The following is a 57,671-nucleotide window of genomic DNA, read 5'->3' as shown; positions in this document are numbered from 1 at the left end:
CAGAATTTATAGTCGAGAAACAAATACCTGAAATTTAAAATTCATGAATCATTTAAAATTGAGCAAACACATTTTTTATCTTTTTTTGATATTCTCATTTCAAGGAAAATCATTTGGGCAAGAAGTATTTATAGATTCTATACAAGATAAGTACGGACTAAAAAACGAAAAAGGAATTGTTATTTGTTCACCAAAATATGATGCTATTTATTCATTTGATGAAGGTTTCGCTCCAATAGTACTAGATTATAAATGGGGATTTATAGACGAAAAAGGAAACGAAATAACACCCCTAAAATACACCATGGTAACCCCTTTTGAAGAAGGATTTTCATCAGTTTCGCTTGATAACAAATGGGGATTCATCGACCAAAATGGCAAAGAAATAACATCTCTAAAATACGATGATACAGGCTTTTTTAATAAAGGTCAAGCCAATGTAATCATTAACAACAAATACGGACTAATCGATAAAACCGGAAAAGAAATAACTCCCATAAAATATGATAATATTGGTTGGTTAAGTGATGGTCTTACGTTAGTACTTCTTAACAAAAAATGGGGATTTATCGACCAAACCGGCAAAGAAGTTATCCCATTAAAATATGACGGAGTAACGCCGTTTAATAAGGGTATCGCAGAAGTAAAACTAAACGGAAAAACATTTTATATTAACTCAAAAGGAGAACGTACTTCTAAAAATTGAAATCTCATTTTATGAAACATCTAAAATTAAACAAAACCATATTCTTATTATTATTAGCATTAATAACTCAAGGAAAAACTATTGCACAAGAAGCTTATTCAGATCCTGTTACAGATAAATGGGGATTAATAGATGAAGAAGGAAACTATATCCTGGCTCCAAAATATGATAAGATGTTTGCGCCAGAAGAAGGTTTCTTTATCGTCGTAAAAAATAAAAAACAGGGCTTTATTGATGGAACAGGAAAAGAAATACTAGCGCCTAAATATGATGATATATTTGCTCCAAAAGAAGGACTTTTTATTGTAGTTAAAAACAATAAATCGGGTATTGTAAACAATACAGGAAAAGAAATTTTAGCGCCTAAATATGACAGAATATTTGCTCCAGACTCAGGTTATTTCATTACAGTTCTTAATAATAAATATGGATTTATCGATTTAAACGCCAAAGAAATCCTAGTTCCAACATACGACGAAGTTTTAGCTCCCGAAGAAGGCTTTTTTGCTGTAAAACAAGGTTCTAAATATGGTACCGTAAATGAAGCTGGAAAACAAATTGTAGCACCAAAATACGATCAGATTTTTGCCTATCATAATGGTTTAGCAATTGTTGTCATTAACGAAAAACAAGGTTTAATTGATACTAACGGAAAAGAAATAACTCCTATAAAATATGATAAAGTTTATGGATCTGAAGGTGGTTTTTCATTAGTGACATTAAACAACAAAACTGGATTTGTTGACCAAACAGGAAAAGAAGTTGTATCTCTAAAATACGATGATGCCTTTGATTTTACGAATGGTTTTGCAATAATAGTTACAAACAACAAATGGGGATTAATGAATGCAAAAGGTAAAGAAGTAGTTCCTCCTAAATATGATAAAATATTCGCTCTGGAAGGGAATATTGCACAAGTTATTCTTAAAGAAAAAGTAGGATACATCGATGTAACAGGTAAAGAAATTATTCCTTTAAAATATGATTCAATCTTTGCTTTTGATGGCGAATATACTTCTGCAAGCATTAATAATAAATGGGGATTAATCAATAAAAAAGGACAAACTATAATTCCTTTTAAATACGATTCTATGACATGCTATTGCGGAGAAAGAACAGAAGTAGAACTTAACGGCGAAACATTTTATTTGAACATCAAAGGAGAACGAATAGATTAAAGCTTTAAATAATTTATCAAAAATCTAAGAAGACTAACATTCTAAGAAATCTAATTATTGATTACATTTGAGCCAAATAATACATTTTAATGTTTTAATTATTAAAATATTAAAAATCAACAACATAACAATTAAATGAAACCTAAACATCCTTCAGAATCTTTAACAATATTAACCGATTTAGTTTTACCAAGCGAAACAAATCCCTTAAACAATCTATTTGGTGGCGAATTATTGGCCAGAATGGATCGTGCTGCAAGTATTGCTGCCCGAAGACATTCACGCCGAATTGTAGTTACAGCTTCTGTAAATCACGTGGCTTTTAACAGAGCAATTCCCCTGGGTGCTGTTGTAACAATTGAAGCAAAAGTGTCCAGATCTTTTAAAAGTTCTATGGAGATATTTATCGACGTTTGGGTTGAAGATCGCGAATCGGGATTTCGTACAAAAGCTAACGAAGCCATTTACACATTTGTAGCAGTAGATGACACAGGAAGACCGGTAGAAGTACCACCAATTGATCCGGAAACTGACCTTGAAAAACAACGTTACGAAGCTGCATTACGTCGTAAACAACTAAGTTTATTATTGGCTGGAAAAATAAAACCAGAAGAAGCAACAGAACTTAGAGCGTTATTTTTATAAAAAAACAATCTCTTAAAGAGAAAATAAATCCAGTTGCAACTTCAAAAAAAAGAAGTATTTTTACGTCGATTACATGCCAATACAAATCAAATCAAGAAGTTAATCCTTTATTGATTTTATATAAAAGAGTTATAACAATTTAGATGAAAGAAAAAGAAAAGATGAGTTCAGAGAAAGAAGCCAAATTAAAAGCGCTACAACTTACGCTTGACAAACTAGATAAGACTTACGGAAAAGGAACCGTGATGAAAATGGGCGATAAAGCCATTGTTGAAGTAGAAACAATTTCATCAGGATCATTAGGAGTAGATTTAGCCTTAGGAGTAAACGGTTACCCAAAAGGAAGAATTATCGAAATATACGGACCAGAATCTTCTGGTAAAACAACACTAACATTACATGCTATTGCCGAAGCTCAAAAAGCGGGTGGAATTGCTGCATTTATTGATGCTGAGCATGCTTTTGATAGAAACTATGCTGAAAAATTAGGAATCGATATCGAGAACCTAATTATTTCTCAACCAGACAATGGAGAACAAGCACTAGAGATTGCAGAGAACTTAATTCGTTCTGGAGCAATTGATATTGTGGTAATTGACTCTGTTGCTGCTTTAACACCAAAAAGTGAGATTGAAGGAGAAATGGGAGATTCTAAAATGGGTCTTCACGCACGTTTAATGTCTCAGGCACTTCGTAAACTTACAGGTACAATTAGCAAAACAAATTGTACAGTATTCTTCATTAACCAGTTAAGAGAAAAAATTGGTGTAATGTTCGGAAATCCAGAAACAACAACGGGTGGTAATGCATTAAAATTCTATGCTTCTGTACGTATCGATATTCGTCGTTCATCTCAAATTAAAGACGGTGATAACGTAATTGGTAACAGAACCAAAGTAAAAATCGTTAAAAACAAAGTTGCTCCACCATTTAAAACTGCCGAATTCGACATTATGTACGGAGAAGGAGTTTCTAAAACAGGAGAAATCTTAGATTTAGCTGTTGAATTTGAAATCGTTAAAAAAGCAGGTTCATGGTTTAGCTACGGTGAAACAAAATTAGGACAAGGTCGTGATGCAGTAAAATCACTAATTAAAGACAATCCTGAATTGGCAGAAGAGCTAGAAGTTAAGATTAAAGCACATATCAAAGAATTGGCAAGCGCCTAAAATATAAAACCCGAATATAATTCGGGTTTTTTTGTGCTTTTTACGCAACCTTTTTCTATAAATCACATCTATACAAAGAATAGTAGTTTTTAAGCCTTAAAAAGGCTCATTGTTATGAATTTTTAAAACATAAAAGATGAAGAAGAAACTGGAAACGTTATTCCAAAATCACTGGATAACAAAAAGAAAATTAAGAATTGTAATGAATTTTATTTCGAAAAAAATCATTCATCGATAAAGCAAAATTTACTTTTTAAGAATTAACGCTTGACTCTTGTTTTTGCAAAACAATATCTTCCTGAAAGATTTTGTCTTTGCGAAACACTAACAATTGCTTATAAATCAGCTGTCTTACCTGATCACGAAGGTCTTTTCTGTCTTCGGGATTCAGATTTGCTGTTTCTATAAACGAGTGAATTTTTACTCTCATTTTTCCTGGGCTTCCGCTAAAAAATGTATACGAAAATCGCTTTTTATTATCGGCATAAGTAATCGGAACAATCGGAATATGGTGCTCAACTGCTAAACGAAAAGCGCCATCTTTAAACTCGTCCAAAACAATCGATTCATCATCTGGAACTCCACCTTCAGGAAAAATACAAATGCTCAAACCTTGACTCAAACGCTTTTGAGCTCGGTTAAAAACATCCATTTTACTTTTAGATGATTTTCTATCAACTAGAATACACGTTCTTTTGTAGAAAAATCCGAACAATGGAATCTTCGAAAGTTCTTTTTTTCCAACAAAAACGAACGGGTTTTTAATTATAGCCAACGTTAGCATAATGTCAGTCATTGAAGTATGATTAGCCACAATCATGTAGCTTTTATTAGGATCTAAAGCTTGCTCCTTCTCTACTTTGTAGTAAAAACCCATTCCGAAAAGAATAAATTTTGCCCAAATTCTTGCCATTTTAAAGAAATAGGGATAGCCACTTTCGGTAAGAATCGATAGTACTAAAAACGGAAACATTACCAATATCGGGATGGCCATTAAAACATAAAACCAAACACGCCAAATAACCCAAAAAACAATTTTAAATCCTTTCATAGATTCAAAAGTAATAAAAGAGAAATGAATTTTGCAAAAAAGAATTTACATGCCAAGAAATTAACCGCAAAGAGCGCAAAGTTTTACGCAAAGTCCGCAAAGGATTTTACAAATTTTAGCTTAAAATAGTTGCGAAAAGAACGCAGATAAAACGGATTTACAAAAGTAAAGACGCGGATAAAAACGGATTTTTTAAAAATATAGATTGAAAATCCGTTTTTATCCGTGTTTTCGCCTTAGCGAATCCGTTTCATCCGCGTTCCTGTCGCAAAGTTTCTAGCCACAGATTATAAAGATTAAATGGATTTTTAAAATTTGTGTTGATCTACATTTCTTCATAAACGCAATTCTAAAGCAAAAAACGTAACATTCTTTCCGATAAATAAAAACTTTGAGAAAAACTTTGCGGACTTTGCGTAAAACTTTGCGAACTTTGCGGTTAAGAAAAAATTTAGCATGGCAAAAATACTTACAGGCGTACAAAGTACTGGAACGCCGCACTTAGGCAACTTATTGGGAGCAATTATTCCTGCAATCGAATTATCTAACAAACCAGAAAACAAATCATTTTTGTTTATCGCCGATTTGCATTCGATTACACAAATAAAAGATGGTAAAACTCTAAGAGAGAATACCTTTAGCGTTGCTGCTGCCTGGCTTGCTTTTGGTTTAGATATTGACCGTGTTACTTTTTACAGACAATCTGATGTTACACAAACAACAGAGTTAAGTTGGTATTTAAGCTGCTTTTTTCCTTTTCAAAGATTAACATTAGCACATTCTTTCAAAGATAAAGCGGATCGTCTTGATGATGTAAACGCAGGTTTATTCTCTTACCCAATGTTAATGGCGGCAGATATTTTGCTTTATGATGCTGAATTTGTTCCTGTAGGAAAAGATCAATTGCAACATTTAGAAATTACTCGTGATGTAGCTACTCGTTTCAACAACCAAATGGGAGAAACATTTGTAATTCCTCAAGCTAAAATTCAAGAAGACAGCATGTTGATTCCTGGCACAAATGGAGGGAAAATGAGTAAATCGGCTAATAATTATATCGATATTTTCTCAGATGATAAAACGTTACGTAATCAAGTAATGAGTATCAAAACCGATAGTACACCACTAGAGGAACCTAAAAATCCAGATACTTGTAATGCATTTGCAATTTATACTCTTATAGCAACTGAGGAGCAAATTGCTACAATGAGAGAAAATTATTTAGGAGGAAATTACGGTTATGGTCATGCCAAACAAGCTTTGTTTGAATTAATTACAGAGAAATTCAAGACCGAAAGAGAAAGATACAATTATTACATAAACAACCTTGACGAAGTAGATGCTTTACTAAAAAAAGGAGCAAAAAAAGCCTCTATAACTGCTAATAAAGTTTTACAAAGAGTAAGAGAAAAACTTGGTTTTGGAACTAAAAATAGTTTATCAAAAATAAATATTAAAGAACCTATTGAAAAACCTATTATAGTAAGTATAATTGATTTATTGTCAAATGAAATTTCTAAACAAAATTTTAGAAATTACTATCAGATAATAGATGCTAAATCAATAACTAAAAGGAATAAAATTACACATGAAATATATCTATTAAATCCTGGTACTGATAAGGGAATCATTCATAAAACCTTTAAAGAAGGTGATGTAATTAAAAAAACATTGTCATTTTTAAAATCCATTGACAAACAAACTTCTATCATTTCTATATAAAATCATTGAATATTAAAAGCTAAATCCTTTCAACCAAAAATTTAGAAGGATTTAGCTTTTAAATCGCCTCAAACAATTTTCCTGGCAAAGGGCGAATCACACCTTTAAGTTCCATATTCAGTAACAATCCTGAGATTTTGTAAATCGGAAAATTACATTTTAAAGCGATAGTATCCATTAAATCCTTTCCGGTTTTTAATAAATAATCATAAATTTTCTGCTCATCGGGTTCTAATTCTACAAACAATTGCTTCTGTACCGATTTAGACGTGTTTTCGACGTCCCAGTTCAAAATATAAATCAAATCGGCAGCATTGGTCAGCACGTTTGCTTTTTGTGTCTTAATTAAGTTGTTACAGCCTTGGCTAAATTTATCAGTTGTTCTGCCTGGAACTGCAAAAACATCCCGATTATAATCATTAGCCATATTAGCCGTGATGAGTGATCCACCTTTATCTGCAGATTCAATAACAATAGTAGCTTCACTAATACCAGCAACGATGCGGTTTCGGCGCACAAAATTTTCTTTGTCTGGATTAGAAGAACTCCAGAATTCGGTCATAAAACCACCGTTTTGTTCAACTCTGGCAACGTATTTTTTATGAGTTTTAGGATATATTTGGTTTAATCCGTGAGCAACAACGCCTATAGTCTGAAGATTATGATCCATCGCCAATTGGTGTGCAAAAATATCAACACCATATGCAAAACCACTTACAATAACAGGATCCAAAGGGGCTAAATCTTCGATTAATTTTTTGCAAAATTCCATTCCGTATGACGTGATTTGTCGCGTTCCTACGATACTTATGATTTTTTTATTCGTTAAATCAATGTTTCCGGAGCTAAATAACAAAACAGGAGAATCAATACAATGTTTCAAACGATCAGGATAGTTTTTTTCCTGAAAAAAAGTTATATTAATCTCATTTGCACGAATAAAATCAAGTTCTTTTTGCGCTTTTTCAAAAATTGACTTTTCTTGAATATTCTTCAATAAAACAGATCCAACTCCATCAATAGAAGCAAGTTGCGAAGACTTAGTTTTAAAAATTGCTTCGGCAGTACCACAATGCAACAATAGCTTCTTTGCCATTATATCTCCCACTCCATCAACACTTTGTAAGGCTAATAAATAAAATAAATCCTGTTCAGACATTTGTCTATAAAATTTGGTTACACAAATAAAACAAATCCCTTATTTGTTATTTACAAAGATGATAATTTTACGTAAATTCTTGCCAAAAAAAATAAACTTTAAAAAAATCATAAAATATAAAAAATTAGTCATTTTTATAAATATTTAGATTTCAATTATTTACATAAAGTTTTGAATTGTTAATAAAAATTGTGAATAAAATTTTGATAACTATTTACGTTGTCTAACTTTGTTACTATGAAAATCGAAACTTACATCGCGCAGTTATTGTATCGTTATCAGTGTGTAACGGTTCCTGGGTTTGGAGCTTTTTTAACCGAAATTCAATCGGCTCAACTTAATGAAGGCACAAATTCTTTTTTTCCACCGAAAAAATTAATCTCTTTCAATTCACTTATCAAAAACAACGACGGCTTGTTGGCAAATCATATTGCTCAAACCGAAAAAACATCGTATAAATTTGCTGTGAGTTCACTTCATTATGAAGTTTTAAGCTGGAAAAAAGAATTAGAAGATAACGGTTTTCTTTCTATTAAAAACGTTGGAGAAATTAGAGTCAATGCAGATAAAAATCTTGTGTTTACTCCTAATGATCAGAACAATTATTTAGCTTCTTCATTTGGTTTAAGCCCATTCGTTTCTCCTATGGTAAAAAGAGAAGTTTTTGAAAAACATATCGAAACTTTAGAACTAGAAACGGCTGATGAAAATGAAGCAATTGGATTATCTGGTTACAGAAATTCTTATTTAAAATATGCTGCAATTTTTATACTTGCGTTAGGTGTTACTGGTAGTATAGGTTACCCAATGTATCAAAACCAAATTGCAAACGAAACTGTTCTTGTAGAAACTGCTGTACAAAAGCAAGTTCAGAATAAAATTCAAGAAGCTACATTCTTTATAAAAAATCCAATGCCTGCGGTAACTCTTTCTGTAAAAGAAGATAAATTACCAATGCCTTATCATATTATGGCAGGTGCTTTTAGAAGTGAAAAAAATGCTCAAAAAGCATATAATCAATTGAAAAAAGCTGGGTATGATGCTAAAATAATTCCTGCTAACAGACATGGTCTTTTCCCTGTTTTATATGGTAGTTACGCTACAATGCGTGAAGCAGAAAAAGCTCAAAAAGAAATCCAGAATACTATAAATCCAGATGCTTGGATTTTAATAGAAACGCTTTAATCATATAAGGAACAATCCTTTAAGATTAAAAGACAAACTATATACTTTAAAACACCATTTCTTGATAAAAGAAAATGGTGTTTTTTTTTACAACAATAAAAGTCAAAAAAACAATAATATAGGTTTTTTACTACATTTTGGAATGGTGTTTGCTAATGATTTTAGAACATTAAAATTTTAATACCATGAGAATTGCACAAAAACTAGGCATCATTATTTGCCTTTTTATTACAACACAATCTTTTTACGCACAACAAATTGCAACCAGTCTTACTCAGGAAATGCTCTTGAAAAAAGAGAAAGATGACGCGAAGAAAACATTAGAAAATCAGAAAGAATTACAAAAAAGACAAGATCAATTAAAGCAAGATCAAAAAAAAGCCGAGAAGCGTCAGAAAAAAATAGAAGACGCTCAAAATAAAATTGAAAAAACTAAAAAAGAAATTAAGAAAACGGAAGACAAAAATCTGAAAATTCAGAATGAAATTAATGCTAACAAACTACCTGAAAACAAGATTCACCAAAAGATGATAAAATCTAAAGAACAGGAACTTGAGATATTAAAACTACAATCTAAGCTTACAGAACAGCAACAAAATCTAACTAAAATTTTAGATTCAAAATAGCTCAAAACAAATAAAAAAAAGAAAACCCTATTCAGCCGAATAGGGTTTTTTATGCTTTAAGAAAAATTAAAAAGTTAATTCAAACTTGCTTTGTACATACGTAGTTCATCCCAAGTAAATTTCTCACCATGCTTCTCTTTCAATCCGTTAAGAGATTCTTCCTGATAAAACTGAAAAGCTTCTTTTAATGCAGCAATTTTATCTGCTGGTAAAACATCATTAACTGAAATTACTTTAGTTTGAATCAGTTTTACCAAATGAGATTCAATGGTTTGCGTTGTCAGTTTACGAATATTAGCAATATCTTTTATAGACATTTTTTCCTGCCACAACTCATACGTTTCTTCAACAGTAGATTTTTTAACCGTTTTTTCTTTCGGTTTTTTAGACGAATAACGTTCCACAGGTTCATCGTCATCCAATAAATCTCCATTTTTACTTTTAAAATTATCTCGAATTGTCGTCGTTTTCTTCGACTTGTAACTTTTGATCTCTGGCGACGTTAATTTCTCTTTAGAGATAGTTTCTCCGGCAACAACCGTTTCTATCAATAATCGAGCTTTCATTAGGCGTAAAACGGCTTTAGTTTGCAGCTCTTCTAACAAAACTAATTCATCGTAAAAAGCCTTCGCTTTTTTTACACGCTGAATTTCTTCCATTTTGTATAAAAGTTCATAAACCAATTCGTCCATTGGTTTCATAAAGTAGCCGTAAGCAGCTTCTATTCTTTCAGAAACATGAATTAAATCAACCGTTTCATTATTAAAAATTCTATTAAGCTGAACAATGAATTTTATAGCTGGATCTACAAGCGATTCTATAATCAAAGTTTGCTTTTTTGCCCATAACGCGTGCTTTGCTTTTTCTGAACTTTCAGACTTATCGTTGTAACTGTATTGATGATTGCGCCATTCTTGAGCCAGATTAGCCCAATCAAAACTGTTAGCCAAATACTTATGGATAAAATTCTTGGTCTCAAAATGCAATGAGTTCTTCAATAATTCCTCCGAAGCTTTGTTCAAAGCATAATCCATTACATCCTGATCGTTAGAAATACCATTCATACGCAACGGAGAAAGCAAAATAAGCCCATTTAAAGAACGTAAACGTGATAATGCTACATATGCTTGTCCAGGAAGAAAAACTTGCGATACATCGAGCGCAGCTTTGTCAAAAGTTAAACCTTGGCTTTTATGCACCGTAATTGCCCAGGCAAGCTTGATAGGATATTGTACAAAAGTTCCCAAAACCTCCTCCTCTATTTCCTGGGTCATTTCATCGACTTTGTATCGAATATTCTGCCATTCGTATTTCTCAACTTCGATGGTTTTATTCTCTTCAGGAAAATGAACCATGATTTCCTGGCTCGAAAGCGATTTAATCACACCCATTTTTCCGTTAAAATAATTTTTATCAAAAGACATATCATTCTTCACAAACATGATCTGAGCACCAACCTTAAGCTGAAGATTTGGATCAAGCGGATATATTTTTTCAGGAAAATCTCCTACGATATCAGGAAAATAATTATTCATTTTTCCTTTTAAATCATTGATTGCCTGATTATTAATTGTATCAGCCTTAGCATTATGCGTTGTAAGGGTAATGTACCCTGGGTTATTTTTTAAGTCAAAATCAGGTTGAACATACTGGTTTAAACTCTGAATATCTTGTGGTGTAATTTGATTATTTCGCAGATTATTTAATACCGAAATAAACGAATCATCGGTTTGACGGAAAATTTTAGATAATTCAATATACAAAGGCGGATTTTGCTGAATTACATGCGAATGAAAAAAGAATTTTCCGCGGTAATATGTTCTCAAAGTTCGCCATTCTTCATCACGAATTACTGGGGGCAATTGCAATAAATCACCAATAAATAATACCTGAACACCACCAAAAGGTTGGCTGTTTTTACGAACCGTTTGCATCATAAAATCCATAGCATCAAGCAAATCCGCACGCAACATACTGACTTCATCAATAACTAAAAGCTCCATGTTGCGGATAACCGAACGCTTAACATTATTCATTTTAAAATGCCTGCGCAAAGTAGCTTTCGTTTCAAACTTGGTAGTTTCCGAGAATTGTGGTGAAGAATTATCCGGAATAAACCCTGCAAATGGCAACTGAAACATCGAATGTATCGTAACACCACCAGCGTTAAGCGCAGCAATTCCCGTAGGTGCCACAACTACAGTGTTTTTGTGTGTTGTTTCGATAATTTCACGCAACAATGTGGTTTTACCAGTTCCGGCTTTTCCTGTAAGAAAAATGGAACGTTGTGTTTGGTTAATAAACTGTAGCGTGTATGAAGCTGCTTCGGAAATATTTTGCATTAGGCTTGTATTTTAGAAAAGAAAAAACTCGAAATTCTGATAAGAAATTCTTTTTGCAAAAGTAGAAGAACATATCGAGTTAAAAACCTAATTGTAGATATTTTATAATAAAAAAAGCCTATATCATTTCGGATATAGGCTTCAAAAATAGTTTCTTTATTTGTATTATTTTTTAGCTGTCGTTGTATCTTTTGCTTTAGCATCAGTTTTAGTATCTAGCTTTGTTCCAGCTTTGTAATTGTCATTCAAAGCTTTAACGATATCTTTTGTAATATCATATTTGTCTTCAGCATATAAAATTGATGCTGCATCACCTGTACCGTAAATGTAAGAGTACCCTTTTTCTTTACCGTAATTTTTGATGAATTTTTTAACTCCAGTAACCAAAGAATCCATTTCGGCACCGCTTTCTTGTTGCAATTGTTGAGCAAGTGCTTGTTGCGCATACCCCAATTGTTGTTCTCTTTTTTGTAACTCAGCACCTCTTTGTTGTGCCCATGCTTGACCATTGGCTTGAGCCTGGCTTTGAAAATTAGCAGCATCTTGTTTAAAACGAGTAATCTCGGCTTGAAGCTGTCTCCCTTTTTCCTCTGCTTGTGCTTTGTATTTAGCTTCAAGGTCTTTTGCTTCTGTGTACTCTTTCATTAAAACTGAAGTGTCAACGTAAGCTGTTTTTACTTCTTTAACTTCTGCTGTTTTGTTACAAGCAACAACTGAAATTGAAAGTGCGATAATTACTAATGCTTTTTTCATTTTGTTAATTTCTATTTTTTTTAAAGTATGAAAGACAAAAATATAAAAAAATCAATAGCACCGACATAAAGTTTAAAAAATGCACGATTTTTCTAGTATCAATTTTTGTTATCAAACCCCTGTTTTATATAATTTACTGCTATTAATATTGGATTTAATAGCTGCTTTTTAAGGCGCTTTCTCAAAAGAGGAATACAAACGCTCGTTTATCACCAAAAGCGTGTCTTAAAGCAGCTAAAAACGCTTTTTACTTGTTTTTTAGGACGTAAATGTGCGATGAATATTCTAAAGTTCGTTTTGCTTTCCAATTTGACTTTAAACCAATAAAAAATGCAGATAGATAATTCATTTTTCCAGTTTTGTATTTTTCCGAAAGTAAGCTCACATAAAACGAATCAAATTTCATTGGGAGGATTTTTTCCAGGCGCATATCTACTTTTTCAAAAAGGGACTGAATCGCTTTTTTTGAGAAATGCCAAAAATGAATTGGCACATCATAAGCTGCCCAAAAAGTTTTATAATGATTTGCATCGAAAGATTTAAAATTTGGAACTGCTACAATTAACGTTCCAGTTGGTTTTAATAATCGCTTCAATTCCTGAATTTGTAATTCTAAATTTGGGACGTGTTCCAAAACATGCCACATCGTAATTACGTCAAAAGAATTATTCTCGAGGTCAGCAATTTTTTCTACAAAAGAAATCCCTTTTTTTATTGCGATAGATTTTGCTCTGTCGCTCGGTTCAACTCCAACAGTTTCCCAACCGTTATCTTTTGCCGTTAATAAAAAATCTCCTGTTCCGGCTCCGATATCCAAAATTCTTCCTTTTTGTGGATTTTCAGAATTAATTAAATTCAGCTTATTTTTTAAAGCTATATTTTTCACAATGTGATATGCTTTTTCAAATAACGAACGTTTGTTATCTGTGTGCGAAATATAATCTTCGCTTTCATAATATTTCCCCAGATTATTTTCATCGGGTTGTGGAGATGTGATTAGCATGTCCAAAGTTTCATCATAATACAATTCAAAAGTTTCTTTAGAAACTGAGTGATCCTTTACAGTAAGAAAATGTTTTTTGTTTAAAACGTCCATTTTATAATTATTGGTATTTTGGTTTAATTTTACGCCAAACCCAAAAAACTGAAAATTTCGTTTTTTGGGTTTCTTGTTCTTAATATTTTATTTTTCTCTTTTACGATTCCAATTTATTTTTACAGCCGATATTTTTTCGTTTTCAATTCTTGTTTCTGTACAAATAGTAAATCCATTTTTCACATAAAAAAACAATGGCGATTTATACGGCGCTGCATTCTTTTTAATTTCATTTTCGTGGTCTATAACCCAACCATTCAAATTATTCTTATTCTTTTTTAATTCTTCTATTAACAACGAACCTTTTCCTGTTCCCTGAATTTGACTGCAGATAATAATTGCAAACCAATCTTCATCATCTCGCAAAAAAGCAAACGCCCAGCCTTTGATTCTATTCTCATCATTAATTAAAAAATGATGTTTTACATCAGACAAGCTATTTAAATACAAATCAAAATCATGAATTGTTTCATGATTTAAATTCTTTGGATATTCATTGTTCCAAAGTTGCAATAAGCTTTCTTTCTGTTCTAATGATAAAACTTCTTCGTGAACAATCTTCATAATCTAAAAAATTAAAAACTTAATACATTCAATAAAATCAAGACTTCACAAAGTAGTTTCACGTGGAACAGTTTAATTTTAGATTTCTGATATCATATTTTAGATTGAAGAGCAAAGTCTAGAACTAAAAGAAATACTCATCAAATTCAATGCTTCGCAAAGGAGTTTCACGTGGAACACACAATTTTAAATTTTCTGATATTAGATTACAAAACTAACTCTTAAGCCAAAAATTCACAAGCCTTATTCTATCCTATTCTAATTTCAGAAAACAATTCAGAAAATCAGCTATCAACAATATCTCTGTTCAAATGCTAATCAAGAAAAACTCAAAACAAATATGATACGAAGATATCAATTCAGATCTAAAAATGCATCCATTTGTAAAGTTTCAATCACTTAAAATCTCAAGAATATTCAAAACAAATATTCTCTATTTAAACTTTAGAAACAATTCTAAAAACCCTTTCATAATGCATCTTCCATTATATTTCTTTAAGACAATTCGAAAAGCTAACATTCGGCAAATGTATAAAATCAGATTAAAGAAATCATTTTTAATTTAAAACATAAATTATTTATCAAATCTAAGAATAAACAATACAGACTCTTGTCTGGTTTAATTTCAGAAAACAAACAACATATAACCACTGTGCAATACAATCTTCATTCAACCGCGATGATTTGGGCAATACCATTAAGTTAACCTATTTAGAAATCAGCATTAATCTTATAAAGATGTAAAACGCAAAACTTAAACTCAATCATGTCTTTTCGACAAACGACACCCGAGCGATAGCGAATAGGCGAAGCTAATCTTAGTGACTAACTCTAAAAAGCTAGGACTCTCGTTGCGGAGTTTCTTGTAGAGATTTACTACGTCTCTTCGCTATCGCTCGGGTCTCCTTCATCGAAATAACAAATAGTGTGTATAATTGACGTTTATAAAAATTTGTGCCTTTACGATAAATTTATCCGATACAGTATTATAGATTTTCCTTAACTTAATAACATTAGGCTTCGGGACTGAAAAACAAAATTTCGAAACAAAAATTGCTCGAAACTATTAATTCATATTAAAAACTCGTTCAAAATTCAAAAACTCAATACTAACCAAATTAAAGAATACACAAAGTAGTTTCGTGTTTGAATAAATTTCAGATTAAAATTAAGTAGAATTACACCGCAATTCATATTACTTTTTAAACAATTTCATAAAAACAATTCAAAAAATAAACAATTGCAACAATGTATCAATTCAGGTAGAACAATACATTTTGATTTAAATTTTCAATATTTAATCAAAACTACGAATTCACAAACCCGCTACTCACCTACTTTAATTTCTGATTAACGAATACAATAAATAATATAGAAATCAAATTCAGTTACAAAGACAATAATAATCAAAACGAATTCTCATCTACTCAAATTACAATTCCGAACTGGCGTATCATATTACATTGTTCTTTTAATTAATCTTTTTCACTAAATTCTAACGTTTTTGAAATAAAGGAAGAAAACTTTAAATTTTAGATTAATTAGTAAATCTAAAAAACTCAACAAAACCAATGTTTGACGAAGTAGTTTCACGTGGAACATTTTATTTTAGATTAACAATTTTGGATTTCAGATTACAGTAACAAAACATTTATAAAACTCAAACCAGAAGATTAAAGATAGATTACAGAACTATACCTTGAACTAAAAAGGATACGGATCAAATACAACAATCAACAAATTATTTCATATTGTATTAATTTCAGAATAATCCATAAACAGAAAAACCCCAACAAAGTCGGGGTTTAACAAAGTAGTTTCACGTGGAACATATTATTTTTAGATTCTAGCTTTTATAAATTTAAGCGCTACAATCTGAAGTCTTGCAATTATTATCTTCCCATGTAAATAAGTAAAACAGAGATATCACTTGGTGAAACTCCGCTTACTCTTGATGCTTGAGAAATTGTAACAGGACGAATCTTGCTCAGTTTCTGCTTCGCCTCTATCGACATTGATTTGATTTTGTTATAATCGAAATTCTCAGGGATTTTCACTTCTTCTAATCTCGTAAGCTTATCAGCATTATTTCTTTCTTTCTCGATATAACCTGAATACTTAACCTGGATTTCGGCTTGTTCAAGAATCTCTTGATCTAAGTCGTTTTCATTAATATATTCTTTAACCTTATCAAATTTTAAAATATCCTCTAATTCTATTTGCGGACGAGAGAAAACTTTAAACATTTTATCTCCTTGAGAAATCAAAGCCGTTCCTTTTGATTCTAAAATAGGATTTGCTTCTGCAACAGAAACACTCGTTTCTTTGAAGAAAGCAACCATTTTCTCAGACTCATTCAGTTTATGCTCCATTCTGCGTAAACGTTTCTCTGAAGCTAAACCTATTTCATACGACATTGGCGTTAATCTGAAATCGGCATTATCCTGACGCAACAATGTTCTATACTCGGCGCGAGATGTAAACATACGATAAGGTTCTTCTGTTCCTTTCGTAATAAGGTCATCAATTAAAACACCAATATACGCTTCGTCGCGTTTTAAAATTAATGGTGCTTTTTCGTGCACTTTTAAATGCGCATTTATTCCAGCCATCAATCCTTGCGAAGCTGCTTCTTCATATCCTGTTGTTCCGTTAATCTGTCCAGCAAAATATAAACCTTCAACTAATTTTGTTTCGAGCGTATGCTTTAATTGCGTTGGCGGAAAGTAATCATATTCGATTGCATAACCAGGACGGAAGAACTTCACGTTCTCAAAACCTACAACTGTACGCAACGCTTTAAACTGAATATCCTCAGGCAAAGAAGTAGAAAATCCGTTTACATAAACCTCACAAGTATTCCAGCCTTCAGGCTCTACAAATAATTGGTGACGCTCTTTATCAGCAAAACGGTTAATCTTATCTTCGATAGATGGACAATATCTCGGCCCAATACTTTTTATTCTTCCGTTGAACATTGGCGAACGATCAAAACCTGATCTCAAAATATCATGCACATCCAAGGATGTGTATGTCATATGACAAGACCTTTGGTGAACCAAAGGCGAAGTAACATCAGAGTATGAAAACTTATCTGGCTTTGCATCTCCCTTTTCTTCGTTCATTTTAGAATAATCCAAAGAACGCCCATCAACTCGTGGAGGCGTTCCCGTTTTCATTCTTCCAGATTCAAAACCTGCTTGAACCAAATCTTCGGTGATTCCGTATGCAGCACTTTCTCCTGCTCTACCTCCACCGAACTGTTTGTCTCCGATATGAATCAAACCGTTCAGGAAAGTTCCGTTTGTCAAGACAACCGATTTAGAACGAATTTCAACTCCGAGCGAAGTTCTGATTCCTTTTATCTTTCCGTTTTCGATTATCAGACCTTTCACCATTTCTTGGTAGAAATCAAGATTTGGAGTTCCCTCCAACATCATTCTCCATTCTTCAGCAAAACGCATTCGGTCACTCTGAACTCTTGGCGACCACATTGCTGGTCCTTTTGACTTGTTCAACATCTTGAATTGAATTGCCGTGCGATCGGAAACAATTCCCGAATATCCACCAAGCGCATCAATCTCACGTACAATTTGTCCTTTTGCAATTCCTCCCATCGCTGGGTTACATGACATCTGTGCGATGTTTTGCAAACTCATTGTTACAAGCAAAGTTTTAGACCCAAGATTCGCGGCCGCTGCCGCGGCCTCTGAGCCGGCATGTCCTGCGCCCACTACAATAACATCGTATTCTTCTAAAAACATTTTTTGATATGGATTTTTTCTGAATGCTTCGCATTCGAAACAACTCAGAAACAAATTAAAATTATTCATGTTCCACGTGGAACACACAAAGTAAAAATTTAAATTACATGTTCCACGTGGAACATGTAATCAAAAAAGAGTTTTATAATTATAGTTCCACGTGGAACATTCCTATTTTCTCTTCTTCTTTAGAGCGCATTAAAGCAGCTTCACTCTCTGACTTATCCTTGTATCCGCAGTAATGCAAGATACCATGAGCCAATACTCGCTTCAACTCATTCTCAAACGGAACATTAAAATCAAGAGCATTGTCACGAACTCGTTCTACAGAAACAAAAATATCTCCGTTTAGTTCGTTACCTACAGTATAATCAAAACTAATAATATCTGTAAGTGTGTCGTGGTTTAGATACTCTACATTTATCTTATGAAGATATTCATCGTCGCAAAATATATAACTTATCTCTCCTTCTTTTTTATTCTCTGAAAGAATCACAGCCGATAGCCATTCTTCAAACGCTTCTTCATTATTTAAAACGAAGTCTGTTTCGTAATTAAAATTGATCATTTTGTATTAAAGTATTCTTGAACCTTTTGATTAAAATTCGAGCGCAAAGGTAATGATTGTCTATTTAAAATCTCTATGCTATTTAAATAATCTGATAAGGGCGTTGGCAACGCATTCGATTGATTATTAAATTCTTTCCTATTTGTTTCCGATTGTCGCTTGTTCTCTTGACCTTGTTCCTGAACAGCATTATTTAGCTTTAATAATTCTTGTTGAATATTTAAAATACGCTGCATATTTTCGTTCTTAAATCCTTTATTGAGAAGTTGCTTTTCTAGTTGCTTCATTTGTTCCAAAGTCTTTTGACCATTTGGTCCTAGTCCTTGTTTCTCTAATTCGTTTTGTAAAGCTTCTCTAAGGCGAACTTGTTCTTTATAGATTTCCATTATCTCTTGAGCATTACCTTCGCCATCATCTCCATTGTCTCCAGATGTACCTTTCCCACCTGACTTAGGATCCTTGCCATCTTTACCATCTTTTCCTTTACCAGGCTCCTGCCCTTTCTCCATTCCTTCTTTCATTTTCTTTCCTAAACCTACTTGCTTCTTCATGATATCTGGCAACTGCATTCCTTCTCCTTGACCCGGTTTAGGTTTTCCTGAACTAGGACTAGACATTGACATTTGCATATTGCTTAATAAATCACTCAGGAAATCTGCTAGTTTATTAGCTGATGAAACTGCGTATTGCTGGTGAGAAACTCCTTTAGGAATCTGAACATCGGTTAACATTTCAAGAGCTTTGTCCATATTGTATTGTACGTTTCCAATTTCTTTAGTAACATCTTCTGCTACTTTTGGGTTACGTAAAGACAATGCAAACAAGCTATCATCGATGTGCTTAAACTGTAACTTTAAATTTTGCTGTATCTTTATGTTCTTGTTAAATACAGATGATCCTAACTTAAGCGATTTAAACTGTAACATAACTGCTTCTTCTGATAATGAAAAAGCAAGAAGGTTATCAAGAATCTGACGCAACATTTTTACATCCTCTTCTAGTTGTTCCTGTTCAGAACCCTCCATACCTTCTTCCATTTTTTTAGCCATTTCTTTCATTTTCTTGGCTGCATTCTTTTGCTTTGGCTTGGCTCCAGCACTATTGTTTTTCTTTAATTCTTCAGATGCTTTCTTTAATTCATTATCGATATCTTTCTCTTTATTTGCATCAGCAGGAATTTCCATAGGTGCTTTTAAAGATTTATTTTCTTCTTTTAAATCCTTTAAATCTTCCTGAAGTTTATCAAATGTCTTATTGATTTCATCTTGCTTATCGGCAGTGTTTTCTTTTTCTTTATTAGAAAGTTGCTCTTGTTTATCGGCAAGTTTATCAAGTTTATCTTTTAATTGTTCAGCCTTTTTAGACACATAAAATCTCTTAGTAAGCTCTACCAATTGCTCTAAATTTCTGGATTGATTCTTAGAAATTTGTTTGAACTTATCAATCTTATCAAACAATTCATCACTCTTAATTTTATCATTTAGCTCTTTAAGTTCATCCAATAGCTTTTGGTTTTTCTCTAAATCCTTATCTGCTTTATCCAAACGTTTTTGTAAATCTTCGATTGTTTGGTCTTTCTTTTCTGTCTTAAATTTGTCAAGATTCTGGTTCATCTTCTCTGCAAATTCCTTCATCATTTGATCTTGTTGTTTCTGACGTTTGACAAAATCGTTTACTTTTTGTTGGTCTTTAAATTCTAAATTATTCTTTTCTTTTCCTAGATTTTGAAGTTTTTCTAATTCAGAAAATTGCTTATCCTGACTTTTTAATGATTTAGATAAAGCATTAATATTACTATTTTGCATCTCTAAATCTTGTTCATGCAATTCATCTGTAGTAGCAACTCTATCTGAGAATACTGATGACTTTGCACTCTTGAAATTATGTGGTGCATCGTTATCAAAAACTTCAAAATAATATTCATAAGATACTCCTTGCTCAACAGGAAGATTACTTGGGAATGAGAAAACAAACTGATCGAATACATTGTTCTTAACTGCAATTGTTCCACGTTTGGCAGTGTTAGGTTTATTACGCTCGTAGTATACAATTTGCAATTTTGACAAACCATAATCATCAGACAATTGTCCTAGCATATAGTCTTTACCTAGCTTTAAACTATCCGGAGCAACGCTCACATTAATAGTTGGGAACTGATCTTTGATAACTGAGAGCTGATAATTAAGCTTTTCGTAATTTTTAACCTTGTTATTTGATGTAAGAATTTGATATTCTGTGTTTTGAGTTACATTTTTTGATAAAACAAAGCTATCATCTGCTTTAGTAAAAGGAATAGATGTAGTACCTTCTTTCCAATCTACGCTTTGAGTAGATTTAGTATTCATTTTCCAAGTTACTCGAGTACCTTCTGGCAAAATAGCATTACCAGTTCCGCTAATGGTTTCACTTTTCTTATTAAGATAAGATGGAAAATTTAACTGCATTTCGAAGTTTACAATAGATGGAACTGTGATAACTTTTAATTCATATGATGGAGAAGTAACAAGATTACCTTCTACATAAAACTCAACATTAGTATTTGGTTTTTCAATCTTAAATTCAAATACTCCAGGTTTGGTTGATTCCATAAAGTAACTTTCATTTCCTATATGAATCATAACATTCTCAGGAATCACTTTCCCTTCTGATTGTACCTGAAGAATAAAATCTTTGTTCTGTTCTGTTTGTAAATTAGAATTTAGAACAACAAATTTAAAAGGTGCTGGTGGTAAAAAAGCAGCATTAAAGTGCACTACTCTATTTAAACTTTGAGAAAGAATACTACTGTTTCCAGAAATATAAAAAACCAAAAAGAACAAAATTGGTATTAAAGCTAATGGTAAATATTTCTTATTTGAATTAAAATTAATAGCATTACTAAACGGAATCGGTTGGAGCGAATTTGCTTTTTGTTCTATTGAAGCCAACATTAATTCTGACTTTTCGATATCATTATCTGTAGCCGAAAGTTGCAAAAAGTTAGTCAGTTTATCATTTACTTCAGTAAAATGATTTCCTATAATTGCCGAAGCCTGATTGTAATCAATCCCTTTTTGAAGTTTGAATAATTTAAAAAGCGGAAACATAATAAAACGAAACAGTAAAAATACTTCCACGCATACAAAAGCACAGAACAAAAGTGTTCTTCCTACTGGCTTTAACCAAAGAAAATATTCGATGAAAATCGTAAATAAAAAATACAACAATCCAAAACCAGTGAAAAGAAGTAAACCTCTAATCAACTCATTGGTATAATATTTCTTGATAAAAGCTTCTAACTTTTGATATATAAATGGAACTGTTTTCACAATGGTATTCTGTTTTGCTTATAACCTATAAAAGTAACAATTATACTAATTGAAATTCCAAAAAATAAATTCCAAATTCCAATTATAGAGTTGGAATTTGGAATTAAAAAAATTGGAATTTAAGTAAAGTCGTATCTTTGCATCAAAATTTAAACAAATGTCAAAGCAAGTTCGTGTGCGTTTTGCACCAAGTCCGACTGGACCATTACATATTGGTGGTGTTCGTACTGCCCTATTTAATTATTTATTTGCAAAAAAACATAACGGTGTTTTTTATCTTAGAATTGAAGATACTGATCAGACCCGTTTTGTTCCTGGTGCCGAAGCTTATATTATGGAAGCTCTCGAATGGTTAGGAATTGCTCCAGATGAAACTGTTGGAAAAAATGAAAAATTTGGACCATACAGACAAAGTGATCGTAAAGATTTATACCAACAATATGCTGATCAATTGATCAATTCGGGTTGGGCTTACTATGCATTTGATACTCCAGAATCATTAGATGCTCATAGAAAACAACATGAAGCTGAAGGAAAAACATTTATATACAATCATCATAACCGCGAAAAACTAGATACTTCTCTAGTAATTTCTGCAGAAGAAACTGCTAAGAGAATTGCAAATGGAGAACATTATGTAATCCGTTTTAAAACTCCGGTTAACGAGACATTGCATTTACAAGATATTATTCGTGGTGAAGTTAAGTTTGAAACTAACCTTTTAGATGATAAAGTTTTATTTAAAAGTGATGGTATGCCTACTTACCATTTAGCAAATATTGTTGATGATCATTTGATGGAAACATCTCATGTAATTCGTGGTGAAGAATGGTTACCATCTATGCCTCTACACGTTTTATTATACAGAGCTTTTGGTTGGGATGCTCCAGAGTTTGCTCATTTACCATTAATCCTGAAACCAATTGGTAACGGAAAATTATCTAAAAGAGATGGTGATAAACTTGGTTTCCCAGTATTCCCATTAGAATGGAAAACAGAAGAAGGCATTTCATCTGGTTACAGAGAGAAAGGATTTTTCCCAGAAGCTGTTATAAACTTCCTAGCTTTATTAGGTTGGAATGATGGAACTGACAAAGAAATATTTTCATTAGATGAATTAGTAGAAGCTTTTGATTTGAACAGAGTTCATAAATCGGGTGCTAAATTTGATCCAGACAAAAACAAATGGTTCAATCACCAACATTTGATAAAACAAAGTAATGAAGATTTAGCCAAAGACTTCACTCCTATTTTATTTGAAAAAGGTATTGATGTTTCAAAAGTAGATCTTGTTAGAATAGTTTCTTTGATAAAAGAACGTGCTCATTTTGTTTCTGAATTTTGGGAACTAAGTGATTTCTTTTTCCAGTCTCCTACATCTTATGATGAAAAAGCAAGTAAAAATTGGAAAGAAGAAACTCCTGCTTTAATGCAAGAACTTACATCTGTTCTGGAAAATATTGAAGATTTTACATCTATAAATATTGAAACTATAGTAAAAGATTGGATGACGAAAAATGAAATTGGAATGGGTAAAGTTATGCAACCTTTCCGATTAAGTTTAGTTGGAGCATTAAAAGGTCCTCACCTATTTGACATTGTTGAAATCATAGGAAAAGAAGAAACAATCTCAAGAATACAGAAAGCAATTGTAGCTTTGTAAAAACAAAAAATCTAATAAATATAAAAGCGTTAAGAACACCTGAAGTTGGTATTCTTAACGCTTTTTCATTTTAATAAAAACATAACGCATTAAAATGGAAGAAATTTCGTAATTTGACCATTAATATTTAAACTAAATTTATCTGTTATGAACATTCCAATTATTCTTCTTTTAGTCTTCGGATTATTTATTTTCCTTTCTTCATTCTTTACAGTAAAACAACAAACATCTGTAATTATAGAACGTTTTGGAAAATTTCTTAGTGTAAGAACTTCCGGTTTACAATTAAAAATACCAATGATCGATAGAATTGCCGGACGTGTAAATCTTAAAATTCAACAGCTTGATGTTATCATTGAAACGAAAACTAAAGACAATGTTTTTGTGAAACTAAAAGTATCTGTTCAATTTATGGTTATCAAAGAAACTGTTTATGATGCTTTCTATAAATTAGAATATCCTCACGATCAAATCACATCTTATGTATTTGATGTTGTTCGTGCCGAAGTTCCAAAATTAAAACTTGATGATGTTTTTGAAAGAAAAGATGATATCGCTATTGCTGTAAAAAGAGAATTAAATGAAGCAATGACTACTTATGGGTACACAATTATCAATACTTTGGTTACTGATATTGATCCAGATATTCAGGTTAAAAATGCAATGAACAGAATTAATGCTGCTGATAGAGAAAAAACTGTTGCAGAATTTGAAGCTGAAGCATCTAGAATTAGAATTGTTGCTAAAGCAAAAGCTGAAGCAGAAAGTAAGAGATTACAAGGTCAAGGTATTGCAGATCAAAGAAGAGAAATTGCAAGAGGTCTTGTAGAAAGTGTTGACGTTTTAAATAAAGTTGGAATTAATTCTCAGGAAGCTTCAGCATTAATTGTTGTTACTCAACATTATGATACGTTACAAGCTATTGGTGCAGATGCAAATTCTAACTTGATTTTGTTACCAAATTCACCACAGGCAGGAAGCGATATGCTAAATAACATGGTTGCTTCTTTTAGTGCATCTAACCAGGTTGGCGAAATGATGAAGAAAACGAATAAAAAGGTTAAACCTAAAGCTGAAATAAACCAAGATTATCAAGCTCCAGAAACTCCGGAAGCAATAGAATAATCAGAATTTATAAAATAAAAAAGAGGCTTAATTGCCTCTTTTTTTGTTCATAAACCAAGCTATCAAATAAGGGATAGCGGCTTGTATAATTTTTATATAAGAATTAGAAAGCATGTCTTTATAAGAACCCAAGAATCCATTTACTATATTTTTTGGTTCTAATGATTCTTTAGTTTTTTGAACACTAAGAACAAGCTTTTGATAATTGATTTGTTTTTCTAATTTAAGAATTTCCAATTCTCGTTCAATTTCAGCGTATGATGAGTATTTTTTAGTTTCCATAATTTAGTCGTTAAAAAAGATTTCTGAAAATTTTGACAAGATTGGTCCTTCTACCATTTTATCTCTTATAAAGAAAATAAGTATTGTAGCTATAAGATACAACCCTCCTACTATAAGAAAACCAAAAGTATAACTTCCTAAAGCGGCACTAATGGCAAATGCAGCAGCAACAGATCCAAATAACATAACCATACTGAAACCCAATAAGATTAAAATAAATTTGAATATTACTGTTGTAGATTTCATTGCTACTTTAAAACCCCACAACTTATAATAAGCCAGGTGACTATCAACATAAGCTTTCGCTTGATCCTGAATATTTTCGGTATGTTCTTTTAATTCTTCAAAAGCCATAATAACTATTTTAGTGATATTGATAAAAATACAAAGTACACAATGAAACCAATGTATTGTGATTCTTAAAATTAATTAATTTTTTTGAAACAATAACAATTAAAGTTCAATGTGTACTTTGCTTATGCCTTAAAACAGGCTATTTATTTTTGCAACTTAGCGTTTTGAGTTTTCAAATCGGCCAATTTAGTTTCTAAAAATGAAATTACTTCTTCTGTTTTGTAGCTCATATTAGAAAGTAGATTTTCGTAAGTTCCATCTAAATCTTCTTTTGCATTCAAAAACTTGTCACGTAATCCTTCAGTAGAATGTTCTAATTTATGTTTTAAATTATGTTTTGCATCATCGATTCCGTGTTTAATACGTCCTCTGGTTTTTGAACCTTTATCTGGTGCAAACAAAATTCCAATTCCTGCTCCAATCGCTGCACCTGTAAGAAGTGCTAATATTGTGTTTCCTGTGTTGTTTGACATAACTATAATTTTTAAAAGTTAATACTAAAGATAATCTTTTTTTTACAAATAAAATTCTAGGGAATAATGTTTAATATAATTTTAATATACATAAGCAACTGCTTGGTACTTACCATCTGGTTTTTCGACAATTGCCACAAACGGATATCCATTATCTGCAGACTTAGTTTTGATACGTCTTTCTGTTTGTTCCTTTAATGCTAAAGGAGACTCCCCTTTTGTTTTTGTGGATAACCCTGAAAAAGTTTCAACTTCTTTTAGTCCAATAGTTTGGCTAGGTTTTAAAACTTTAACCGAACTATAATCCTTTTTATCAGATACTGTAATTTTTGGAGAAATAGATTCTGATTTAGAACTTGCTTTTTCATTAAGAGAAGAAACCGCATATTTACTAATAGTAAATTGTTCTGAACTTCCGTTTAATGAATAGTAAAGAAGATCATTATCTTGTTTTATATAGTTAACATCTAATTGTTCTCCGTTATGTTTGATTATTTGATGCGTTTGCGAAAAAGCAAAACTCGTAAATAATATTCCTAGTATTAAAAATTTGATTTTCATAAATACTGCTATTAAGTTTATAATATAAAATTAAGCCTCAATAAAGTATATCATAAAAAATGAAATAAACAATTTTGAAAATAATCAAAAAATCAATTTAGGCGATTTTGGTAATCATGAAATAAAATTGAAAAACACTTTAAATAAAAAAATATTATCAAAACTAAATCACAATCTAAATACGAACGATAAATTAATTTTAAGAATTTCATCTAAAACTATTCAAAAACTAGAATTTGCATTAAGATCAAATTCTGAAGTTTGAAAAATAATTTTGTAATCATAGCCCACTCCATTTTTATTTTAAAATGAATAAATTCATTTTCTAAAAATTTACTTATTTGGCTTTTTATAAAAATAACACTTTCACGGACATTTTTGTGTTAACAACCCGTTAAACCATCTTAATTTTGACGAAAAATTAAAATAAAGCTCGTCATTCAATCTTTTTCAGGAAACCAATATTAGAGTTATCCAATTTCTAAAAACGTCTTAAAATCAATATATGAAAGCTGTTTTTAATCTATAAAAACTATTAAAATCTATAAATCTATAATAAATATTAATAATAGTTAAAAACTTAAATAATATTCTTTAATATAATTAAAACTGATATATTGTTTTCATACTAATTATGCAATGAAATTTTCTAGTTAGTAGAATTGTATTTTTAGAGGGATCGAAATAATCTTAGAAAACCAATTTTTTTTAAATTCAAAAAGTAAAATACTTACTCCGTAAAAAATTGAATTATAAATCGACTGAAATGTATGAAAATTGGAAAGGATATGTACTTATAAACATTTCTATGTTAACAACGAGAAAATCATCTTAAAATCGGGTCTAAAATTAAAATAAAGAGCGCTATTGAATTATTTTTACAAAACCAATAATAGAGTTATCTTAATCTTAAAAACGTCTTAAAATTAATATATGAAAGCTGATTTTAATCTATAAAAACTATATAAAATTTCAAAACAATAACTAATACAAATAATAAATAAAACAACATATAATAAACAATTACATAAATAAAATTGATAATTAATTTTCATCCTATTTTTAAAGTTGGGAGAATTATTTTTTGATTTGTCAAAATGATTTCAAAACATGAAATTGTAAAATCAAAATTGTAAAACAGTAGCTAAGTGAAAAATTGAATTGAATATCGTGCAAAATGAATCAGAATTGCAAAGATCCTATACTTATAAACATTTGGATGTTAACAACAACAAAATCATCTTAAAATTAAGTCTAAAACTAAAATAAAGAACGCTAATTAATTATTTTTATAAAAACGATAATTATATTGACTGATTATTAAAAACGTCTTAAAATCAATTTATGGAGGTCGATTTTAATCTGAGAAAACTATTAAATTTTACTTTTTAATAGAAATTATAAATAATAAAAAAAGCGCTTATTAAAAGCGCTTTTCGATAGATTATATTTATTTATAAATTTCACTAATCTGAGATATAATTAAAATTTCATTTTCCGAAGCATTTTTAGGAACATTTGCTTCTAATTTTAAAAAATCACTGTAAAAACTATTCTTAATATCAAGATCATTTAAATCTCTTGAATTTAAAAGAGCTTCATAACGCACATGTGTAGATTCACTTCTTAGCGACATTGTAAATAATTTTTTGATATCTTCTTTATCAAAATCATAATATTTTAAATGTGAAAATTTCAAAATGAATTGAGCAAATAACAAAGAACTCTTATTATTATTAATATTCTTCTTTAATGAATTTTGTAATAAAGAAAAACTAGAAATGTTCTTGATACTCTCAGCAATTGTTTTTTCAATTACTAAACGTTCATCAGCAGTTTCAACTTTAAAATATTTATTGATATCTTTTAAAGAATTATTAATGCTATTTTCTTCTTTTTTACCTTTTTCTTCCCAAGCATCTTTAAGTCCAACAGTCTTGTTAAACACTAATTTTGAAGGAGTTGAATCTTTATCAACAGTAAAATAACCTAAACGTTGAAACTGAAATTTATCTTCATTTTGAGCTGTAGCCAAACTTGGTTCAACAAATCCAGTAACAATTTCTAATGAATTTGGATTTACAAAATCTAAGAAATTTTTCTCTTTATGACTATCTGGAGCTTCATCTATAAACAAACGATCATATAAACGAACTTCAGCTTCTACTGCATGAGCAATCGAAACCCAATGTAACGTTCCAGATACTTTGCGTTGGCTTGCTTCACTTCCACTTCCACTTAAAGAATCAGTATCATACGTAACATGAATTTCGGTAATATTACCTTCAGCATCTTTTATAACGTTTTCTCCCTTAATGATATAAGCATTTTTAAGACGTACTTCTTTTCCTAATGTTAAACGGAAAAATTTAGCTGGAGCATCTTCCAGAAAGTCTTCTCTTTCTATATATAATTCTCTTGAAAATGGTACTTTTCTGAATCCAGCAGTATCATCTTCCTGGTTATTTTCTGCGTCAAGCAACTCTTCTTTTCCTTCAGGATAATTAGTAATTACCAATTTTACCGGATCTAAAACAGCCATTACACGAGGTGCAATTTTGTTTAAATCTTCACGAATACAAAACTCTAAAACGGATACACTTATTAAATTATCACGTTTTGCAATACCTGTAGAATTAGCAAAATTACGTAATGAAGCAGCAGTATATCCTCTTCTTCTTAATCCAGAAATAGTTGACATTCTTGGGTCGTCCCAACCATTAACATGGTGTTCTTTAACTAGTTGTTGTAATTTTCTTTTACTTACAACGGTATGCGAAAGATTACGTCTTGCAAATTCTCTTTGCTTAGGACGTAGTTTATCTTCATCTATAATTTGATCTAAAAACCAATCGTATAATTCACGATGAGGCAAAAATTCTAATGTACAAAATGAGTGTGAAATACCTTCTAGATAATCACTTTGTCCATGTGCCCAATCGTACATTGGATAAATTTTCCAGGCATCTCCTGTTCTATGATGATCTTTATGTAAAATTCTGTACATAATAGGATCACGCATCAACATATTAGTAGATTTCATGTCTATTTTTGCACGCAAAATATGAGTTCCAGCCTCAAATTCTCCATTTCTCATTCTTTCGAATAAGTCTAGATTCTCTTCTACAGAACGATTTCTATATGGGCTATCTGTACCTGTTGTAGAAGGAGTTCCTTTTTGAATAGCCATATCTTCAGAAGATTGACTATCAACATAAGCTTTATCTTTTTTAATTAATAAAACTGCCCAATCATATAATTGTTGAAAATAATCGGATGCATAACGCTCTTCTGACCAAGTATAACCTAACCATTCAACATCTTTTTTTATTGCATCAACAAATTCTTGTTCTTCTTTTTCAGGATTAGTATCATCAAAACGTAAATTCACAGGAGATTGATAATCAAGTCCTAATCCAAAATTTAAAGCAATAGAACTTGCATGACCAATATGTAAATAACCATTTGGTTCTGGTGGAAAACGAAAATGAAGTTTATTTTTTGATAGACCTGATTTTAAATCTTCTTCTATGATTTGTTCAATAAAATTGAGTGATTTTTCTTCTGATGCCATTATTTTATAGTAATTTTAGCAAAGATAAAAAAATAGATGATAGATAGAGAATTAGGGTTAAGAGACTTTGAATTAAATTTATCGCTATTTTTGCATAAATAATCAAAGTTATGAGACAATTAACTGTTACAATACCAGACGATTTTTACGAAACTTTTATTAGTTTTTTCAAACATATTCCAGATGTTTCTATAGACGAAAACACTCCGAATGAAATTCCGTTATGGCAGCAGGAAATGGTTTTAGAACGTATGAAAAATGCCAAACCAGAAGATTATATAAGTTGGGAAGAATCTAAAAAAAAGCTCAACGCTAAATGGAATAAATAAATGTATGAAATAATTATTCTATTACGTGCTGACTTAGAAGTAGATGAAATTGCTGAATATTATGAATCTTTAACTAATGGACTGGGAAAAAAATTCTTTAATGAATATCAAGATTACGTAGAAACTTTAAAGACCTTTCCTTTTTTTGAAGAAAAATATAATATTGTTCGTACTTTACCTTTAAAGAAATTCCCTTATACAATTCATTTTACAATTGATGAAAACGAGAAATTAGTTTCCGTACTGGCTGTAACATCCAATTACCAAAATCCAAATATTACAAGAATAAAATTATAAAAATGGGAATTATTAAACTAAAAAATATTCGTACTTTTTCTTACCACGGATGTTTAATTGAAGAAGGAAAAATTGGATCTGACTATGAAGTGAATTTAGAAATTCATGCCAATTTAAGAAAATCTGCCGAGTCTGATCATCTTGCCGATACTGTTGATTACGTACATTTAAACAAAATTGTGGAAGAAGAAATGGCAATTAGATCTAAATTATTAGAACATGTTGCCAAAAGAATCATTACAAGAGTGCTAGATGAGATTCCGATGATCACAAAAACAATAGTAGAGGTTTCTAAAATTAATCCTCCTATTGGTGGTGATGTTGAGTCGGTTACAATTATAATGAAAGAAAATAGAAAGAAGTAAAATTATTTCTTTTAATAATTTTTAAAAATAGTTGGCTTTAAGTTTTTAAAATTTAAAGATTATGGTTACTTTTGCCATCCGTTCAACAATGGCGTCGTGGCCGAGCGGCTAGGCTGGGCTCTGCAAAAGCTCCTACTCCGGTTCGAATCCGGACGATGCCTCAAAAACCTTCAAATTTCTTTGAAGGTTTTTTTTATGCTTAATTTTTAGAAAAAATTAGATAAAGATATAGTTCGAATCCAGACGATACCTCAAAGAAATACAGAAATGTGTCTCTTTTTTTTGTGCTTAATTTTTACTGCTTTATGTCAGACTTAATGGAGTTGAAGTCTTATATGAGAGTGTAATTATCTTTGTCAAAGTTTTGAGCTTTGACAAAGAGTTTCAAAGCTTTTAAACATAAAAAAACCTCTCATAATGAGAGGTTTAAAACTATACTTTGTAGTTATTAACAATTACTTTTCTATCTTCTCAAAAGCATGTTTAACCATTTCTTTTTCTTTTGGAAACCATCCTTGAATAATTAAAACAAAACCAAAAATCATTAGAACAACACTTATTCCTTTTTTAATTTTAAGAATATTAGATGGTGTCATCTTAGACTTTAATTGCTTTGCTAAAACAATTTTAATACAATCTATAACTAGATAAGTTACTACTACTGTAACAAAAAATGTCATCATTCTAGAAGTTTGCATTTCTAATTTTGGACCGATTGAAATAATGATCGCAACCCAAAAACCAAGAACTCCAATGTTAATAACGTTTAGGAAAAACCCTTTTACGAAAAGACTTCCGTAGTTTCTTTTGATAATATCACGGTCTATTTCTTCGTCATTTATTTTCTCTTCTTTCTTGAGTTGTACAAACGAAATAATACCATAAGCTAACATGATTATACCACCAAAAATAAAAAGAGCTGGTTTATCTTGTAAACTTTTAATTAATCTATAACTTCCTAAATAAGCTATAGCTATAAAGAAAATATCTCCTAGAATTACACCTAAATCAAAAACCAATGCAGCTCTAAAACCTTTGGTAATACTTGTTTCAAGTAATATAAAAAATACTGGGCCTACCATAAAGCTTAAAAATACTCCCCATGGAATCCCTGCTAAAATATCATTTATCATTAAAATACAATTTCGATTTATTCTTCTTTCTCTTCAATCTTACCGCCCAGAACAGTTTTTTGGTTAATTTGTTTTGGTTTACCATAGATGTAAATATAGCCTCCAGCGTTAACTTTTGCATCAACTAAGGTAGTAGCATAGATTTCAGCATTTCCTCCCGCAGAAACGTTTATTGTCGTTTGTGAGGTATGTAATGTTCTTGCTCTAAGAATTCCTCCTGAACCTAAATTAGCAACTTGTGTTTTAGCATCTCCAGATACTTTTATAATTCCTCCAGAAACAGCTCTTACTTTGGCATTATCAACATCTAAAATTACATTGATTTCTCCTCCTTCTTTAGAGTTTAAATCAATTGTTGTTTGCTTGAAAGTTTCTTTACTAGAAACAATACTTCCTTCGCTTACATCAATGCTTTCGATACGTTTGTAATAAAGCTGGATAGAAACATCATCTCCTGACATTAATTTAGGAAAAGGCATTCTTAGTTTTAGTTCTCCGTTTTTATTAACAACTTCTACTTCACTTTCTCTTTTTCCTTTTATAACTATCTTGTTTTCTGAACTTTCAATTAATGTAATACTCAATTTATCGAATACTTTCACTTTATCAAAATCCCCTAAACTTTTGGTTACCTGACCAAATGACATTTGTACAAATAAAATTGCAACTCCAATCAAAATCTTTTTCATGTTTTCCCTTTTAAATTTTTACTGTTTATTCTGCTCTTCTTAAAAAATGAAAATCTAATTGTTTTTTAACTAAATCGGCATTTTTAACTTTAACGTAAATCTCATCGCCTAATTGTAATATCTTATCTGAAGTAGCTCCAACAAGCGCATACTGTTTTTCATCAAATGTATAATAGTCATCTTTTATCTCTCTGATTCTTACCATACCTTCGCATTTATTAGAAACAATTTCAACATAAATTCCCCATTCTGTAACTCCAGAAATAACACCAAGGAATTCTTCGTCTCTATGATCTTGCATGTATTTAACCTGCATGTATTTAATACTATCACGCTCAGCATTTGTAGCTAAACCTTCCATGTTTGAACAATGTAAACACTTGGTTTCGTATGTTTCTTCATCTACAGATTTTCCTCCATCTAGATAATATTGCAATAATCGATGCACCATAACATCTGGATAACGACGTATTGGTGAGGTAAAATGGCTATAATAATCAAAAGCTAAACCATAATGACCAATATTATCTGTCGAATATTTGGCTTTACTCATACTTCTAATAGCAAGAGTATCAATTAAGTTTTGCTCTTTTTTACCATTAACTTCTTCCATTAAAGCATTTAATGATTTAGATATATCTCCTTTATTTCGGAAATCTATCTTGTAACCAAACTTAGCAATAACCGATTGCATGGCTATTAATTTATCTTCATTTGGTTCATCGTGAATTCTATAAACAAATGTTTTCTTTTGTTTACCAATGTATTCGGCAACTTTTCTGTTTGCCAAAAGCATGAATTCTTCGATTAAATGATTGGCATCTTTTGAAACTTTAAAATAAACTCCTTCTGGTTCTCCTTCGGCATTCAAATCAAATTTAACTTCGACTTTATCAAAAGAAATAGCTCCATTGGCCATTCTTTTCTTTCTTAAAATCTTAGCTAATTCATCAAGTTTTAAAGTTGCATTTACAATTTCATCTGAAACAACATAAGAACTTCCTGTAATAGAAGTTTCTTCTGGAATTGTATTATCTTTTGTTTCAATAATATATTGTGCTTCTTCATAAGCAAATCGCTGATCTGAATATATTACTGTTCTACCAAACCATTGGTTAATAACTTGTGCATTCTCTGATACTTCAAAAACTGCAGAGAAAGTATATTTCTCTTCGTTAGGGCGTAATGAACATGCAAAGTTAGATAACACTTCTGGTAGCATTGGTACTACTCTATCTACTAAATATACTGATGTTGCACGTTGATAAGCTTCATCATCCAGTATAGTTCCTTCCTCCAGATAATACGAAACATCGGCAATATGAATACCTATCTCATAATTACCGTTTTCTAATTTCTTGAAAGATAAGGCATCATCAAAATCTTTTGCATCTTTTGGATCTATCGTAAAGGTAAGCGTATCTCGCATATCACGACGCTTAGCAATTTCACTTTCTTGTATAGATGTATCTATCTTTTGTGCATAAACCTCTACTTCTACTGGGAAATCTGATGGTAAACCGTATTCAGCCAGAATAGCATGAATCTCAGTATCGTGTTCTCCAGGTTTACCTAAAACTTTAACTACTGATCCAAACGGACTATCAGCTCTTTTTGGCCAATCTTCTATCGTAACTAAAACAACATCACCATTTTGTGCCTCACCTATTTTATCTTTTGGAATAAAAATATCAGTGTACATTTTAGGATTTGCAGTAGAGACAAAAGCGAAGTTGTTCTGAATGTCAATAACTCCAACAAAGTCAGTTTTATTTCTTTCAATTACTTCAATTACTTCTCCTTCAGGACGTTTCCCTTTTCTTCTATTATAAACGTAAACTTTTACTTTATCTTTATCTAGTGCACGATTTAAATTATTTGTGGGGATAAAAACATCTTCAGTAAAATCAGGACAAATAAAATATGCTGTTTTACGACTTGTCATATCAATCGTACCTTCGTAATAATCCTGACTAATTGCTTTGATTAAATATTTACCTGGTTCTGATTCTACAATCTTATTTTGAGAAGCCAGAATCTTTAAATCTTTTATAATTTGGTTACGACTTTTAGTATCGTCTAGTTCGAGCTTCGCTCCTATTTGTTTGTAATTAAATGGTTTATTAGCATGTTGCGATAAAATTTTTATAATCTTACTTGAGAAATCTTTCTCATTCTTTATCGGTTTTCTAATTTTCTTACTCATATATCTTTTCTTATAAGGTTTAAAATTACAAAGAAGATATCAGATAATACTTTTTAGGGTACATTTTATTAAAAATATAACTTTCAAAGGGAGATATTTATTGATTTTCAAAGGTCATTTGTAATTGCTTTGCCAATTCGCTATCGCTAGGGTTGAATACTTAAATTACTGTTAGCTACAAATTTTTAGTAATGCTCATTTCGTATCTTTACGAAAAGACCTTTATGGAAAGCTTTAAAACTATTGCTACATTCAATTATCTGCACGAAACAGTCGTTCTAAAACACTTATTAGAACAAGAAGACATTCCATACTATCTGGAGAACGAAATGACCTTATCGGTGGCTCCATTCTATTCGGCTGCTTTGGGCGGAATCAAACTCAACGTTCATCCAGAGGATTTCGAAAGAGTTCAGGAAATTCTAGACAATCTCAATAATCCACTTTCAATCGTGTAACTTCAACTTTTCAATTTTTTTTTCTTTTCAATTTTTTCAAAGTTGTCAACATATATTATATATATAAAAAAGAAAAATTTAAATTTAATTAATTTTTGGTTGTTATTATAGTGTGTTAATATGTCATATAAATTTATTTTTAAAAGCATTGAAATGAAGTTTCTCTTAGTTATCTAGAGTTATCAACATACTTATATTTCGTTAAAGGATTAATTTCTAATACTTTTTAGATTTTAATTAACATTGGTTAACAACCTAAAATGAATTCATTTTGTAGATAACTTCATATGCTGATATTTGTTGAAAATGTACTTTTTGATATTGATAACTTTTCTAAAAATTCACCAAACTTTATTAGGTTATTAAGTTCCAGTTTTGGATTAGGTTTTTTTATGACACAACCAAAAAAAACTTCTAATTTTCTTTCTGTAGTTATTAACAAAAGATGTTAATTTAAAGTTAACTGAATATCAACGAATTAGCTTTTGCTATTAACAATATAAAAATTTAACAAAAAAGATGTTTATTTTTCATTGATTACTAGATACTTATAGCGTTGTTAATAATGTTAATAAGTGTTAAGTTTTTGATATGAAGTGAGTTATATATTAAGCTTTTTCTAATACAAATTTCATCAATAAGTACGAATTACTAAAACTATGTTTTTAAAAGTTATTAAGTAAAAAATTAGGGAAAATTAGGGAAATTCGTGGCAACCATTTATTTATTAGTTAAATTTGCACTACACAACTTAATATAACTTAATAATGAAAATTTCAATAGGAAACGATCACGCAGGACCAGAATATAAAAAAGCAATTGTTGCTATGCTTAAAGCAAAAGGACATGAGGTAACTAACTATGGTACAGATTCTGAGGATTCTGTAGATTATCCAGATTTTGGTCATCCTGTTGCTACAGATATATCTGAAGGTAAGGCAGATTTTGGAATTGTTATTTGCGGAAGCGGAAACGGAATTGCAATGACTGTTAATAAACACCCGAAAGTAAGAGCTGGTTTATGTTGGACTAAGGAGATTGCTTATTTAACTCGTTTACACAACGATGCTAATATTATTAGTATTCCAGCGCGTTTTACATCGATTCCACAAGCAGTAGAAATAGTTGAAACGTTTTTAAATACTGAATTTGAAGGTGGAAGACACCAAAATAGAGTAAATAAGATTGCTTGTCAGTAAAAAGTTCAAAAAACGGGTGCTTCGCACCAATAAAATAGTAAACCGGGCGGATTTTAAATTCACCCGGTTTTTTCGTTTAAAAAAAATGGTTTTAATTGATTGATAAATAAGTGTTTGTGGAGTTGTTAACAACGTAAAAAATATACTATTTATTAATGGATTCAAAATGTAAAACAGCGTTTTTTTAGATTGTGATTATCAAGGACAGTTTAACTATTTTAATATAAAATATGATTTAGTTGTTTGATAAAAAGATACTTATAGAGTTATTAACAACATAAAAACAATACTATTTATTAATGGATTCTATATGTAAAACACCCCTTATTAGATTGCGATGATCAAGAACGGTTCTAGGATGTTGTTATAAAAGAAGATTTACTGGTTCTATATCTTTATAATAACATTGTTAATAAAGGAATTTACCTGAATTATTATCGATAAATTTTTAAAAATGTTATATTTAATTTATTGATAAATAGTATATTATGGAGTTATCAACAACCTAAAAACCACACTATTAATTAATGGAATCTATGTGTAAAACAATGTTTTTCAGATTGTGATTATCAAGGACAGTTCTACTATGATGTTATAAAAGAAGATTTACTGATTTTATATTTAAGTAATAACATTGTTAATAATGAATATTGCAGATGTAGTATTGGTAAATTCTTAAAAATGTTAGATTTAATTATTTGAGAAATAGCTATTTGTGGAGTTGTTAACAATGAAAAAACAACACTTTTTATTACTAGATTTGATTAAAATAACACAATTTTTTGATTGCAATTATAAAGTCAGCATTACTATTTAAAGAAAATAAGATAGAGTATTTAATGACGGAAGGAAGTTTGCTCGTTTTATGTTTGAAGAATAGCATTACTAATAAGAATCTAACAAAAAAACTCGAAGTAAATTTTTTAAAATGTTAGTTTTAATTATTTGATAAATAGCTATTTATAGAGTTGTTAACAACGTAAGAACAAAACTATATATTGGTACTTACCATAAACCAAGCAAGAGTTTCGGCATCACAGTAATAAAAAAAGAAAAGGAATGCGATCACTACCTGAAGGAGGATAATACCTGCATATTTTATCATAAACGATGGTTTACTCGTTTTATGTCTAAACAATAGCATTGCCAATAACAAACCAACACAACCTCCAATAGCAGTTATTGAAAACAGCATATTTTCGGAAATTCTGCGTTTATGTTTAACAGCCAAATATTTATCATATCCAGCTAAGATAAAGGCAATACTATTTACGATAAAAAAATACACTAATAAAACTTTCATTGGCTTAAAATTAAAAACAAAGATATTATTTTAGCAGAATTATTTATCAATTTACTATTTCATTTTAATAAGTAAATTATCTCAATTTACAATTAAGAAATTATTTCATTAAAAGTATGACTAATATTCAATTCATTGCTAAGTCTGTTCAAACAGCAGCGATTAACATTCAAAACACAGTTAAATTATTAGAGGAAGATTGTACGATTCCGTTTATTTCAAGATATCGAAAAGATACTACAGGGAATCTTGACGAAGTTGTAATTGAGCAAATTGCAAAACTGCAAAAAGAATACGAAGTTATTGTAAAACGTAAAGAAGCGGTTTTAAAATCGATAGAAGAACAAAAATTGCTTACCCCAGAATTAAAACAAAAAATAGAACAAAGTTTTGATTTACAAGAGATAGAGGATTTCTACCTTCCTTTTAAAAAGAAGAAAAAGACTAAGGCCGATGTGGCTCGTGAAAATGGTCTTGAACCGTTGGCAAAAATCATTATGTCGCAAGGTAATGATGATGTTGATTTTATCTCGACACAATATATTAATGACAATGTTATTAATGAGGAAGCAGCTTTACAAGGAGCTCGTGATATTATTGCTGAATGGATTAACGAAAATATATATGTTCGTAAACAATTACGTAGATTGTACCAACGTAAATCTACAATTGCAACCAAGGTTGTAAAGACGAAGAAAGATGATGAAAATGCGCAAAAGTTCAATCAGTATTTCGATTGGTCAGAACCATTGACAAAAGCACCATCACACCGATTATTAGCAATGCTTCGTGCTGAAAACGAAGGATTTGTAAAAATGAAAGTCGAAGTTGATATTGACGAAGCTTATGATGTTATTGATGAACTGGTTATAAAAGGACAAAATAACACAACACCACATATACAGTTAGCGATTGAGGATAGTTATAAACGGTTGTTGAATCCTGCTATAGGAAATGAGACTTTGCAAGAAGCCAAAGCCAAAGCTGATGCTAATTCTATTCAGGTTTTTGCTAATAACTTAGGACAGTTATTGCTTGCGCCGCCACTTGGGGAAAAACGAATTTTAGCTATTGATCCAGGATTTAGAAGTGGTTGTAAAGTGGTTTGTCTGGACGAAAAAGGAGATTTGTTATACAATGAAACTATTTATCCGCACGCACCACAACATGAAGATGCTATGGCGATGAAAAAAATTCGCTCGATGGTAAACTCTTATAAAATAGATGCAATTTCTATTGGTAATGGAACAGCTTCACGTGAAACAGAGTTCTTTATCAAAAAAATTGCGTTTGACAAACCAGTTCAGGTATTTATAGTTTCTGAGGCTGGAGCATCAGTATATTCAGCTTCTAAAATTGCTCGTGAAGAGTTTCCTGATTATGATGTTACGGTTCGTGGATCAGTTTCTATAGGGCGACGACTTTCGGATCCATTGGCAGAATTGGTAAAAATTGATCCAAAAGCAATTGGGGTAGGACAATATCAACATGATGTTGATCAATCAAAATTAAAGGAAGAACTAGACAACACCGTAATTCGTTGTGTGAACTCGGTGGGAATAAACATAAACACGGCGAGTAAACACTTATTAAGTTATGTGAGTGGAATAGGAGAGAAGCTTGCCGAGAATATTGTACAATATCGTTCGGAAAATGGTCCTTTTGAAGATCGTAAACAATTAAAAAAAGTACCTCGTTTAGGAGATAAAGCATATCAACAAGGAGCTGCTTTTATTAGAATCACCAATGCTAAAAATCCATTAGATAATTCGGCAGTACATCCTGAAGCATACGGTATTGTTGAAAAGATGGCTAAAGATTTAAAACTAACAGTTAATGATCTTATTGCTAATAAAGAAAGAACAGCTTTAATTAAACCGGAAAATTATATTACGCCAGAAATAGGTTTATTAACATTAAAGGATATCATTAAAGAATTAGAAAAACCAGGCTTGGATCCTAGAAAATCGGCTAAGGTTTTTGAATTTGATCCGAATGTAAAAACGATAAAAGACGTAAAAACTGGAATGATATTACCTGGAATTGTTAATAACATCACCAACTTTGGTTGTTTTGTTGACATTGGTGTTAAAGAAAGCGGATTGGTTCACATTTCTCAACTTAAAGCTGGTTTTGTAAGTGATGTAAACGAAGTAGTAAAACTACATCAACATGTAGATGTAAAAGTGACTGAGGTTGATGAGGATAGAAAGCGTATTCAGTTAACAATGATATTATAAAACAAAAAAAATTCGAAATCCCAATATATTTATTGGGATTTCGAATTTTAAGACTTGAGAACTAAAAAGTCTATTTTTTTTCTTCTTCTTCTTTTTTATCAGCAGGTTCTTTGTTATCGTCTTTTGCAGCGTTTTTAAATTCTTTAATTCCACTACCTAAACCTTTCATTAATTCTGGAATTTTTTTACCTCCAAAAAGTAATAAAACAACTGCTAATATAACAAGGATTTCTGTAACACCTAATCTTCCCATGATTGAATAATTAATTGCCGGAGCAAATTTGTATATAATAAAAGCAAAGGTATATAGAATTAGTTAATATGAATTGGTTTTATTATAAAAAATTTATTTCTAGTTAAGTTAAATATTTAATAAAAACCTATTTTAAAGGCAGTCCTATTGCATTTTGTCCGTTTTATCAACAGTATTAATTATTATATTTGTCAATTAAAGTACCACGATGTCTGAGAAAAAATTAAAACGAATCAAGTTTAGAAAGAAATTGTTTGTCAAAAACCGTTTGGTTATTTTGAACGAAGATACTTTTGAAGAAATTTTTTCTTTCAAACTTAACCTCATGAATGTTTTTGTGGTAGCCACTCTTGGAGCAATTTTTTTAATATTAATTACAACTTTTATTATAGCATTTACTCCGTTAAGAGAATTTATACCAGGATATTCATCAACTGAATTAAAGAGAAATGCAACCGAATTAGCTCTAAAATCTGATTCATTAACGGTGGCGTTAAAGAAAAATGAAACTTATATTAAATCTATTCAAAAAGTGCTAACAGGCCAATTAGAATATGCTAAATTTAATAAAGATTCAATCTTGTCGAGTGTTGAAGTAAAAGAGGAAGATGTAAACTTAGCTCCATCCGAAGAGGAATTAAAACTGCGTGAGGAAGTGGCAAACGAAGAAAAAAAGGAAAACACTAGTTCTGTTAAAAAGAATAAAAGTGATAAAAAACAAAAGTAAAGAATGTCTATAAAATCAGTCGCTGCAAAATTATTTGCCAGCAAAATTTATAACAATACACAGGCTTGGGCCAAAAAACCTGTCGAAACTCAAATGAAGGTTTTTAAGAGTTTGATAAATGGGGCAAAAGATACTGAGTTTGGAAAAGATCATCACTTTGATAAAATAAAAACCATTCAGGATTTTAAAAACTATGTACCTGTAAGAGATTACGAAGATTTAAAGTCATATATAGATAAAGTACGAGTAGGAGAGAAAGACATTCTCTGGAAAGGAAAACCACTTTATTTTGCTAAAACATCTGGTACAACTTCGGGAGCAAAGTATATTCCGCTTACCAAAGAATCAATGCCATATCATATTGAAGCTTCAAGAAATGCGATTTTGCATTATATTCATGAAACGGGAAATGCTGATTTTGTAGATGGTAAAATGATTTTCTTGCAAGGAAGTCCTGAATTGATAGAAAAAAACGGAATAAAACTAGGCCGCTTATCTGGTATTGCAGCTCATTTTGTGCCAAAATATCTTCAAAAAAACCGTTTACCATCATGGGAAACTAATTGTATTGAAGATTGGGAAACTAAAATTAATGCAATTGTCGGTGAAACAATAGATCAGGATATGACTATTATTTCGGGAATTCCGTCTTGGGTACAAATGTATTTTGAGCGATTAGAAGAGAAAAGCGGAAAGAAAGTAGGGGATTTGTTTAAAAACTTTAATCTCTTTATTTATGGTGGAGTTAATTACGAACCCTATCGCGCGAAGTTTGAAAACCTTATAGGAAGAAAAGTTGATAGTATCGAGTTGTTTCCTGCTTCAGAAGGTTTCTTCGCCTATCAAGACTCTCAAAAATCTAAAGGAATGCTTTTGTTATTGAACTCGGGAATTTTTTATGAGTTTATAAAAGCAGATGAGTTCTTTAGCGAAAATCCAAAACGATTAACAATAGGAGAGGTAGAGTTAGGTATAAATTATGTCTTGATAATATCTACAAATGCCGGGCTTTGGGGTTATAATATTGGAGATACTGTTCAGTTTACATCTTTATATCCGCATCGAGTTATTGTATCGGGAAGAATCAAGCATTATATTTCGGCATTTGGAGAGCATGTTATTGGTAATGAGGTCGAAAACGCTATGAAAGAAGCCATGGAAAACACCAATATCCGTATAAATGAATTTACTGTTGCACCACAAATAAATCCAACAGAAGGATTACCATATCATGAATGGTTTGTAGAATTTGAAAATGAACCAGAAAATATGTTAACTTTCGCCGAAGCAATAGATGATTCCATGCGAAAGCAAAACATTTATTACGACGATTTAATTACTGGAAATATTTTGCAAAAGGTTGTGATAACTAAAGTTACTAAAAATGGTTTCCAGGAATATATGAAATCCCAAGGTAAATTAGGTGGACAAAATAAAATCCCGCGACTGTCTAATAATAGAGATATAGCAGACGCATTAAAGAATGAATAAGACTTAAAAAGTTTCAAAAAAATTATATTTAGAATGAAAGAATCAAAAAATATTTCGAGATCAAGAGCACAAGAATCATCAGCTGCTATCGAAAAAATGTACATTACAATGCGCCATTTGTTTAACAGAGGTTTTTATAAACCAATGGGAATATCGGGCGATACATTACGTGAAGCATTATTAGCTTTACGACCAGAAATTTACGGAAATATTGCCGAAGAGAAAGTAGAACTTAATGGGCTTTTATATGTTATAGAACGACTTCCGGTAGGAATTGAACAATGTCGTTTTATTAATTTAACTTCAGACGAGGGATATTCTAAATCGCATTTTCAAGCAATTGTTCCTCCAAAAAGAAGAAGAAATTGTTATAGAATCGACGAGGAGCAAATGAACGTAGAAATTACTCGCGGTCGTTCTGATATCTATGATATCTTAACGCATTTGACTTTTATCTTTATCGAATCTCATAAAATCAGAAATAGAGTTTTATTAGATGATGGAGGCGAAGTTTCACGCGATTGGTTAAAACTTGAACTTGCAGTAATGCAAACCAAAAAGTTACCACTTGTAGAGAAAGAGAAAGCAATATCGCATGTAGCAAATATCTTAGGAAGAACATTTGAAGACGTTCTTAATATCTACGATGCTTTTGGATCAGAAGCTGAACCAGACAGGTTCTTACATATTATTTATTGGTTAGGAAAATTAGCAATCGAAGAAGTTGTTGAGAATAATAAACGTACAATTACATTCAGCCCTATTTTGCGAGAGCGTTTAGGACACCATATTCACGGAGAAATCTGGGCAACAAACATCAAGGAGGTTTTAAAAGCAAATGCGCTTCTTGACCGTCCTATACATGTTATAAGTGCTAATATGCATAGTGTAATGAATTCTATCTTTGCAACACCAGTTTTAAAAACTAAGTTCAAGGACAAGTCTGATTTCTTTATTTATGAAGAATTAAGTAAATCGGGGGCAAATGCAATACGTAAAGATGTTGAAGCAATTGCCTTAAAAAATGGAATGATTTCGTTACTGGATACTTCAGGAACAAATATCGACGTACAAATTTTTGATACGGCTAAGATTGATTGGGCAAAAACAGCTTTTCCAAAAGCCGATTTAGGAGATAAAAAACCAGTAATCATAGTTATGGATTATGCGTTTGGAGAACAAGCTTATGAAACTATCGATGAGTTACTAAAACCTTATAAAAAAGATACGCTACTTAACGTAAAATCGGTTTCGATTATGGGTAAAGCAGGGATTTTAGAAGGAGGAAAAGGAGATATTATGATTCCTACAGCACATATAAATGAAGGAACTGCAGATAATTACTTTTTCGAGAATGAATTAAAAGGAGCAATGTTTGAAGGAAATGATATTGCAGTTTTTGAAGGAGCAATGGTTACCGTGTTAGGAACATCATTACAAAACCGTGATTTATTAAAATTCTTCCACGAATCGACTTGGAGCGTTATTGGTCTGGAAATGGAAGGATCATATTACCAAAAAGCAATTCAATCGGCTTCAAAAATTAGAAAAAGCGTTCCTCATGATATAAAAGTTAGATATGCTTATTATGCATCAGATAACCCATTAGAAACAGGAAGTACTTTGGCTTCTGGAGGATTAGGAACAACAGGGGTAAAACCAACATATTTGATTACGATAAAAATTCTAGAGCAGATTTTTAACGTAAAATAATAACATTAGTATACAAGGGTACTTTTGTACCCTTGATAAAAACAAATTTGCGATTGATGTTATCGCAAAGATTAGATTACAATATTTTAAAGAATGTAATTTATAAATTCAATTACATTTGCCACATACAAAAAATACAATGAAAAGAATACTTATTACAGGAGCAGCAGGATTTTTAGGTTCACATCTTTGCGACCGTTTTATAAAAGAAGGTTATTATGTTATCGGAATGGATAATTTAATTACTGGTGATTTAAAAAACATCGAGCATTTATTTAAACTTGAAAGTTTCGAATTTTATCATCACGATATCACAAAATTTGTACATGTTCCTGGAGATTTAGATTATATACTACATTTTGCTTCACCAGCAAGTCCGATAGATTATTTAAAAATTCCTATTCAAACCTTAAAAGTAGGTTCATTAGGAACACATAATTTATTAGGATTGGCTCGTGTAAAACAAGCAAGAATTTTGATAGCTTCAACATCTGAAGTTTATGGAGATCCTTTGGTTCACCCACAAACAGAAGAATACTATGGTAATGTAAATACAATAGGACCACGTGGTGTTTATGATGAGGCAAAACGTTTTCAGGAATCGATTACAATGGCGTATCATACTTTTCATGGTGTAGAAACCAGAATAGTGCGTATTTTTAATACTTACGGGCCAAGAATGCGACTTAATGATGGTCGTGTAATTCCTGCTTTTATTGGTCAGGCACTTCGTGGCGAAGATTTAACGATTTTTGGGGATGGTATGCAAACTCGTTCATTTTGTTATGTAGATGATCAAGTAGAAGGAATTTTCAGATTACTACACTCAGATTATGTGTATCCGGTTAATATTGGAAACCCAGATGAAATTACTATTAAAGATTTTGCTGAAGAAATTATAAAACTTACAGGAACAAACCAAAAAGTAGTTTACCATCCGTTACCAATAAACGATCCATTACAGCGCCAACCAGATACTACAAAGGCAAAAGAATTACTTGGTTGGGAAGCAAAAGTAAATCGTGCCGACGGTATGAAAATCACATATGATTATTTTAAATCACTTTCTAAAGAAGAACTTTCTAAAGAGGAACATAAAGATTTTTCAAACTATATAAGATAAATGCGGACAAAAACAGGAAGATATTCAGGTTATATCCGACCCTTTTCATATTTGATAGATTTAATTATCATCAATGTATTTGCGGTTTATATAATTGATTTTCCTGTTAATCAAATAGCATTTCCTATAGCTTTAAGCGTCGCTTGGCTGTGTATCGCAGTTCATTTAGGTTTTTATGAAGTATATCGATATACCAAAGTAATTGCAATCTTAAATTGTGCACTCAGTCAATATGTTTTATTTAGCTTAATAACATTTGCAATAGCTTATTTTTATTCTCAAAAAATAAGCTTACCTGCAGTGATAGTATTCATTAGCGCATCTTTCCTGGTGATACTAACAATTAAGTTTTCGGTTTATTTTTTCCTAAAAAAATATAGAGTTCTTTATGGAGGTAATTCCAGACGAGTTGTTTTAATGGGAAACAGCAAAAGTGTTACCCCGCTGCAAAACTTCTTCACAGAAAATCTGGATTACGGCTATAAACTGATTCATATATTTGATATTGAAAGTGAAGAAGAAGATCATATTAATAAAATGCTGGATTTTGTTTTAGTACATAAAATAGATGAAATGTATTGCTCGATGACCGATTTATCTCAACAACAAATGAGAGATATTATTCATTTTGCAGATAATAATTTGAAGACATTAAAATTTATTCCTGACGAAAAACAAATATTTTTCAGAAATTTTATGTTCGAATATTATGACTATATACCAGTTATAAAACTAAGAGATATTCGATTAGATGATAAATTTAATAAAGTTATTAAACGTGCTTTTGATATTGTCTTCTCCTTAACAATTTTAATTGGACTACTTTCCTGGTTAACCCCAATTTTAGCCATTTTAATAAAATTAGAAACCAAAGGACCTATATTTTTTAAACAAAGACGAAACGGACTTAATAATAAAGAGTTTGATTGTTATAAGTTTAGATCAATGAAATTGAATGATGTGGCCCATTTGAATCAGATTACTAAAAATGATGTTCGGGTTACTAAACTTGGTAGATTTATGAGGAAAACCAGCATTGACGAATTACCTCAGTTTTTCAATGTCTTAAAAAACGATATGTCGGTAGTTGGGCCAAGACCGCACATGGTTAGTTATACCGAAAGATATGCTGTGCAGGTTAATAAATTCATGGTGCGACATTTTGTTAAGCCAGGCATTACAGGATTAGCTCAAACGAGCGGTTTTCGTGGTGAAGTCGAAACAGACAAAGACATTATCAATCGAGTAAAATACGATATCTTTTATATGGAAAATTGGTCTATTTTATTAGATATCAAAATCATTTTTGATACTGTTTATAATACGCTCAAAGGCGATGAAAAAGCATATTAATGGATTTAGTTTCTATTTTAATCCCTACGTACAATTGCGAAAATTTCATCCGCTCTACATTACAATCAGTACTTAACCAAAGTTATTCTCATTGGGAAATCATTGTAGTAGATGATGCCTCGACAGATAATACAGTAGCAATAATAAAAGAATTTGCTCAAGACGATAATCGAATAAAACTAACTGAATTAGAAAAAAATTCAGGAAATGGTTTTGCCAGAAACATAGCTTTAGATAAAGCAAATGGAAAGTATATAGCGTTTCTTGATGCTGATGATTTATGGTTTCCTCTAAAATTAGAAAAACAAATACAGTTTTTAAAAGATAAGGATCTGCCGTTTACATTTAGTTTTTATGAGTGGATTGATGAAGAGGGGAATGTTTTAAACAAAAAGATAGAAGCTCCAATAAATTTAACTTACGAAGAATTGTTCTTCTGTAATTATGTGGGGAACTTAACTGCAATTTACGATGTTGAATTTTTCGGAAAAATAAGAATAGAAGCTACTCAAAAAAGGCAAGATTGGCGCTTGTGGCTTACGATTTTAAAACAAATCAAAGAAGCAAAACCTGTTCCTGAATCTTTGGCTTATTACAGAATAAGAAAAGATTCTATTTCATCTTCAAAGTTCAAATTGATAAAACATAATTTCGGTGTTTACAGACGATTCCATGGGTTTAATTTTGTGGTTTCCTGTATCTATATGACTCGGTTTTTGTTCACACAATTGGTTATTAAACCAAGATATATGAAGACATATTTTTTATAATTCTTTAAGATCACAATTTGTGACCTTAAAGAATTTATTATTTTTTATATCCAATTTTTACTCTTTCACTTTCGTCTTCTTTTTTCTCTGTTAATTCATCCAGATAAGAAAACACCAATTCAATATTTTTATCATGATTCTCTAATTTCTTTTGAATCTGTAAGATATCAACCTTAATCTCTGTGGTGTCCAAAAGCATTTGTCTCACTTTCGTGAAAATACGCATGATCTGAATATTGGTTTGAATTGCTTTATCGCTTTTTAGAACGCTTGATAACATGAGAATACCATGTTCCGTAAATGCAAAAGGTAATGTTCTACTTCCTCCCCAACTTGAAGTCGCAATTTGCGACTTCAAGTTTTCAAATTCACTTTCCGTAAGTTGAAACATGAAATCTTCTGGAAATCGAGATGAATTTCTTTTTACTTGTTCATTTAATCTTTTTGTTTGAACATCGTAAAGCATTGCTAAATCAAATGCGAGCATCACTTTTTGATTGCGGATAAAGTATATTTTGTTAGAAATAGTTTCTTCAGAAAGTAAAGAATGATCGTCCATGAGTTTTAATTAAAAAAACAAATGTAAGATTTTATTTATATTATAAATAAGATTTAAACTGTTTTAGTTTTCCGCGATTGGTTCTTTCTAAAACTGTTTTTCGGGTAAAAGTGAAGTTTAAATCAGGTTCCAGATAAAGGTCTATTGCCTCTTCTATTTTCTGAATTTGGTTTTTATCGAGTTCATTATCACTAACATATTCTATTTCAAAAGAATCTAATTGCGTTTGTTTGATTATAAACTCTTTTACATTTCCATCGTCTTCTATGATGCTTTTGGTCACATAATAAAAGGTTAATCCTGGCGATTTTTTCCCGCTTGGTAAAATGGCAATATCATTGGTTCTACCAATCAATTGTTTTAAAATAGGCTTTTGTAATGTACTTTTTTCATCCAGAATCCCCATGTCGCCAATTTCATATCTTATAAACGGATGGGCTTTATTATACAATGATGTAATTACAATCTTGCCTTCAGTTCCATTAGGAACAGGCTGATTGTTTTCATCCAAGATTTCAACAAAAAGAGTTTCGGCATTTATTTGCCATTCCCCTTCAGGATTTTCAAAAGCAATTAAATCAAGTTCAGATGCTCCATATTCATTAACGATCGGAATCCCAAATTGTTTCTTCAAAAGAATTTTATCACTTTCAAAAAGCATTTCAGATGTTACGATACAAACTTTTAAACTAGGGCAAATATCTTTTAATATGATGTTTTTCTTTTCTAAAAACTTAGCAAACATAACAATAGAACTTGTATACCCGTTGAGGTAATCGAACTTTTTGGTTTGGAATTTTTTTAAAAAGCTTTCTAAAACGGCATCAGATAAATTAAAAATTGGAAACCGATAACGGTTACTCAAAAAATCTTTAAATCGTTCTTTTTTGTATCCAATAAAATCCATCGGAATCCCATAAAAACGAGCCTGATACGAAGTATTAAAATTTATTCCGTGCCAACCAAAGCGCATAATATTCGAAGCCCAGGTTAAGGCATGGCAATATTTATCTTTGGCAAAAACAAAAGGAGTTCCGCTTGACCCAGAGGTTTTGTTGAGGTAAACGTTTTTGATAGCATAACCTTTAGACAACCTCTCAGAAAGAGGTTTTTGCAAATTCTGTTTGTTCAAAACAGGTAAGTCATTCCAATTTTTGGTATTTACAGCACCAACTAATGTTGTATAAAATGGATTGTTTTGCAAATGATAAGCAACGATTTCTTCTTTTTTATGTTCAATAAATTGAGCATGTTCTTCTTCGGAAAGCTGAATAATGGTATCCAATTCGGTTTTAGCTTCCTTAATCGGAAATCCATTTATAAGAAGAGAAAGATCAAAAAGTCGAAGCATTTGGAGCATAAATTTCACCAAAAATAATATTTACCAACAACTAAAGTTCAACAACCAACAACTTTTTAAAAATTAATTCTGTTTTAAGGTTAAAAGCAATTATTTTTGCACCACAACTAAATACAACTATACAATGACAATTTTACTATTGGGTTCAGGAGGAAGAGAGCATGCATTTGCATGGAAAATGATTCAAAGTCCGCTATGCGAAAAACTATTTGTTGCACCAGGAAATGCCGGAACAGCTGGTATTGCCCATAATGTAAACATTAGTCCAACTGATTTTGAAGCTATAAAAACTTTAGTAATTCAGGAAAATATAGGTATGGTTGTCGTAGGTCCCGAAGATCCATTGGTAAAAGGGATTTACGATTATTTTAAAAATGACGAAAGTTTAAAACATATTCCGGTTATCGGACCATCAAAATTAGGTGCACAACTTGAAGGAAGTAAAGAGTTTGCCAAAGAATTCTTGATGAAACACAATATCCCAACAGCTGCTTACGATAGTTTTACTGCAGAAACGGTAGAAAATGGATGTAAGTTTCTAGAAACATTGCAACCTCCTTATGTTTTAAAAGCAGATGGTTTAGCAGCAGGAAAAGGAGTTTTGATTATTCAGGATCTTGAAGAGGCTAAAACCGAATTAAGAAACATGTTAGTTCATGAAAAATTTGGTGCAGCTAGTTCAAAAGTTGTTATCGAAGAGTTTCTTGATGGTATTGAACTAAGCTGTTTTGTATTAACAGATGGAAAAAGTTATAAAATCCTACCAACAGCCAAAGACTACAAACGTATTGGTGAAGGTGATACAGGATTAAATACAGGCGGAATGGGAGCAGTTTCTCCAGTTCCTTATGTTGATGCTGTTTTAATGGAAAAAATCGAAACACACATCGTAAAACCAACAATAGAAGGTTTTCAAAAAGATGGAATCGAGTATAAAGGTTTTGTATTTATCGGATTGATAAATGTTAAGAATGAACCAATCGTTATAGAATACAACGTAAGAATGGGTGATCCGGAAACTGAAGTTGTAGTTCCTAGATTAAAAACAGATTTAGTAGAATTGTTCTTGGCTGTAGCCAATGAAAAACTAGATACAATTTCTCTAGAGGTAGATCCAAGAAGCGCTACGACAATCATGGTAGTTTCAGGCGGTTATCCAGAGGATTTTGAAAAAGGAAAAGTAATTTCTGGATTAGAAAACATTTCAGATTCTATTGTTTTCCATGCAGGAACAAAGTTGGATAACAACAATGTGGTAAGTAATGGAGGAAGAGTTTTGGCAGTGACTTCATATGGAGACAACTTCCAAGAGGCCATAAAAAAATCTTATCAAAACATAGACAAGCTAAATTTTGATAAGATGTATTTTAGAAAAGATATTGGCTTCGACTTACTTTAAAAAAGAGTGAGCCGTAGTATCTTGATTTTCTGTTCCGGCTGCATCAAAAATGCGTAATTGTTTAATCCAATATACCATTGCAGCTGCACAGATAATCATGAAAATCCAGTTAATTGTATTAGCACCAAACCATGATACAAGTTCTAATGAACGTAAAAAATCAAGTGGAGCAAATAAAATGTTTACGAATAAGTACTGTATTCCTTCAAAAAAAGTTGTCATAATTTATAAAATTATTTTGTTATTTATTGTTTTGTAACACATTGAAGTTATAAATCCCGATAATCAGAATCTTTATTTCAACTTGTTGGTTTCCTTTTTAAACAAGTATTATATTTACAGTCACAAAAGTATAAAATATCCTTATGATAACAAGTGTTTTTAAAAAATCTACACCATTAAATTATTCATTGGTCGTAATTTTAATGCTGGTTTTCTTTTTCATCTATCAATTTCAAGAAATTTCTTGGGTAAAATCGCTTATTTCAGTTTCAGAAAAAATAAGCTTATTGATAGTTGTATTAGGATCAATGTTGATAACCAACTTTGTTGTCAAGAAAAACGGACTTAGTAAAGACAATGGTTACACGATATTCTTTTATTTATTGTTATCCTTATTTTTTCCGTCGGCACTAAATAATCCTAATGTATTACTTGCCAATTTCTTTGTGTTATTAGCGCTTCGTCGATTGTTATCACTACAATCTTTAAAATCATCTAAAGAAAAAATATTTGATGCCTCATTATGGATTCTATTGGCTTCATTGTTCCAATTTTGGTGTATTTTATTTCTTATATTGGTATTTATATCAATAATTTTTCACGTTGCAGGCGATTATAGAAACTGGATTTTACCATTTATAGCTCTTTTTACTATAGCTACACTTTTTCTATTAGTGTCATTATTGTTTAATATAGATGTAATTACGTTTTTTCAAAACCGCGCAACGCTTGATTTTAGGATTAATTATTTTACGAATAATTACCAAAATGGAGCGCTATCAATTTATGTAGCAGTTGCGTTATTTTTTGTGGTTTCGTTGTTGTTAACATTATCAAATAGACCTTTATTATTGCATTCTTCATACAAAAAAATCGTTGCCTATTTCTTTATAGGGATAATTGTGTTTTTAATATCTCCTAATAAAAGCAACGATTTGTTATTGTTTACAGTAGCACCTTTGGCTATTATGGGATCAAGTCATATTGAGTTTTCACAAAACAAACTAAATAACGAAATCGTATATGGAGTCTTGATTTTGTGTAGTCTATTTACCTTTTTCTCTCAATTATAGTTTATTTCCATAAGCTAAGTCACCGGCATCGCCCAATCCTGGAACAATATAATTTTTCTCATTTAAGTTACTATCCAAGGCAGCAATCCATAAATGGCAAGAATCTGGCAGATGTTTTTCTAGATAAGCAACACCTTCTGGAGCAGCAATAACAACAGCAAGATGCATTTCTTTTGGTGCACCATTTTGTATTAATTTCTCATATACAGCAACGATCGATTGACCTGTTGCGAGCATTGGATCGATTAATAAAACGGTTTTATTATTAATACTAGATAAGGCTTGATATTCGACTAAAATGACAAATTCGGCATCATTATTAGGATGATGTCTGCATGCCGAAACAAAGCCATTTTCGGCTTCATCAAAGTAGTTCAAAAATCCAATATGTAGTGGTAATCCAGCACGTAAAATAGAACATAAAATAAGTTTGTCATCTATTTCGGTAGTGCTTTTGATACCAAGCGGTGTTTCGATTTCTACGTTTTTATAAGATAGATCTTTACTTATTTCATACGCCATAATTTCACCAATCCGCTCAATATTTCTTCGAAAACGCATACTATCGTTTTGAACTTTTATATTTCGTATCTGACCTAAAAAATGGTTTAATACGCTGTTATTTTCGGATAAATAATGAATCTGCATGATGGTATTTTTAAATTTATTTTAAAACCTAATTTGTTATAAATAGATTTATGATTTGATATTTTTTTATAAAAGTATAAAAAGTATCTTTGTATCTATAAAATTTAAAGACATGTTTTCAAAATTAGCATATTCTGTATTCGAACAAAGTATCAAAGATTATCATAAATTTGATAATGTTGATCAGCCAATAAACAATCCATATCCTAAAGATAAATTTGAACATTTATTATATTTAAAAAACTGGATTGATACCGTACAATGGCATTTTGAAGATATTATTCGTGACCCGAATATTGACCCAGTTGCTGCACTTACTTTAAAAAGAAGGATTGATGCATCTAATCAGGAACGTACTGATATGGTGGAATATATCGATAGTTATTTTTTACAAAAATACAGTAATGTAAAAGTAAAAGACGGTGCCAAAATCAATTCTGAAAGTCCAGCATGGGCATTTGATAGATTATCTATTTTGGCTTTAAAAATTTATCATATGAATGAGGAAGCTACTCGTGCAGAAGCTTCACAAGAGCATAGAGATAAATGCCAGGAAAAATTAAATGTACTTTTAGAACAAAGAAGTGACTTATCAACTGCAATTGATGATTTGTTAACTGACATTGAGAACGGTGATAAATTCATGAAAGTGTACAAACAAATGAAAATGTACAACGACGATGATTTGAATCCTGTTTTATATCAAAATAAAAAATAATTGGCAGAATTGTCCAATAAAATTAAGCATATAGCCGTCATGAGACTCTCCGCAATGGGAGATGTTGCCATGACGGTTCCTGTTTTACGCGCTTTTGTAAAACAGTATCCTGAGGTAAAATTAACGGTAATTTCGCGCCCATTCTTTAAACCATTTTTTGATGGAATTCCGAATCTGACTTTCTTTGTTTTTGATGATAAAGAACGTCATAAAGGATTTTTAGGATTAGTACGTTTATATAAAGATTTAAAAAAGCTACATATTGATGCTTTTGCCGATTTGCACAACGTTTTACGCTCTAAAGTTGTTCGTACTTTTTTCGCTTTAAGCGGAAAAAAAACTGCATTTGTTGATAAAGCCCGAGAAGAGAAAAAGGCATTGATGCGAGCTGAGAATAAAATCTTCAAGCCATTGCTTACTATGTTTGAACGACACAAAAAAGTGTTTGAAGAACTAGGATTTCCATTGGATTTATCGAATCCTGTTTTCCCTACAAAACCAATTTTAAGTCAGGAAATAGTTGATTTAATCGGAAATAAGTATGAAAGATTAATAGGTATTGCACCTTTTGCACAATACGATTCTAAGGTATATCCGCTGGATTTAATGCAAGAAGTAATAGTAAAACTAGCTGAAAATAAAAATCATACCATCTTACTTTTTGGAGGAGGAAAAAAAGAAATTGAAATTCTGGATTCACTTTCTAAACCGTATGAGAATGTTGTTAATATGGCTGGGAAAATCAAATTTCAGCAAGAATTACAACTTATTAGTAATCTAGATGTAATGCTTTCTATGGATTCAGGAAATGCACATATAGCAGCAATGCTGGGTGTAAAAGTAATTACACTTTGGGGTGCTACACATCCTTATGCAGGATTTTTACCATTTAATCAGAGTTTAGAAAACGCATTAACTTCAGACCGAAATCTATATCCAAAACTACCAACTTCTGTTTACGGAAATAAAATGGTAGAAGGGTATGAAGACGCCATGAGATCAATTTCTCCAAATGAAATTGTTCAAAAAATACAGTTAAGCATATAATCCATTTAAATCATGGAGAAAATAGCCAATTGTTTTCTTTTTGTTTCTATCAGCAACAATTATAACAAAATGATTTTCTTTTTCTGTAGGCAGCAAAATGTGTTCAAAATCTTCGGTTGAATTTCTATAAACTTTATGCACCAATTGCGATTCTTTAATTTTGTGGGATAGTACTTTAGCACTTTTTAATTTGCTTACGTAAGGCCAAATATTAAAGATATTGTCAAAAACTGTTATTTCAGTCATTTTGCCAAGCATTGTTGAGCTATATTTTTCTTCAGTAAGTAATTTGGGACCTTTTTTATTTCGGTGTTTTTTAATTATAAAGTAAATACAAATAAGAGCTGTTATTACAAAAATTGCTACAAATGATAAACGAAGGAAGTGATGTATTGTCATAATATTTAATATTTAAACGTGTTGACAAATTTGATTTAGCTCTACAAATCATGTAAAACATGAGGTTGCGATTACTTTAATAACACCACTAAAATAATGAAAATTCAGCAATATTTTAATAAAAAATTGTTTTTATTGTAATCTCAGCTCTAGACAAAGATTTTCATCAAGACAATGATTGTAAACATAATTATAAAACAAAAAAAAATCCAAATCCCAATTATAAAGTTGGAGTTTGGATTTTTTTATTTGGAATTTAATCTTTTATACGTCGTCGTAATCTACATAAATAGACTCAGAGGTAGGATGTGCCTGACAAGTAAGAATTAATCCGTCAGCGATTTCTTTATCGGTTAGGATTGAGTTCTTTTTCATCTCTGCAGTACCCGAAGTTACACGAGCAAGACAGCTACTACAAATTCCGCCTTGGCAAGAATATGGAGCATCGATTCCTTGTTTTAATGCTGCATCAAGAATTGTTTGTTTTTGAGACATTTCAAAAGAAACTTCTTCATCGTCTACTAAAACAGTAATTTTAGAATGTCCTTCTAATGAAGTATCAATTTTATTTTCTTGTGTAGAAGAAGTAAAAAGCTCAAATTTTATAGCTGATTCTTTTACATTTTTCTCTTTTAAGATTCCCGAAACGGTGTTAATCATTTCTTCAGGACCACATAAATAGAATTTATCAAATTGTAATTCTTTGTGTTTGTTATTCAATACAAAATTTACTGCTGATTTATCGATTCTACCAAACAAAGCATTTTCAACTTTAGCTTGACTATAAACATAATGTACAAATAAGCGCCCTACATATTGCAATTGTAAATCGTGTAATTCTTGGTGAAAAATAGTGTCTTCGACAGTTTTGTTTCCATAAACCAATACAAAAGAGCTTTTTGGCTCACTTTTTAAAACCGATTTTAGGATAGAAAGTACAGGAGTTATTCCGCTTCCAGCAACAAATGCTGCATAGTTTTTTTGTTTTTCTGACTCAGGTTCAAATGTAAATTTACCTTCGGGTTTACCTACTTCTAGTACATCACCAGCTTTTAATCGTGTAGTTGCAAATTGCGAAAAAACTCCGTTTTTTACGGCTTTTACAGCAATGCGTAATTCACCACTTTCTGGAGATGAACAAATAGAATAAGCACGACGAAGCTCTTTATTATCTAGTGTTAATCGTAAATTGATATATTGTCCTGCAATAAAAGTATAGTTTGACTTTAGTTCTTCAGGAACATTAAAAAGTATCGAAACAGCTGTTGCAGTTTCACGTTTTACTTCTTTTATTATTAGTTTTAGGAATGAAGGCATGATATTATTTTTTTGCAAAAGTAGCAAACAGCTATTAAATGATTGGTATTAAACAGTAATATTTTATTTTGTTTGTAACGTTTTCCTACATTTACACACTTACGTATCAAACTAAACCAAAAAAAATGATTAAAAAATTTATTTATCTCGAATGGAAATCCTTTTCAAGGTCGGCATCATTTGGTGCCAATGTTGCATTAAAAATTGTAATAGGTTTTCTGGCAATTTATTTTTCGCTTATTTTAATTGGTGCGGGAACAGGTATTTTTTACCTACTTAAAAAGATGAATCTTGATCCGTTATTAACCATAAATAAGTTCTTGATTTATTATTTTTTATTCGATTTAGTGATTAGGCTTTTAATGCAAGCCATTCCGGTACTTAATATCAAACCGTTATTAACATTGTGTATCCAAAAGAAAACTATTGTTCATTTTTCACTTGGCAAAACCGTCTTATCGTTTTTCAATATCATTCATGCTTTCTTTTTTATACCTTTTACAATAGTATTATTAATAGAAGGATATGATATATTGAGTGTAATCTTTTGGCATTTAGCCATAATAGCATTAATTTATATCAATAACTTCTTGAATATTTTGTTGAGTAACATCGACAAATTGTTTGTTGTTTTTCTTGGGATAATTGCTGTTTTAGGAGGGCTGCAGTATTATGATTTTTTTGATATTACAAACTATGCCGTTTTGCTTTTTGATGGTTTTTACAACATAAAAGGACTCTTTCTTATTCCAGTTTTGGTTTTGGCAGGGCTTTATTACATGACTTTTATTTATTTTAAAGATAATTTATATCTCGACGCTGGACTTTCGACTAAACATGATGTTGCTACAACCGAAAACTTAACCTGGCTTAATCAATTCGGGACATTAGGAACTTTTCTTAAAAACGATATTAAACTTATAAAGAGAAATAAAAGGTCTAAGATGACTATTATTATGAGTCTTTTCTTTTTGCTTTATGGATTACTGTTTTTTAGTGCAAGTATGCACCAGCCACCAGTAATGCAAATTTTAGCAGGTATTTTTGTATCAGGAGGATTTCTTTTTACTTTCGGGCAATTTGTACCAAGTTGGGACAGTTCATATTACCAACTCATGATGACACAAAACATACCATATAAAGGATATATTACGTCTAAATGGTGGTTAATAGTTATTGCAACAATTATATCGACGATTATTGCTTCATTTTATCTTTATTTTGGATGGAAAGTTTATCTCACAATTGTTGTTGGAGCCATTTATAATATTGGTGTTAATTCACATTTAGTACTCTTGGGAGGAGCATTTACAAAAACACCAATCGACTTAACATCTACAAGCGGAGCATTTGGAGATAAAAAAGCTTTTAACGTAAATGCAATGTTACTTACGTTGCCTAAAATGCTGTTA

Annotated in this window: 50 protein-coding genes, 1 tRNA gene and 1 pseudogene (1 of these 52 cut by a window edge); 27 read left to right on the top strand and 25 right to left on the bottom strand. The window is 31.1% G+C overall.

Annotated elements, in window-relative coordinates:
* The first annotated feature begins 43 nt into the window (after positions 1-43).
* From ACJ6WR_RS10460 to recA, 4 genes are all read left to right on the top strand, one after another.
* The gene (locus ACJ6WR_RS10460) at positions 44-706 is read left to right on the top strand and encodes a WG repeat-containing protein (protein ID WP_052259437.1); all 663 of its coding nucleotides are present in this window, start codon (positions 44-46) and stop codon (positions 704-706) included.
* Between the two features lie 11 nt (positions 707-717).
* On the top strand, positions 718-1,884 hold the full coding sequence (locus ACJ6WR_RS10455) for a WG repeat-containing protein (protein WP_086895362.1): 1,167 nt from the start codon (positions 718-720) through the stop codon (positions 1,882-1,884).
* A gap of 135 nt (positions 1,885-2,019) precedes the next feature.
* A complete protein-coding gene (locus ACJ6WR_RS10450) occupies positions 2,020-2,529 on the top strand; it encodes an acyl-CoA thioesterase (RefSeq protein WP_039118030.1) in 510 nt (169 codons plus the stop codon).
* A 161-nt stretch (positions 2,530-2,690) separates the two neighbouring features.
* Positions 2,691-3,698: a recombinase RecA gene (recA, locus tag ACJ6WR_RS10445; RefSeq protein WP_039113820.1), complete on the top strand. Its 1,008-nt coding sequence runs from the start codon at positions 2,691-2,693 to the stop codon at positions 3,696-3,698.
* A 253-nt stretch (positions 3,699-3,951) separates the two neighbouring features.
* Here the strand turns inward: recA and ACJ6WR_RS10440 are convergent, their stop codons facing one another.
* Entirely contained in the window at positions 3,952-4,749 is a 798-nt protein-coding gene (locus ACJ6WR_RS10440; protein ID WP_039113442.1) for a 1-acyl-sn-glycerol-3-phosphate acyltransferase, read from the bottom strand.
* A gap of 456 nt (positions 4,750-5,205) precedes the next feature.
* On the opposite strand from ACJ6WR_RS10440, the pseudogene trpS reads away from it, so the two are divergent.
* Positions 5,206-6,174: pseudogene (trpS, locus tag ACJ6WR_RS10435) on the top strand (tryptophan--tRNA ligase); the annotation flags it as partial.
* 355 nt (positions 6,175-6,529) lie between these two features.
* On the opposite strand, the gene dprA reads toward trpS, so the two are convergent.
* Entirely contained in the window at positions 6,530-7,630 is a 1,101-nt protein-coding gene (gene dprA, locus ACJ6WR_RS10430; RefSeq protein ID WP_409417754.1) for a DNA-processing protein DprA, read from the bottom strand.
* Between the two features lie 237 nt (positions 7,631-7,867).
* Between dprA and ACJ6WR_RS10425 the strand changes: the two genes are divergently transcribed.
* The gene (locus ACJ6WR_RS10425) at positions 7,868-8,815 is read left to right on the top strand and encodes an SPOR domain-containing protein (RefSeq protein WP_039118034.1); all 948 of its coding nucleotides are present in this window, start codon (positions 7,868-7,870) and stop codon (positions 8,813-8,815) included.
* Between the two features lie 185 nt (positions 8,816-9,000).
* A complete protein-coding gene (locus tag ACJ6WR_RS10420) occupies positions 9,001-9,441 on the top strand; it encodes a hypothetical protein (RefSeq protein WP_409417753.1) in 441 nt (146 codons plus the stop codon).
* Between the two features lie 74 nt (positions 9,442-9,515).
* Here the strand turns inward: ACJ6WR_RS10420 and ACJ6WR_RS10415 are convergent, their stop codons facing one another.
* From ACJ6WR_RS10415 to ACJ6WR_RS10385, 7 genes are all read right to left on the bottom strand, one after another.
* Complete coding sequence (locus ACJ6WR_RS10415) at positions 9,516-11,783, bottom strand: helix-turn-helix domain-containing protein (protein WP_409417752.1); 2,268 nt, start codon at positions 11,781-11,783, stop codon at positions 9,516-9,518.
* A 165-nt stretch (positions 11,784-11,948) separates the two neighbouring features.
* A complete protein-coding gene (locus tag ACJ6WR_RS10410; protein WP_039113278.1) occupies positions 11,949-12,536 on the bottom strand; it encodes an OmpH family outer membrane protein in 588 nt (195 codons plus the stop codon).
* Between the two features lie 247 nt (positions 12,537-12,783).
* Positions 12,784-13,632 (bottom strand): class I SAM-dependent methyltransferase, encoded by an 849-nt coding sequence (locus ACJ6WR_RS10405; RefSeq protein ID WP_039113279.1) that lies wholly within the window; start codon positions 13,630-13,632, stop codon positions 12,784-12,786.
* 87 nt (positions 13,633-13,719) lie between these two features.
* Positions 13,720-14,196, bottom strand: coding sequence for a GNAT family N-acetyltransferase (locus ACJ6WR_RS10400; protein WP_409417751.1), 477 nt, complete (start codon positions 14,194-14,196; stop codon positions 13,720-13,722).
* Between the two features lie 1,892 nt (positions 14,197-16,088).
* Positions 16,089-17,960 carry a tRNA uridine-5-carboxymethylaminomethyl(34) synthesis enzyme MnmG gene (gene mnmG / locus ACJ6WR_RS10395; protein WP_039113423.1) on the bottom strand — a complete coding sequence of 624 codons (1,872 nt, stop codon included), beginning with the start codon at positions 17,958-17,960 and terminating at the stop codon, positions 16,089-16,091.
* A gap of 148 nt (positions 17,961-18,108) precedes the next feature.
* Positions 18,109-18,528, bottom strand: a complete 420-nt coding sequence (gene ybeY, locus ACJ6WR_RS10390) for an rRNA maturation RNase YbeY (RefSeq protein ID WP_409417750.1) — start codon at positions 18,526-18,528, stop codon at positions 18,109-18,111.
* Positions 18,525-21,836 carry a coiled-coil domain-containing protein gene (locus ACJ6WR_RS10385; protein WP_409417749.1) on the bottom strand — a complete coding sequence of 1,104 codons (3,312 nt, stop codon included), beginning with the start codon at positions 21,834-21,836 and terminating at the stop codon, positions 18,525-18,527. Before ACJ6WR_RS10385 ends, ybeY begins: the two co-directional genes overlap by 4 nt.
* 157 nt (positions 21,837-21,993) lie before the next feature.
* Here ACJ6WR_RS10385 and gltX point away from each other — a divergent pair, with 157 nt between their 5' ends.
* Together gltX and ACJ6WR_RS10375 are read left to right on the top strand one after the other, a co-directional pair.
* Positions 21,994-23,499: a glutamate--tRNA ligase gene (gene gltX / locus ACJ6WR_RS10380; RefSeq protein WP_409417748.1), complete on the top strand. Its 1,506-nt coding sequence runs from the start codon at positions 21,994-21,996 to the stop codon at positions 23,497-23,499.
* A gap of 147 nt (positions 23,500-23,646) precedes the next feature.
* Positions 23,647-24,624: an SPFH domain-containing protein gene (locus ACJ6WR_RS10375; RefSeq protein ID WP_409417747.1), complete on the top strand. Its 978-nt coding sequence runs from the start codon at positions 23,647-23,649 to the stop codon at positions 24,622-24,624.
* A 27-nt stretch (positions 24,625-24,651) separates the two neighbouring features.
* Here the strand turns inward: ACJ6WR_RS10375 and ACJ6WR_RS10370 are convergent, their stop codons facing one another.
* The 5 genes from ACJ6WR_RS10370 to ACJ6WR_RS10350 all read right to left on the bottom strand — a co-directional run bounded on the left by ACJ6WR_RS10370 (position 24,652) and on the right by ACJ6WR_RS10350 (position 29,868).
* Positions 24,652-24,906 carry a DUF6327 family protein gene (locus ACJ6WR_RS10370; RefSeq protein ID WP_039113285.1) on the bottom strand — a complete coding sequence of 85 codons (255 nt, stop codon included), beginning with the start codon at positions 24,904-24,906 and terminating at the stop codon, positions 24,652-24,654.
* 3 nt (positions 24,907-24,909) lie between these two features.
* The gene (locus tag ACJ6WR_RS10365) at positions 24,910-25,260 is read right to left on the bottom strand and encodes a hypothetical protein (RefSeq protein ID WP_039113286.1); all 351 of its coding nucleotides are present in this window, start codon (positions 25,258-25,260) and stop codon (positions 24,910-24,912) included.
* A 143-nt stretch (positions 25,261-25,403) separates the two neighbouring features.
* Positions 25,404-25,733: a YtxH domain-containing protein gene (locus ACJ6WR_RS10360; RefSeq protein WP_039113287.1), complete on the bottom strand. Its 330-nt coding sequence runs from the start codon at positions 25,731-25,733 to the stop codon at positions 25,404-25,406.
* An 81-nt stretch (positions 25,734-25,814) separates the two neighbouring features.
* Positions 25,815-26,294, bottom strand: coding sequence for a hypothetical protein (locus tag ACJ6WR_RS10355; RefSeq protein WP_039113289.1), 480 nt, complete (start codon positions 26,292-26,294; stop codon positions 25,815-25,817).
* Between the two features lie 1,450 nt (positions 26,295-27,744).
* Positions 27,745-29,868, bottom strand: coding sequence for a glutamine--tRNA ligase/YqeY domain fusion protein (locus tag ACJ6WR_RS10350; RefSeq protein ID WP_409417746.1), 2,124 nt, complete (start codon positions 29,866-29,868; stop codon positions 27,745-27,747).
* A 110-nt stretch (positions 29,869-29,978) separates the two neighbouring features.
* On the opposite strand from ACJ6WR_RS10350, the gene ACJ6WR_RS10345 reads away from it, so the two are divergent.
* The 4 genes from ACJ6WR_RS10345 to ACJ6WR_RS10330 all read left to right on the top strand — a co-directional run bounded on the left by ACJ6WR_RS10345 (position 29,979) and on the right by ACJ6WR_RS10330 (position 31,020).
* Positions 29,979-30,197: a hypothetical protein gene (locus ACJ6WR_RS10345; RefSeq protein ID WP_039113291.1), complete on the top strand. Its 219-nt coding sequence runs from the start codon at positions 29,979-29,981 to the stop codon at positions 30,195-30,197.
* Positions 30,198-30,494 carry a hypothetical protein gene (locus tag ACJ6WR_RS10340; protein ID WP_409417745.1) on the top strand — a complete coding sequence of 99 codons (297 nt, stop codon included), beginning with the start codon at positions 30,198-30,200 and terminating at the stop codon, positions 30,492-30,494.
* Positions 30,495-30,496: 2 nt separating this feature from the next.
* The gene (gene folB / locus ACJ6WR_RS10335) at positions 30,497-30,859 is read left to right on the top strand and encodes a dihydroneopterin aldolase (protein ID WP_409417744.1); all 363 of its coding nucleotides are present in this window, start codon (positions 30,497-30,499) and stop codon (positions 30,857-30,859) included.
* 90 nt (positions 30,860-30,949) lie between these two features.
* Positions 30,950-31,020: transfer RNA gene (locus tag ACJ6WR_RS10330), tRNA-Cys, on the top strand.
* Positions 31,021-31,314: 294 nt separating this feature from the next.
* On the opposite strand, the gene ACJ6WR_RS10325 is transcribed toward ACJ6WR_RS10330, so the two are convergent.
* The 3 genes from ACJ6WR_RS10325 to rnr are packed head-to-tail and all read right to left on the bottom strand — an operon-like array spanning position 31,315 to position 34,887.
* Positions 31,315-31,992, bottom strand: a complete 678-nt coding sequence (locus tag ACJ6WR_RS10325; protein ID WP_039113295.1) for a LysE family translocator — start codon at positions 31,990-31,992, stop codon at positions 31,315-31,317.
* 17 nt (positions 31,993-32,009) lie between these two features.
* The gene (locus tag ACJ6WR_RS10320) at positions 32,010-32,681 is read right to left on the bottom strand and encodes a head GIN domain-containing protein (RefSeq protein ID WP_039113297.1); all 672 of its coding nucleotides are present in this window, start codon (positions 32,679-32,681) and stop codon (positions 32,010-32,012) included.
* A 25-nt stretch (positions 32,682-32,706) separates the two neighbouring features.
* Positions 32,707-34,887, bottom strand: a complete 2,181-nt coding sequence (gene rnr / locus ACJ6WR_RS10315; RefSeq protein WP_039113298.1) for a ribonuclease R — start codon at positions 34,885-34,887, stop codon at positions 32,707-32,709.
* Between the two features lie 224 nt (positions 34,888-35,111).
* On the opposite strand from rnr, the gene ACJ6WR_RS10310 reads away from it, so the two are divergent.
* Positions 35,112-35,345: a putative signal transducing protein gene (locus ACJ6WR_RS10310; protein WP_039113299.1), complete on the top strand. Its 234-nt coding sequence runs from the start codon at positions 35,112-35,114 to the stop codon at positions 35,343-35,345.
* 767 nt (positions 35,346-36,112) lie between these two features.
* The gene (gene rpiB / locus ACJ6WR_RS10305; RefSeq protein WP_039113300.1) at positions 36,113-36,544 is read left to right on the top strand and encodes a ribose 5-phosphate isomerase B; all 432 of its coding nucleotides are present in this window, start codon (positions 36,113-36,115) and stop codon (positions 36,542-36,544) included.
* A gap of 991 nt (positions 36,545-37,535) precedes the next feature.
* On the opposite strand, the gene ACJ6WR_RS10300 is transcribed toward rpiB, so the two are convergent.
* Positions 37,536-37,847, bottom strand: coding sequence for a DUF1294 domain-containing protein (locus tag ACJ6WR_RS10300; protein ID WP_409417743.1), 312 nt, complete (start codon positions 37,845-37,847; stop codon positions 37,536-37,538).
* Positions 37,848-37,963: 116 nt separating this feature from the next.
* Between ACJ6WR_RS10300 and ACJ6WR_RS10295 the strand changes: the two genes are divergently transcribed.
* Positions 37,964-40,087, top strand: a complete 2,124-nt coding sequence (locus ACJ6WR_RS10295; RefSeq protein ID WP_039118621.1) for a Tex family protein — start codon at positions 37,964-37,966, stop codon at positions 40,085-40,087.
* Positions 40,088-40,157: 70 nt separating this feature from the next.
* Here the strand turns inward: ACJ6WR_RS10295 and tatA are convergent, their stop codons facing one another.
* Positions 40,158-40,340: a twin-arginine translocase TatA/TatE family subunit gene (gene tatA / locus ACJ6WR_RS10290; RefSeq protein WP_035620201.1), complete on the bottom strand. Its 183-nt coding sequence runs from the start codon at positions 40,338-40,340 to the stop codon at positions 40,158-40,160.
* A 208-nt stretch (positions 40,341-40,548) separates the two neighbouring features.
* On the opposite strand from tatA, the gene ACJ6WR_RS10285 reads away from it, so the two are divergent.
* The 6 genes from ACJ6WR_RS10285 (at position 40,549) to ACJ6WR_RS10260 (ending at position 47,517) form a co-directional block, all read left to right on the top strand.
* Positions 40,549-41,067, top strand: a complete 519-nt coding sequence (locus ACJ6WR_RS10285) for a hypothetical protein (RefSeq protein WP_039118620.1) — start codon at positions 40,549-40,551, stop codon at positions 41,065-41,067.
* A 3-nt stretch (positions 41,068-41,070) separates the two neighbouring features.
* Positions 41,071-42,558: a GH3 auxin-responsive promoter family protein gene (locus tag ACJ6WR_RS10280; protein ID WP_409417742.1), complete on the top strand. Its 1,488-nt coding sequence runs from the start codon at positions 41,071-41,073 to the stop codon at positions 42,556-42,558.
* 33 nt (positions 42,559-42,591) lie between these two features.
* Positions 42,592-44,271 carry a DUF6909 family protein gene (locus ACJ6WR_RS10275; protein ID WP_039118619.1) on the top strand — a complete coding sequence of 560 codons (1,680 nt, stop codon included), beginning with the start codon at positions 42,592-42,594 and terminating at the stop codon, positions 44,269-44,271.
* Positions 44,272-44,410: 139 nt separating this feature from the next.
* The gene (locus ACJ6WR_RS10270) at positions 44,411-45,394 is read left to right on the top strand and encodes a UDP-glucuronic acid decarboxylase family protein (RefSeq protein WP_035620191.1); all 984 of its coding nucleotides are present in this window, start codon (positions 44,411-44,413) and stop codon (positions 45,392-45,394) included.
* Positions 45,395-46,747, top strand: a complete 1,353-nt coding sequence (locus ACJ6WR_RS10265) for an exopolysaccharide biosynthesis polyprenyl glycosylphosphotransferase (RefSeq protein ID WP_039113306.1) — start codon at positions 45,395-45,397, stop codon at positions 46,745-46,747.
* A complete protein-coding gene (locus ACJ6WR_RS10260) occupies positions 46,747-47,517 on the top strand; it encodes a glycosyltransferase family 2 protein (RefSeq protein WP_409417741.1) in 771 nt (256 codons plus the stop codon). The genes ACJ6WR_RS10265 and ACJ6WR_RS10260 overlap by 1 nt, the downstream gene beginning before the upstream one ends.
* A gap of 37 nt (positions 47,518-47,554) precedes the next feature.
* Here ACJ6WR_RS10260 and ACJ6WR_RS10255 read toward each other — a convergent pair whose 3' ends face one another.
* Positions 47,555-48,076, bottom strand: coding sequence for an ORF6N domain-containing protein (locus tag ACJ6WR_RS10255; RefSeq protein ID WP_409417740.1), 522 nt, complete (start codon positions 48,074-48,076; stop codon positions 47,555-47,557).
* Between the two features lie 40 nt (positions 48,077-48,116).
* Complete coding sequence (locus ACJ6WR_RS10250; RefSeq protein WP_409417927.1) at positions 48,117-49,427, bottom strand: phenylacetate--CoA ligase family protein; 1,311 nt, start codon at positions 49,425-49,427, stop codon at positions 48,117-48,119.
* Between the two features lie 133 nt (positions 49,428-49,560).
* On the opposite strand from ACJ6WR_RS10250, the gene purD reads away from it, so the two are divergent.
* Positions 49,561-50,835 carry a phosphoribosylamine--glycine ligase gene (purD, locus tag ACJ6WR_RS10245; RefSeq protein WP_409417739.1) on the top strand — a complete coding sequence of 425 codons (1,275 nt, stop codon included), beginning with the start codon at positions 49,561-49,563 and terminating at the stop codon, positions 50,833-50,835.
* Here the strand turns inward: purD and ACJ6WR_RS10240 are convergent.
* Entirely contained in the window at positions 50,827-51,057 is a 231-nt protein-coding gene (locus tag ACJ6WR_RS10240; RefSeq protein ID WP_035620182.1) for a DUF6341 family protein, read from the bottom strand. The genes purD and ACJ6WR_RS10240 overlap by 9 nt on opposite strands.
* A gap of 143 nt (positions 51,058-51,200) precedes the next feature.
* Here ACJ6WR_RS10240 and ACJ6WR_RS10235 point away from each other — a divergent pair, with 143 nt between their 5' ends.
* Positions 51,201-52,130 carry a DUF6427 family protein gene (locus ACJ6WR_RS10235; protein WP_409417738.1) on the top strand — a complete coding sequence of 310 codons (930 nt, stop codon included), beginning with the start codon at positions 51,201-51,203 and terminating at the stop codon, positions 52,128-52,130.
* Here ACJ6WR_RS10235 and upp read toward each other — a convergent pair.
* The gene (gene upp / locus ACJ6WR_RS10230; protein WP_086895504.1) at positions 52,125-52,778 is read right to left on the bottom strand and encodes a uracil phosphoribosyltransferase; all 654 of its coding nucleotides are present in this window, start codon (positions 52,776-52,778) and stop codon (positions 52,125-52,127) included. The two genes, ACJ6WR_RS10235 and upp, sit on opposite strands and share 6 nt — an antisense overlap.
* A gap of 112 nt (positions 52,779-52,890) precedes the next feature.
* Between upp and ACJ6WR_RS10225 the strand changes: the two genes are divergently transcribed.
* Both ACJ6WR_RS10225 and ACJ6WR_RS10220 read left to right on the top strand, forming a co-directional pair.
* Positions 52,891-53,496: a DUF4254 domain-containing protein gene (locus ACJ6WR_RS10225; protein ID WP_039113313.1), complete on the top strand. Its 606-nt coding sequence runs from the start codon at positions 52,891-52,893 to the stop codon at positions 53,494-53,496.
* Positions 53,497-53,535: 39 nt separating this feature from the next.
* A complete protein-coding gene (locus tag ACJ6WR_RS10220; protein WP_409417737.1) occupies positions 53,536-54,543 on the top strand; it encodes a glycosyltransferase family 9 protein in 1,008 nt (335 codons plus the stop codon).
* Here ACJ6WR_RS10220 and ACJ6WR_RS10215 read toward each other — a convergent pair.
* Together ACJ6WR_RS10215 and ACJ6WR_RS10210 are read right to left on the bottom strand one after the other, a co-directional pair.
* Entirely contained in the window at positions 54,532-54,942 is a 411-nt protein-coding gene (locus ACJ6WR_RS10215) for a hypothetical protein (RefSeq protein ID WP_039113314.1), read from the bottom strand. The two genes, ACJ6WR_RS10220 and ACJ6WR_RS10215, sit on opposite strands and share 12 nt — an antisense overlap.
* Positions 54,943-55,206: 264 nt before the next feature.
* Positions 55,207-56,259 carry a ferredoxin--NADP reductase gene (locus ACJ6WR_RS10210; RefSeq protein ID WP_039113315.1) on the bottom strand — a complete coding sequence of 351 codons (1,053 nt, stop codon included), beginning with the start codon at positions 56,257-56,259 and terminating at the stop codon, positions 55,207-55,209.
* A gap of 125 nt (positions 56,260-56,384) precedes the next feature.
* Between ACJ6WR_RS10210 and ACJ6WR_RS10205 the strand changes: the two genes are divergently transcribed.
* Positions 56,385-57,671: the 5' portion of a DUF5687 family protein gene (locus tag ACJ6WR_RS10205; protein WP_409417736.1), read on the top strand. It continues 177 nt past the right edge of the window; the window shows 1,287 of its 1,464 coding nt (coding positions 1-1,287); its start codon is at positions 56,385-56,387; its stop codon lies off the right edge, out of view.

It is taken from the genome of Flavobacterium sp. PS2 (genome assembly GCF_046250155.1).
In the GTDB taxonomy this organism is placed as follows: Bacteria; Bacteroidota; Bacteroidia; order Flavobacteriales; family Flavobacteriaceae; genus Flavobacterium.
This window is presented reverse-complemented; position numbering and strand designations above follow the sequence as displayed.

Coding starts and splice junctions, on each gene's coding strand:
- ACJ6WR_RS10455 (WP_086895362.1), top strand. CDS start 718: ATGAAACATCTAAAATTAAACAAAACCATATTCTTATTATTATTAGCA.
- gltX (WP_409417748.1), top strand. CDS start 21,994: ATGTCAAAGCAAGTTCGTGTGCGTTTTGCACCAAGTCCGACTGGACCA.
- ACJ6WR_RS10310 (WP_039113299.1), top strand. CDS start 35,112: ATGGAAAGCTTTAAAACTATTGCTACATTCAATTATCTGCACGAAACA.
- ACJ6WR_RS10415 (WP_409417752.1), bottom strand. CDS start 11,783: ATGCAAAATATTTCCGAAGCAGCTTCATACACGCTACAGTTTATTAAC.
- folB (WP_409417744.1), top strand. CDS start 30,497: ATGGGAATTATTAAACTAAAAAATATTCGTACTTTTTCTTACCACGGA.
- ACJ6WR_RS10220 (WP_409417737.1), top strand. CDS start 53,536: ATGAGACTCTCCGCAATGGGAGATGTTGCCATGACGGTTCCTGTTTTA.
- purD (WP_409417739.1), top strand. CDS start 49,561: ATGACAATTTTACTATTGGGTTCAGGAGGAAGAGAGCATGCATTTGCA.
- ACJ6WR_RS10265 (WP_039113306.1), top strand. CDS start 45,395: ATGCGGACAAAAACAGGAAGATATTCAGGTTATATCCGACCCTTTTCA.
- ACJ6WR_RS10295 (WP_039118621.1), top strand. CDS start 37,964: ATGACTAATATTCAATTCATTGCTAAGTCTGTTCAAACAGCAGCGATT.
- ACJ6WR_RS10240 (WP_035620182.1), bottom strand. CDS start 51,057: ATGACAACTTTTTTTGAAGGAATACAGTACTTATTCGTAAACATTTTA.
- ACJ6WR_RS10375 (WP_409417747.1), top strand. CDS start 23,647: ATGAACATTCCAATTATTCTTCTTTTAGTCTTCGGATTATTTATTTTC.
- ACJ6WR_RS10260 (WP_409417741.1), top strand. CDS start 46,747: ATGGATTTAGTTTCTATTTTAATCCCTACGTACAATTGCGAAAATTTC.
- ACJ6WR_RS10225 (WP_039113313.1), top strand. CDS start 52,891: ATGTTTTCAAAATTAGCATATTCTGTATTCGAACAAAGTATCAAAGAT.
- upp (WP_086895504.1), bottom strand. CDS start 52,778: ATGCAGATTCATTATTTATCCGAAAATAACAGCGTATTAAACCATTTT.
- ACJ6WR_RS10320 (WP_039113297.1), bottom strand. CDS start 32,681: ATGAAAAAGATTTTGATTGGAGTTGCAATTTTATTTGTACAAATGTCA.
- ACJ6WR_RS10450 (WP_039118030.1), top strand. CDS start 2,020: ATGAAACCTAAACATCCTTCAGAATCTTTAACAATATTAACCGATTTA.
- ACJ6WR_RS10275 (WP_039118619.1), top strand. CDS start 42,592: ATGAAAGAATCAAAAAATATTTCGAGATCAAGAGCACAAGAATCATCA.
- ybeY (WP_409417750.1), bottom strand. CDS start 18,528: ATGATCAATTTTAATTACGAAACAGACTTCGTTTTAAATAATGAAGAA.
- ACJ6WR_RS10255 (WP_409417740.1), bottom strand. CDS start 48,076: ATGGACGATCATTCTTTACTTTCTGAAGAAACTATTTCTAACAAAATA.
- ACJ6WR_RS10460 (WP_052259437.1), top strand. CDS start 44: ATGAATCATTTAAAATTGAGCAAACACATTTTTTATCTTTTTTTGATA.
- ACJ6WR_RS10280 (WP_409417742.1), top strand. CDS start 41,071: ATGTCTATAAAATCAGTCGCTGCAAAATTATTTGCCAGCAAAATTTAT.
- ACJ6WR_RS10350 (WP_409417746.1), bottom strand. CDS start 29,868: ATGGCATCAGAAGAAAAATCACTCAATTTTATTGAACAAATCATAGAA.
- ACJ6WR_RS10250 (WP_409417927.1), bottom strand. CDS start 49,427: ATGCTTCGACTTTTTGATCTTTCTCTTCTTATAAATGGATTTCCGATT.
- ACJ6WR_RS10370 (WP_039113285.1), bottom strand. CDS start 24,906: ATGGAAACTAAAAAATACTCATCATACGCTGAAATTGAACGAGAATTG.
- mnmG (WP_039113423.1), bottom strand. CDS start 17,960: ATGTTTTTAGAAGAATACGATGTTATTGTAGTGGGCGCAGGACATGCC.
- tatA (WP_035620201.1), bottom strand. CDS start 40,340: ATGGGAAGATTAGGTGTTACAGAAATCCTTGTTATATTAGCAGTTGTT.
- ACJ6WR_RS10270 (WP_035620191.1), top strand. CDS start 44,411: ATGAAAAGAATACTTATTACAGGAGCAGCAGGATTTTTAGGTTCACAT.
- ACJ6WR_RS10325 (WP_039113295.1), bottom strand. CDS start 31,992: ATGATAAATGATATTTTAGCAGGGATTCCATGGGGAGTATTTTTAAGC.
- ACJ6WR_RS10425 (WP_039118034.1), top strand. CDS start 7,868: ATGAAAATCGAAACTTACATCGCGCAGTTATTGTATCGTTATCAGTGT.
- rnr (WP_039113298.1), bottom strand. CDS start 34,887: ATGAGTAAGAAAATTAGAAAACCGATAAAGAATGAGAAAGATTTCTCA.
- ACJ6WR_RS10355 (WP_039113289.1), bottom strand. CDS start 26,294: ATGAAAATCAAATTTTTAATACTAGGAATATTATTTACGAGTTTTGCT.
- ACJ6WR_RS10340 (WP_409417745.1), top strand. CDS start 30,198: ATGTATGAAATAATTATTCTATTACGTGCTGACTTAGAAGTAGATGAA.
- ACJ6WR_RS10365 (WP_039113286.1), bottom strand. CDS start 25,260: ATGGCTTTTGAAGAATTAAAAGAACATACCGAAAATATTCAGGATCAA.
- ACJ6WR_RS10400 (WP_409417751.1), bottom strand. CDS start 14,196: ATGAAGATTGTTCACGAAGAAGTTTTATCATTAGAACAGAAAGAAAGC.
- ACJ6WR_RS10235 (WP_409417738.1), top strand. CDS start 51,201: ATGATAACAAGTGTTTTTAAAAAATCTACACCATTAAATTATTCATTG.
- ACJ6WR_RS10285 (WP_039118620.1), top strand. CDS start 40,549: ATGTCTGAGAAAAAATTAAAACGAATCAAGTTTAGAAAGAAATTGTTT.
- ACJ6WR_RS10440 (WP_039113442.1), bottom strand. CDS start 4,749: ATGAAAGGATTTAAAATTGTTTTTTGGGTTATTTGGCGTGTTTGGTTT.
- rpiB (WP_039113300.1), top strand. CDS start 36,113: ATGAAAATTTCAATAGGAAACGATCACGCAGGACCAGAATATAAAAAA.
- ACJ6WR_RS10360 (WP_039113287.1), bottom strand. CDS start 25,733: ATGTCAAACAACACAGGAAACACAATATTAGCACTTCTTACAGGTGCA.
- ACJ6WR_RS10410 (WP_039113278.1), bottom strand. CDS start 12,536: ATGAAAAAAGCATTAGTAATTATCGCACTTTCAATTTCAGTTGTTGCT.
- ACJ6WR_RS10215 (WP_039113314.1), bottom strand. CDS start 54,942: ATGACAATACATCACTTCCTTCGTTTATCATTTGTAGCAATTTTTGTA.
- ACJ6WR_RS10345 (WP_039113291.1), top strand. CDS start 29,979: ATGAGACAATTAACTGTTACAATACCAGACGATTTTTACGAAACTTTT.
- ACJ6WR_RS10420 (WP_409417753.1), top strand. CDS start 9,001: ATGAGAATTGCACAAAAACTAGGCATCATTATTTGCCTTTTTATTACA.
- recA (WP_039113820.1), top strand. CDS start 2,691: ATGAGTTCAGAGAAAGAAGCCAAATTAAAAGCGCTACAACTTACGCTT.
- ACJ6WR_RS10405 (WP_039113279.1), bottom strand. CDS start 13,632: ATGGACGTTTTAAACAAAAAACATTTTCTTACTGTAAAGGATCACTCA.
- ACJ6WR_RS10300 (WP_409417743.1), bottom strand. CDS start 37,847: ATGAAAGTTTTATTAGTGTATTTTTTTATCGTAAATAGTATTGCCTTT.
- ACJ6WR_RS10210 (WP_039113315.1), bottom strand. CDS start 56,259: ATGCCTTCATTCCTAAAACTAATAATAAAAGAAGTAAAACGTGAAACT.
- dprA (WP_409417754.1), bottom strand. CDS start 7,630: ATGTCTGAACAGGATTTATTTTATTTATTAGCCTTACAAAGTGTTGAT.